The organism is Pseudomonas sp. Z1-12 (genome assembly GCF_051132015.1).
In the GTDB taxonomy this organism is placed as follows: domain Bacteria; phylum Pseudomonadota; class Gammaproteobacteria; order Pseudomonadales; family Pseudomonadaceae; genus Aquipseudomonas; species Aquipseudomonas zanjanensis.
In genome coordinates this window covers 172,491-229,529 of sequence record NZ_CP071647.1, presented here as the reverse complement: position 1 = coordinate 229,529, position 57,039 = coordinate 172,491, and the positions used below count along the sequence as shown (strand labels likewise).

General features: G+C 61.6%; 51 protein-coding genes (2 of these 51 running past the window's edge). 33 read left to right on the top strand and 18 right to left on the bottom strand.

The features are described from left to right. The 6 genes from J3P85_RS00985 to tauD form a co-directional block, all read left to right on the top strand. Nucleotides 1–279, top strand: partial view of a PaaI family thioesterase gene (locus J3P85_RS00985; RefSeq protein WP_250961837.1) — the 3' portion only. 105 nt of this gene lie to the left of the window's left edge; 279 of the gene's 384 nt are visible here — the last part of the coding sequence; its start codon lies off the left edge, out of view; it ends in the stop codon at nt 277–279. A 269-nt stretch (nt 280–548) separates the two neighbouring features. Further along, nucleotides 549–2,132, top strand: a complete 1,584-nt coding sequence (gene gshA / locus J3P85_RS00980) for a glutamate--cysteine ligase (RefSeq protein WP_434704592.1) — start codon at nt 549–551, stop codon at nt 2,130–2,132. A 247-nt stretch (nt 2,133–2,379) separates the two neighbouring features. Beyond that, the gene (gene tauA, locus J3P85_RS00975; protein ID WP_434704591.1) at nt 2,380–3,357 is read left to right on the top strand and encodes a taurine ABC transporter substrate-binding protein; all 978 of its coding nucleotides are present in this window, start codon (nt 2,380–2,382) and stop codon (nt 3,355–3,357) included. A 20-nt stretch (nt 3,358–3,377) separates the two neighbouring features. Further along, a complete protein-coding gene (gene tauB, locus J3P85_RS00970) occupies nt 3,378–4,172 on the top strand; it encodes a taurine ABC transporter ATP-binding subunit (RefSeq protein ID WP_434704589.1) in 795 nt (264 codons plus the stop codon). Further along, nucleotides 4,169–5,008: a taurine ABC transporter permease TauC gene (gene tauC / locus J3P85_RS00965; protein WP_434704588.1), complete on the top strand. Its 840-nt coding sequence runs from the start codon at nt 4,169–4,171 to the stop codon at nt 5,006–5,008. Before tauB ends, tauC begins: the two co-directional genes overlap by 4 nt. A gap of 52 nt (nt 5,009–5,060) precedes the next feature. Beyond that, complete coding sequence (gene tauD / locus J3P85_RS00960) at nt 5,061–5,903, top strand: taurine dioxygenase (protein ID WP_434704587.1); 843 nt, start codon at nt 5,061–5,063, stop codon at nt 5,901–5,903. Nucleotides 5,904–6,101: 198 nt separating this feature from the next. Here tauD and mgrA read toward each other — a convergent pair whose 3' ends face one another. Then, nucleotides 6,102–7,139: an L-glyceraldehyde 3-phosphate reductase gene (mgrA, locus tag J3P85_RS00955; RefSeq protein WP_434704586.1), complete on the bottom strand. Its 1,038-nt coding sequence runs from the start codon at nt 7,137–7,139 to the stop codon at nt 6,102–6,104. 330 nt (nt 7,140–7,469) lie between these two features. Beyond that, nucleotides 7,470–8,360, bottom strand: a complete 891-nt coding sequence (locus tag J3P85_RS00950) for a LysR family transcriptional regulator (RefSeq protein WP_434704585.1) — start codon at nt 8,358–8,360, stop codon at nt 7,470–7,472. 128 nt (nt 8,361–8,488) lie between these two features. Here J3P85_RS00950 and J3P85_RS00945 point away from each other — a divergent pair, with 128 nt between their 5' ends. Further along, nucleotides 8,489–9,229 (top strand): SDR family oxidoreductase, encoded by a 741-nt coding sequence (locus tag J3P85_RS00945; protein WP_434704584.1) that lies wholly within the window; start codon nt 8,489–8,491, stop codon nt 9,227–9,229. A gap of 166 nt (nt 9,230–9,395) precedes the next feature. Here J3P85_RS00945 and betT read toward each other — a convergent pair whose 3' ends face one another. Further along, nucleotides 9,396–11,357 (bottom strand): choline transporter BetT, encoded by a 1,962-nt coding sequence (betT, locus tag J3P85_RS00940; RefSeq protein ID WP_434706305.1) that lies wholly within the window; start codon nt 11,355–11,357, stop codon nt 9,396–9,398. A 664-nt stretch (nt 11,358–12,021) separates the two neighbouring features. On the opposite strand from betT, the gene J3P85_RS00935 reads away from it, so the two are divergent. From J3P85_RS00935 to J3P85_RS00880, 12 genes are all read left to right on the top strand, one after another. After that, nucleotides 12,022–13,020, top strand: coding sequence for a D-cysteine desulfhydrase (locus J3P85_RS00935; RefSeq protein WP_186707339.1), 999 nt, complete (start codon nt 12,022–12,024; stop codon nt 13,018–13,020). 315 nt (nt 13,021–13,335) lie between these two features. Continuing rightward, nucleotides 13,336–14,136 (top strand): cystine ABC transporter substrate-binding protein, encoded by an 801-nt coding sequence (tcyJ, locus tag J3P85_RS00930; protein ID WP_027911796.1) that lies wholly within the window; start codon nt 13,336–13,338, stop codon nt 14,134–14,136. Then, nucleotides 14,136–14,801, top strand: a complete 666-nt coding sequence (gene tcyL / locus J3P85_RS00925; protein WP_186707314.1) for a cystine ABC transporter permease — start codon at nt 14,136–14,138, stop codon at nt 14,799–14,801. Before tcyJ ends, tcyL begins: the two co-directional genes overlap by 1 nt. A 3-nt stretch (nt 14,802–14,804) precedes the next feature. Then, a complete protein-coding gene (gene tcyN / locus J3P85_RS00920; RefSeq protein ID WP_186707315.1) occupies nt 14,805–15,566 on the top strand; it encodes an L-cystine ABC transporter ATP-binding protein TcyN in 762 nt (253 codons plus the stop codon). Between the two features lie 420 nt (nt 15,567–15,986). Next, nucleotides 15,987–16,757 (top strand): hypothetical protein, encoded by a 771-nt coding sequence (locus J3P85_RS00915; protein ID WP_434704583.1) that lies wholly within the window; start codon nt 15,987–15,989, stop codon nt 16,755–16,757. Between the two features lie 375 nt (nt 16,758–17,132). Next, a complete protein-coding gene (locus J3P85_RS00910; RefSeq protein WP_434704582.1) occupies nt 17,133–18,374 on the top strand; it encodes an SfnB family sulfur acquisition oxidoreductase in 1,242 nt (413 codons plus the stop codon). Nucleotides 18,375–18,397: 23 nt separating this feature from the next. Continuing rightward, nucleotides 18,398–19,591 carry an SfnB family sulfur acquisition oxidoreductase gene (locus tag J3P85_RS00905; RefSeq protein WP_434704581.1) on the top strand — a complete coding sequence of 398 codons (1,194 nt, stop codon included), beginning with the start codon at nt 18,398–18,400 and terminating at the stop codon, nt 19,589–19,591. Then, complete coding sequence (locus tag J3P85_RS00900) at nt 19,591–20,949, top strand: LLM class flavin-dependent oxidoreductase (RefSeq protein ID WP_434704580.1); 1,359 nt, start codon at nt 19,591–19,593, stop codon at nt 20,947–20,949. The genes J3P85_RS00905 and J3P85_RS00900 overlap by 1 nt, the downstream gene beginning before the upstream one ends. 161 nt (nt 20,950–21,110) lie before the next feature. Then, nucleotides 21,111–21,920: a MetQ/NlpA family ABC transporter substrate-binding protein gene (locus J3P85_RS00895; RefSeq protein ID WP_434704579.1), complete on the top strand. Its 810-nt coding sequence runs from the start codon at nt 21,111–21,113 to the stop codon at nt 21,918–21,920. 1 nt (nt 21,921) lies between these two features. Then, complete coding sequence (locus tag J3P85_RS00890) at nt 21,922–23,046, top strand: methionine ABC transporter ATP-binding protein (protein ID WP_434704578.1); 1,125 nt, start codon at nt 21,922–21,924, stop codon at nt 23,044–23,046. Beyond that, nucleotides 23,036–23,680, top strand: coding sequence for a methionine ABC transporter permease (locus J3P85_RS00885; protein WP_434704576.1), 645 nt, complete (start codon nt 23,036–23,038; stop codon nt 23,678–23,680). The genes J3P85_RS00890 and J3P85_RS00885 overlap by 11 nt, the downstream gene beginning before the upstream one ends. A gap of 187 nt (nt 23,681–23,867) precedes the next feature. Then, nucleotides 23,868–24,497, top strand: coding sequence for a class I SAM-dependent methyltransferase (locus J3P85_RS00880; protein ID WP_434704575.1), 630 nt, complete (start codon nt 23,868–23,870; stop codon nt 24,495–24,497). 160 nt (nt 24,498–24,657) lie between these two features. Here J3P85_RS00880 and J3P85_RS00875 read toward each other — a convergent pair whose 3' ends face one another. Next, on the bottom strand, nt 24,658–25,224 hold the full coding sequence (locus J3P85_RS00875) for a transporter substrate-binding domain-containing protein (RefSeq protein WP_411386184.1): 567 nt from the start codon (nt 25,222–25,224) through the stop codon (nt 24,658–24,660). Nucleotides 25,225–25,356: 132 nt separating this feature from the next. On the opposite strand from J3P85_RS00875, the gene J3P85_RS00870 reads away from it, so the two are divergent. Continuing rightward, nucleotides 25,357–25,782 carry a DUF4399 domain-containing protein gene (locus J3P85_RS00870; RefSeq protein WP_434704574.1) on the top strand — a complete coding sequence of 142 codons (426 nt, stop codon included), beginning with the start codon at nt 25,357–25,359 and terminating at the stop codon, nt 25,780–25,782. A 186-nt stretch (nt 25,783–25,968) separates the two neighbouring features. On the opposite strand, the gene serA is transcribed toward J3P85_RS00870, so the two are convergent. Next, nucleotides 25,969–27,198: a phosphoglycerate dehydrogenase gene (serA, locus tag J3P85_RS00865; protein WP_053117264.1), complete on the bottom strand. Its 1,230-nt coding sequence runs from the start codon at nt 27,196–27,198 to the stop codon at nt 25,969–25,971. A 204-nt stretch (nt 27,199–27,402) separates the two neighbouring features. Between serA and J3P85_RS00860 the strand changes: the two genes are divergently transcribed. From J3P85_RS00860 to J3P85_RS00845, 4 genes are all read left to right on the top strand, one after another. Continuing rightward, entirely contained in the window at nt 27,403–28,803 is a 1,401-nt protein-coding gene (locus J3P85_RS00860) for an FAD-binding oxidoreductase (RefSeq protein ID WP_434704573.1), read from the top strand. A gap of 36 nt (nt 28,804–28,839) precedes the next feature. Beyond that, the gene (locus tag J3P85_RS00855; RefSeq protein WP_434704572.1) at nt 28,840–29,505 is read left to right on the top strand and encodes a fumarylacetoacetate hydrolase family protein; all 666 of its coding nucleotides are present in this window, start codon (nt 28,840–28,842) and stop codon (nt 29,503–29,505) included. A gap of 231 nt (nt 29,506–29,736) precedes the next feature. After that, nucleotides 29,737–30,669, top strand: coding sequence for an SdiA-regulated domain-containing protein (locus J3P85_RS00850; protein ID WP_434704571.1), 933 nt, complete (start codon nt 29,737–29,739; stop codon nt 30,667–30,669). A 119-nt stretch (nt 30,670–30,788) separates the two neighbouring features. Next, entirely contained in the window at nt 30,789–31,703 is a 915-nt protein-coding gene (locus J3P85_RS00845; protein ID WP_434704570.1) for an SdiA-regulated domain-containing protein, read from the top strand. Nucleotides 31,704–31,848: 145 nt separating this feature from the next. Here the strand turns inward: J3P85_RS00845 and rpiA are convergent, their stop codons facing one another. Next, nucleotides 31,849–32,523, bottom strand: a complete 675-nt coding sequence (gene rpiA, locus J3P85_RS00840; protein ID WP_434704569.1) for a ribose-5-phosphate isomerase RpiA — start codon at nt 32,521–32,523, stop codon at nt 31,849–31,851. 300 nt (nt 32,524–32,823) lie between these two features. Here rpiA and ilvA point away from each other — a divergent pair, with 300 nt between their 5' ends. Together ilvA and J3P85_RS00830 are read left to right on the top strand one after the other, a co-directional pair. Beyond that, nucleotides 32,824–34,338 carry a threonine ammonia-lyase, biosynthetic gene (gene ilvA, locus J3P85_RS00835; RefSeq protein WP_434704568.1) on the top strand — a complete coding sequence of 505 codons (1,515 nt, stop codon included), beginning with the start codon at nt 32,824–32,826 and terminating at the stop codon, nt 34,336–34,338. A gap of 45 nt (nt 34,339–34,383) precedes the next feature. Further along, the gene (locus J3P85_RS00830; RefSeq protein WP_434704567.1) at nt 34,384–34,809 is read left to right on the top strand and encodes a DUF2269 family protein; all 426 of its coding nucleotides are present in this window, start codon (nt 34,384–34,386) and stop codon (nt 34,807–34,809) included. Between the two features lie 98 nt (nt 34,810–34,907). Here J3P85_RS00830 and J3P85_RS00825 read toward each other — a convergent pair whose 3' ends face one another. Further along, nucleotides 34,908–35,564 (bottom strand): HAD family hydrolase, encoded by a 657-nt coding sequence (locus J3P85_RS00825; RefSeq protein ID WP_434704566.1) that lies wholly within the window; start codon nt 35,562–35,564, stop codon nt 34,908–34,910. Between the two features lie 143 nt (nt 35,565–35,707). On the opposite strand from J3P85_RS00825, the gene J3P85_RS00820 reads away from it, so the two are divergent. Together J3P85_RS00820 and ptsP are read left to right on the top strand one after the other, a co-directional pair. After that, nucleotides 35,708–36,187, top strand: a complete 480-nt coding sequence (locus J3P85_RS00820) for an RNA pyrophosphohydrolase (RefSeq protein ID WP_003186867.1) — start codon at nt 35,708–35,710, stop codon at nt 36,185–36,187. Nucleotides 36,188–36,209: 22 nt separating this feature from the next. Beyond that, a complete protein-coding gene (gene ptsP / locus J3P85_RS00815) occupies nt 36,210–38,489 on the top strand; it encodes a phosphoenolpyruvate--protein phosphotransferase (protein WP_186707334.1) in 2,280 nt (759 codons plus the stop codon). 126 nt (nt 38,490–38,615) lie between these two features. Here the strand turns inward: ptsP and J3P85_RS00810 are convergent, their stop codons facing one another. Beyond that, nucleotides 38,616–39,362 (bottom strand): NRDE family protein, encoded by a 747-nt coding sequence (locus J3P85_RS00810; protein ID WP_434704563.1) that lies wholly within the window; start codon nt 39,360–39,362, stop codon nt 38,616–38,618. A 284-nt stretch (nt 39,363–39,646) separates the two neighbouring features. Here J3P85_RS00810 and J3P85_RS00805 point away from each other — a divergent pair, with 284 nt between their 5' ends. The 3 genes from J3P85_RS00805 (at nt 39,647) to J3P85_RS00795 (ending at nt 42,327) form a co-directional block, all read left to right on the top strand. Further along, nucleotides 39,647–40,429 carry a sulfite exporter TauE/SafE family protein gene (locus J3P85_RS00805; RefSeq protein ID WP_434704562.1) on the top strand — a complete coding sequence of 261 codons (783 nt, stop codon included), beginning with the start codon at nt 39,647–39,649 and terminating at the stop codon, nt 40,427–40,429. A gap of 68 nt (nt 40,430–40,497) precedes the next feature. Further along, nucleotides 40,498–41,307, top strand: a complete 810-nt coding sequence (gene lgt, locus J3P85_RS00800) for a prolipoprotein diacylglyceryl transferase (protein WP_053117240.1) — start codon at nt 40,498–40,500, stop codon at nt 41,305–41,307. A gap of 48 nt (nt 41,308–41,355) precedes the next feature. Further along, nucleotides 41,356–42,327 (top strand): thymidylate synthase, encoded by a 972-nt coding sequence (locus J3P85_RS00795; RefSeq protein ID WP_434704561.1) that lies wholly within the window; start codon nt 41,356–41,358, stop codon nt 42,325–42,327. A gap of 136 nt (nt 42,328–42,463) precedes the next feature. Here the strand turns inward: J3P85_RS00795 and cadR are convergent, their stop codons facing one another. Next, on the bottom strand, nt 42,464–42,910 hold the full coding sequence (gene cadR, locus J3P85_RS00790; protein ID WP_186730349.1) for a Cd(II)/Pb(II)-responsive transcriptional regulator: 447 nt from the start codon (nt 42,908–42,910) through the stop codon (nt 42,464–42,466). Nucleotides 42,911–42,996: 86 nt separating this feature from the next. Here cadR and J3P85_RS00785 point away from each other — a divergent pair, with 86 nt between their 5' ends. Next, complete coding sequence (locus J3P85_RS00785) at nt 42,997–45,216, top strand: heavy metal translocating P-type ATPase (protein ID WP_434704560.1); 2,220 nt, start codon at nt 42,997–42,999, stop codon at nt 45,214–45,216. Nucleotides 45,217–45,443: 227 nt separating this feature from the next. On the opposite strand, the gene J3P85_RS00780 is transcribed toward J3P85_RS00785, so the two are convergent. Genes J3P85_RS00780 through J3P85_RS00770 form a run of 3 tightly spaced genes read right to left on the bottom strand, consistent with a single transcriptional unit; the run spans nt 45,444 to nt 50,652 of the window. After that, complete coding sequence (locus J3P85_RS00780) at nt 45,444–48,491, bottom strand: efflux RND transporter permease subunit (RefSeq protein ID WP_434704558.1); 3,048 nt, start codon at nt 48,489–48,491, stop codon at nt 45,444–45,446. Continuing rightward, nucleotides 48,488–49,552 (bottom strand): efflux RND transporter periplasmic adaptor subunit, encoded by a 1,065-nt coding sequence (locus tag J3P85_RS00775; protein ID WP_434704557.1) that lies wholly within the window; start codon nt 49,550–49,552, stop codon nt 48,488–48,490. Before J3P85_RS00775 ends, J3P85_RS00780 begins: the two co-directional genes overlap by 4 nt. Continuing rightward, nucleotides 49,549–50,652, bottom strand: coding sequence for an efflux RND transporter periplasmic adaptor subunit (locus J3P85_RS00770; protein WP_434704556.1), 1,104 nt, complete (start codon nt 50,650–50,652; stop codon nt 49,549–49,551). Before J3P85_RS00770 ends, J3P85_RS00775 begins: the two co-directional genes overlap by 4 nt. Before the next feature lie 125 nt (nt 50,653–50,777). On the opposite strand from J3P85_RS00770, the gene J3P85_RS00765 reads away from it, so the two are divergent. Further along, nucleotides 50,778–51,938, top strand: coding sequence for an AAA family ATPase (locus tag J3P85_RS00765; protein WP_434704555.1), 1,161 nt, complete (start codon nt 50,778–50,780; stop codon nt 51,936–51,938). 169 nt (nt 51,939–52,107) lie between these two features. On the opposite strand, the gene J3P85_RS00760 is transcribed toward J3P85_RS00765, so the two are convergent. From J3P85_RS00760 to J3P85_RS00735, 6 genes are all read right to left on the bottom strand, one after another. Next, complete coding sequence (locus J3P85_RS00760) at nt 52,108–52,986, bottom strand: transporter substrate-binding domain-containing protein (protein ID WP_434704554.1); 879 nt, start codon at nt 52,984–52,986, stop codon at nt 52,108–52,110. After that, the gene (locus J3P85_RS00755; protein ID WP_434704553.1) at nt 52,983–53,765 is read right to left on the bottom strand and encodes an amino acid ABC transporter ATP-binding protein; all 783 of its coding nucleotides are present in this window, start codon (nt 53,763–53,765) and stop codon (nt 52,983–52,985) included. Before J3P85_RS00755 ends, J3P85_RS00760 begins: the two co-directional genes overlap by 4 nt. Continuing rightward, nucleotides 53,762–54,421, bottom strand: a complete 660-nt coding sequence (locus tag J3P85_RS00750; protein ID WP_250964222.1) for an amino acid ABC transporter permease — start codon at nt 54,419–54,421, stop codon at nt 53,762–53,764. The genes J3P85_RS00755 and J3P85_RS00750 overlap by 4 nt, the downstream gene beginning before the upstream one ends. Then, nucleotides 54,402–55,067, bottom strand: coding sequence for an amino acid ABC transporter permease (locus J3P85_RS00745; RefSeq protein ID WP_411386168.1), 666 nt, complete (start codon nt 55,065–55,067; stop codon nt 54,402–54,404). The genes J3P85_RS00750 and J3P85_RS00745 overlap by 20 nt, the downstream gene beginning before the upstream one ends. A 573-nt stretch (nt 55,068–55,640) precedes the next feature. Beyond that, on the bottom strand, nt 55,641–56,423 hold the full coding sequence (locus tag J3P85_RS00740; protein WP_434704552.1) for a MetQ/NlpA family ABC transporter substrate-binding protein: 783 nt from the start codon (nt 56,421–56,423) through the stop codon (nt 55,641–55,643). Nucleotides 56,424–56,700: 277 nt separating this feature from the next. After that, nucleotides 56,701–57,039: the final stretch of a sigma 54-interacting transcriptional regulator gene (locus J3P85_RS00735; protein ID WP_434704551.1), read on the bottom strand. The gene runs 597 nt beyond the window's last position; 339 of the gene's 936 nt are visible here — the last part of the coding sequence; its start codon lies off the right edge, out of view; the stop codon is at nt 56,701–56,703.

Genomic DNA, 57,039 nt, shown 5'->3' with positions numbered 1-57,039 from the left:
CCGCCGCTGCGCAACCGCGGCGGCAAGCTGCACGGCGGCGCGCTGTTCAGCTTGGTGGACATTGCCATGGGACTGGCCTGCTCCAGTGTCCATGGCTTTGACCAGCAGAGCGCGACCATCGAATGCAAGATCAACTACATTCGCGCCGTGTCCGACGGCGACGTGTTGTGCACCGCCCGGGTCATCCACCCCGGCCGGCGCACGCTGGTGGTCGAGGCCGAGGTGGTGCAAGGCGACAAACTGGTCGCAAAAGCGCAAGGCACGTTCGCTGTCCTATAGCTCCCTGTCATCGATTTGAGTTAATTTCGATGCCATGAATGCGGTGCCAAGCTTTCCTGTGGGAGCGAGCTTGCTCGCGATTGCGCAGGATCAGTCAAGATCAACGTTGCTGATCCGCCGCTATCGCGAGCAAGCTCGCTCCCACAGTAAGGTTGCGGTGGCTCGCCTTTGGCACAAAAACCAGGCGAAAACGCCAGTTTCAACTTCACCCTTGTAGACCGTCTTGCCCACCCCCATATTGGGGCGACTGACGCGTGAAGGAATTCAACTTGAGCGACCTTTTAAACCGCCGCCTGGCCCTGCTCGGCGAGCGCGCCAACCTCTCCCTGCTCGAACAGTGCCTGCACGGCATCGAGCGTGAATGCCTGCGCGTCACTGGCGATGGGCGCCTGGCGCAGACCCCGCATCCCAAGGCCCTGGGTTCGGCGCTGACCAACGAACAGATCACCACCGACTATTCCGAGTCGCTGCTGGAATTCATCACGCCGGCCCTGGCCGACCCGGCCGATACCCTGCGCAGCCTCGACAAGATCCACCGGTTCGCCTACAGCAAGCTCGGCGACGAGTATTTGTGGAGCCCCTCGATGCCGTGCCCGTTGCCGGCGGAAGAAGACATCCCGATCGCGTATTACGGCACCTCGAATATCGGTCGGCTCAAGTACGTCTATCGCCAGGGCCTGGCCCTGCGCTACGGCAAGACCATGCAATGCATTGCCGGGATCCACTACAACTTTTCCCTGCCGGAAAAACTCTGGCCGCTGCTCAGGCAGGACGAAGCCGCCGATGTGAGCGACCGTGACTTCCAGTCGTCGGCCTACATCGCGCTGATCCGCAATTTCCGCCGCTACAGCTGGTTGCTGATGTACCTGTTCGGTGCCTCGCCGGCCCTGGACATCGGTTTCCTGCGAGGCCGTCCGCACCAGTTGGAGCAGTTGGACCAGGACACCTTGTACCTGCCCTACGCCACCAGCCTGCGCATGAGCGACCTGGGTTACCAAAGCAACGCCCAAGCCGGCCTCACGCCGTGCTACAACGACCTGGCGAGCTACACCGACAGCCTGCGCAAAGCGGTGGCGACGCCCTACGCGCCGTACGTCGAAGTCGGCACGCACCAGAACGGCGAGTGGGTGCAGCTCAACACCAACATCCTGCAGATCGAAAACGAGTACTACTCCAACATCCGCCCCAAACGCGTGACATACACCGGCGAGCGGCCGATCCAGGCCTTGATGGCCCGGGGTATCCAGTACGTCGAAGTGCGTTGCCTGGACATCAACCCGTTCCTGCCGATGGGCATCGATCTCACCGAGTCGCGCTTCCTCGATGCGTTCCTGCTGTATTGCGGCCTCAACGACAGCCCGCAGCTGGAAAACAACGAATGCGGCAACGCCACCAGCAACTTCCTGACCGTGGTCAAGGAAGGCCGCAAACCTGGCCTGCAATTGCAGCGTCAGGGCCAAGCGGTGGATATGCAGGCCTGGGCCGTCGAATTGCTGGAAAAAATTGCCCCACTGGCCTCGCTGCTCGACCAGAGCCAGGGTGGCGATGCCCACCGCCAGGCCCTGGACGCGCAACTGGCGAAAGTCCGCGATCCGTCCTTGACCCCTTCCGCCCAGGTGCTGGCCGCCATGGCCGAACACCAGGAAAGCTTCGCCCAGTTCTCCCTGCGCCAGAGCAAGGCCCACGCCGAATTCTTCCGCGCCGAGCCGTTGCCTGCCCAAGAACAAGCGACGTTCGAGGAAACTGCCCGTAAGTCATTGGTCCAGCAGGCCGAGCTGGAACAGAACGAGGTGGGGGATTTCGATGTGTTCGTGGGCTCGTATCAGGCGAGCATCCTGGCGATCAGCAACTGACACCCCGCTGGCAAGAACGCTTTTGTGGCGAGGGAGCTTGCTCCCGCTCGGCTGCGCAGCAGTCGTAAAAACGGGCCTGCTGCGCAGTCCAGCGGGAGCAAGCTCCCTCGCCACAACGGTTCCGGGCCGCTCTTGATAGATTTTTTCGAAAATAAGCTCATTCGAAAAAGTTATTTATTTTCTAATTCTTAGATCATTTAGTCTCCCCCAACGCCGAACTCCCGGCGGCCTGTTGAGGAGCTTCCCCATGTCTTTGCGCTTCCCCCTTCGCCTTCTCGCAGCCGCCTCCCTGGCTGCAACGAGTCTTTTTGCCCAGGCGGCCGACCTGACCGTCGCTTACCAGACCACCGTCGACCCGGCCAAAGTCGCCCAGGCCGATGGCGCCTATGAAAAAGCCACCCAAGCCAAGATCGACTGGCGCAAGTTCGACAATGGCGCCGACGTCATCACCGCCATCGCCTCGGGCGATGTGCAGATCGGCTACCTCGGTTCCAGCCCGTTGACCGCGGCCATCACCCGCCAGGTCCCGGTGGAAACCTTCCTCATCGCCACGCAGATCGGCGCCGCCGAAGCCTTGGTGGTGCGTGACGGTTCCGGCATCAATTCGCCAAAAGACCTGATCGGCAAGAAAATCGCCGTGCCGTTCGTCTCCACGGGCCACTACAGCCTGCTCGCCGCGTTGAAACACTGGAACATCGACCCGTCGACAGTCACCGTGCTCAACTTGGCGCCACCGGCCATCATCGCTGCCTGGAAGCGTGGCGACATCGACGCCACTTATGTCTGGGACCCGGCCCTGGGCGTGGCCAAGGAAAACGGCAAGGTGCTGATCACCTCCGCGGAGCTGGCCAAGTTCGGCGCACCGACCTTCGACGCCTGGATCGTGCGCAAGGACTTCGCCCAGAAGCATCCCGAGATTGTCACCGCCTTCGCTAAAGTGACCCTGGATGCCTACGCCCAGTACCGCAAGGACCCGCAGGCCTGGCTGGCCGATGCGTCCAACGTTGACAAACTGGTGAAGCTTTCCGGCGCCAAGGCCAGCGATATCCCGCTGTTGCTGCAAGGCAACGTCTTCCCGCTGGCAGCCGATCAGGTCGTGAGCCTCGGCGCACCGACCACCCAAGCCATCACCGACACCGCGGCGTTCCTGAAGGAGCAAGGCAAGGTCGACACCGTACTGCCGGACTACACACCGTACGTCAGCGCCAAATACATCACTCGCTGATCGAAAAAGGGAGACACGCGATGGCCTTGCTACAGCTGGAGCGCATCAGCGCACAGTACCCCGGCGCGACGGAACCGGTGCTGGCGGATATATCCCTGACCCTGGGGCCGAAGCAATTGCTGGTTGCCCTCGGCCCGTCCGGCAGCGGCAAGACCTCGCTGTTGAACCTGATTGCCGGGTTCGTCGAGCCCAGCGCCGGACAGATCACCCTCGACGGCACACCCGTCAAGGGCCCGGGCGCCGAGCGCGGCGTGGTGTTCCAGGACGATGCGCTGCTGCCTTGGCAGGACGTGTTGGCAAACGTTGGGTTCGGCCTGGAACTGGCCGGGGTCGCCAAGCAAATGCGCGAAGCCCGGGCTCGGGAAATGCTGGCACTGGTGGACCTGGCCGGCTTCGAGCAACGCCGCGTCTGGCAGCTCTCCGGCGGCCAGAAACAACGTGTTGGCCTGGCCCGGGCATTGGCGGCCGACCCTCGCGTGCTGTTGATGGACGAACCGTTCGGTGCCCTGGACGCCTTCACCCGCGAGCAGATGCAGGAACTGTTGCTGCAGGTCTGGCAGCGCACCGCCAAGCCGGTGTTCCTGATCACCCATGACATTGAAGAAGCCGTGTTCCTTGCCACTGACTTGATTCTGCTGGCACCGAACCCGGGGCAGATCGTCGAGCGCCTGAGCCTGGATTTCGGCCAGCGCTACGGGGCCGGGGAATCGGCGCGGTCGATCAAGTCCGACCCGCGCTTCATCGAAACCCGTGAGCATGTGCTCGCCAAAGTGTTCTCCCAACGCAGCGCCACTCGGCCACAGGAGCGCGCATGAGCAGCTATGAAATTCCAGCGGTGGTCCGTGACGCGGCGACCAAGCCCACGGCCCGTGTCTTGAGACTCCACCTGAGCACGCGCTGGATCAGCGGCTTGACCCTGATCGCCTTGCTGGCGATCTGGTGGGCAGTCACCGCCAGCGGCCTGATCGAACCGCTGTTCCTGCCCTCACCGTCGGCCGTGCTGGAAAAAGGCTGGCTGCTGGCGACTCGCGGCTACATGGATTCCACCCTCTGGCAGCACTTGGCCGCCAGCCTTGAACGCATTGGCCTGGGACTGTTGTTCGCGGTGCTGACGGCGGTGCCGGTGGGCATCGCCATCGGCGCCAACCGCATCGCGCGCGGCGTGCTCGATCCGTTGATCGAGTTCTACCGGCCGATTCCACCGTTGGCGTACCTGCCGTTGATCGTGATCTGGTGCGGCATCGGCGAGCTGTCGAAGGTGCTGCTGATCTACCTGGCGATCTTCGCCCCGATTGCCATTGCCACCGCCACCGGCGTGCGCACGGTCGATCGGGCCAAACTGCGCGCGGCGCAATCGTTGGGTGCCACGCGGGCTCAGTTGATTCGCCATGTGATCGTGCCCAGTGCCCTGCCGGACATTCTCACCGGCATTCGCATTGGCCTGGGCGTGGGTTGGTCGACGCTGGTGGCCGCCGAACTGATCGCCGCCACCAGTGGCCTGGGGTTCATGGTGCAGTCGGCGGCGCAGTTCCTCGTTACCGACGTGGTGGTGCTGGGCATCCTGGTGATCGCACTGATCGCCTTCGCCATGGAAATGGGCCTGCGCGCCCTGCAACGCAAGCTGGTGCCGTGGCACGGCCAGACCCATTGATATCCAATGACCACGCCGACCATTCGGCGCCCCAGACCGAGAACATTTTGCGATGAACCGTCCGACCATTACGCCTTTGAGCACCGCCCTCGGCGCGCAGATCGATGGGATCGACATCAGCCAGCCGCTGAGCCTGGCGGATCGCGACACCGTTGAGCAGGCGCTGCTTGAGCATCAGGTATTGTTTTTCCGCGACCAGCCGATCGAGCCGCCCCAGCAGGCACGCTTCGCCGCGTATTTTGGCGACCTGCACATTCATCCGATCTACCCCAACGTGCCGGAGCAGCCCGAAGTATTGGTGCTCGACACCGCCGCCACCGATGTGCGCGACAACGCCGTGTGGCACACCGACGTGACCTTTCTCCCGACGCCCGCCCTGGGCGCGGTGCTCAGTGCCAAGCTGCTACCGACGGTGGGTGGCGATACGTTGTGGGCCAGTGGCATCGCCGCCTACGAAGCCTTGTCGACGCCTATGAAACGTTTGCTGGAAGGCCTGACGGCGACCCACGATTTCACCCGCTCGTTTCCGTTGGAGCGGTTTGGCAATAGCGCCGAGGACCTCGCGCGCTGGGAAGAAGCACGGCGAAAAAACCCGCCGCTGTCCCATCCGGTGATCCGCACTCATCCGGTGAGCGGGCGACGGTCGCTGTTCGTCAATGAAGGCTTCACCACGCGCATCAACGAGCTGTCGGACACCGAGAGCGAGGTGATCCTGAAACTGCTCTTCGCCCACGCCACCCGCCCGGAGTTCACCCTGCGCTGGCGCTGGCAGGTCAACGACGTGGCGTTCTGGGACAACCGCGTCACCCAGCATTTTGCCGTGGACGACTACCGCCCTGCCCGGCGGGTGATGCACCGGGCGACGGTGTTGGGGGATGTACCGTTTTTCAGGTGAGTGTCTTGCCCGAATGGTTTTCCGGGGTAACGCATATCCCCGTGGCGAGGGAGCTTGCTCCCGCTCGACTGCGCAGCAGTCGCAAAACCTGTCCCACTGCTTTTCCTGATACGCAGTGTTGAATGGGTTTGGGGTCGCTTCGCGGCCCAGCGGGAGCAAGCTCCCTCGCCACAGGGATTTGTGTGCACCCTACTTGCGTTACTCAGCCGACGAAGGCTTCTCCCAAAGATTGATCCCGCCTTCCTGGGCAAACCGGTCGATCTCGGCCAGTTCGTCGGCGCTGAAATTCAAATTCTGCAACGCCGCGACGTTCTCGATGATCTGCTCCGGCCGGCTGGCGCCGATCAGGGCGGAGGTGATCCGTGGGTCGCGCAAAGTCCAGGCCAGGGCCATCTGGGCCAGGCTCTGGCCGCGTCGCTGGGCGATCTCATTGAGCGCTCGCACGTGGGCAAGGTTCTCCTGCGACAAGTGCGAAGCCTGCAACGAACCGCCCCCCGGACGATTCACCCGGGCATCGGCCGGAACACCCTTGAGGTACTTGTCGGTCAGCAGGCCTTGGGCCAATGGCGTGAAGGCGATCACACCCGTACCCAATTCCTCGGTGGCATCCAGCAGGTCTTTTTCCACCCAGCGGTTGAGCAGGTTGTAGGCCGGCTGGTGAATCAGCAATGGGACTTTCCATTCCTTGAGTAGCGCCGCCATTTCCCGGGTCTTCACTCCGGAATACGAGGAAATGCCGATGTACAGCGCCTTGCCCTGCTGCACCGCAGTGGCCAGCGCACTGGCGGTTTCTTCCAGGGGCGTATCGGGGTCGAAACGGTGGGAATAAAAGATATCCACATAGTCCAGCCCCAGGCGCTGCAGGCTCTGGTCGAGGCTGGCCAGCACATATTTGCGCGAGCCCCCGCCCTGGCCATAAGGCCCCGGCCACATGTCCCAACCGGCCTTGCTGGAGATGATCAACTCATCGCGGTACTGCTTGAAATCTTCGCGTAGCAAGCGGCCGAAATTGATCTCGGCGCTGCCGTAGGGCGGGCCGTAATTGTTCGCCAGGTCGAAATGGTTGATACCCAGGTCGAACGCCGTGCGCAGCAAGGTTCGCTGGGTGTCGATGGGCGTGCTGTCGCCAAAGTTATGCCACAACCCCAGCGACAATGCCGGCAGCACCAGCCCGCTGCGCCCGACGCGGCGGTAAGGAATGGACTCGTAGCGGTTTTGCGCAGCGGTGTAGGTCATCGAAAAGGCTCTCTGTTCGGACGGCTGGAGGCAGAAACTAACATTTCACAGACGCCTCGGTCAGGCGGAAAGTTCGCGAATCAGGTGTGGGAGCGAGCTTGCTCGCGAACGTATCTGCCCAGACAACCCAGAACCCGTGGCGAGGGAGCTTGCTCCCGCTGGCCTGCGCAGCAGGGCCCCAGCATGCTGACAGGCAGAACGCGTTGTTTGATTTTACGACTGCTGCGCAGCCGAGCGGGAGCAAGCTCCCTCGCCACAGGGGCTTGGCAATGGCCGGAATTTGGTACCCATCCCACAGGGTTTTGCAGTGCGAGGAAATCGGGGACCACGTTAACGCGCCTGTGCAAACACCTCCGCCACCCAGTCCACGAACACGCGAACCCGCGGCGACATGAGCCGGTTGTGCGGATAGAGCACCGACACCGGCATGGACGGTGGTGGGGTATTGGTGAGGACTTCCTGCATCAGGCCCTGCCGGATCGGCTCTTCCATTCGGTAATGCGGGCATTGGATCAGCCCCAGGCCGGCGATGGCCGAGGCGGCGTAGATTTCCGCGCCGGACACCGACAACGTGCCCCCGATCGGCACCTCCTTGAGTTCGCCATCGACCATGAACTCAAACGGATAGAGCTTGGCGGTGGTCCGCGAGACGTAATTCACTGCCCGGTGATGCTTCAAGTCATCGAGGCTCTTCGGTTCGCCGTACTGGCGCAGGTAACCGGGACTGGCACAGGTGATCTGCCGAAGATTGGCGACACGCCGGCCAATCAATGAAGAGTCCGCCAACGTACCGGAGCGCAGCACGCAATCGACGCCTTCGGCAATCAGGTCGACGAAACGATCTGCTTCGCTGATGAACAATTCTATTTCGGGGTAGCGGGCCATGAATTGCGGCAACGCCGGAATGACGAAATACCTGGCCTGGGTGCCGTGCAGGTCCACCCTCAGTTTGCCTTTTGGCGCCACGCCGCGAAACGCCAGCTCGGCTTCTTCCAGCTCCGCCAGCAATTGCACGCAGCGCGGGTAATAGGCTTCGCCGTCGAGGGTCGGGCGCACCTTGCGGGTGCTGCGCTCCAACAAACGCACGCCCAGCCAGGCTTCGAATTGGTTGAGTGTGTGGGTCAGCGTGGCCCGGGGCATGTTCAGGTCTTCAGCGGCCAGGGTGAAACTGCTGCGCTCGTAGATGCGGACAAACACCCTCATTGCCTTGACCTGATCCATCTGAATCCTGCGCTCTGATTGTTGGGAAATGTTGAACAGTCAAGGCAACTTTCCGGCATTTATCGCCAAGAGTAAACATGTGAATCTGGCTTCAACGACTCAAGCCTCAACAACAAAGGAACCCTCACATGCCTGTTCAAAACTCGAAAGTTGCCATCGTGACCGGCGCCTCCCGCGGCATCGGCGCCGAAATCGCCAAGCACTTGGCCAGCGAAGGCTTCGCCGTTGTCGTCAATTACGCCAACAGCGCCAGCGAAGCGTCCAAGCTGGTGGTGCAATTGCGCCAGGCCGGCCACCAAGCCATAGCGGTCAAGGCCGACGTGTCATCTGCCGCCGATGTGCGTCGGCTGTTCGATGAGACAGAAGCGCAGTTGGGCAAGGTCGATGTGTTGATCAACAACGCCGGCATCCTCCAAGTGATGCCCCTGGCGCAGCACAGCGACGAGTTGTTCGACCAGACGTTCGCCATCAACACCCGTGGCACCTTCAACACCCTGCGCGAAGCCGCGACCCGCCTGAACGACGGTGGCCGGATCGTGAATTTTTCCAGCAGCACCGTAGGCCTGAACCTGCCCGGCTACTCGGTGTATATCGCCAGCAAGGCGGCGGTGGAATCCTTGACCCAGGTATTTGCCAAGGAACTGCGCGGTCGCCAGATCACGGTCAATGCCGTAGCTCCCGGCCCGGTCGCCACTGAGCTGTTCATGCACGGCAAGAGTGAGGAGCAGGTACAGCACTACGCCAAGATGCCGCCCCTGGAGCGCCTCGGCCAGCCGCAGGACATTGCCAGCATCATTGCGTTCCTGGTGAGCCCGGCCGCGGGCTGGGTGAATGGCCAGATCTTGCGGGCCAACGGTGGGCTGGTCTGAGGCTTGGTTCTGTGGCGAGGGAGCTTGCTCCCGCTGGGTCGCGAAGCGGCCCTGTTTTTGGGGCCGCTACGCAGCCCAGCGGGAGCAAGCTCCCTCGCCACGGTTTGTATGTTTGCCTGTGGCATCTACTTAACTGACAGGCATTAGGTACTGCGGTCCCTTTGGATCACCGCACCAAATGCAGGAACTGCAGGTGCCGCTCGTACTGGTCGAGGATGTCGTTGATGACTTGCTCCTTGGTGTAGCCCACCAGGTCGTAATCCTGGCTGCCTTCGCTCAAGTGCACCTCGGCGCGGTAGTAACGACGGTTGTTCAATTGCTTGGACCCCATGCCGCCACGGGCGAAGGACGGCGTGAAGTAGCCGCGCATCTGCACCTGGTAGATGAACGGATGCTGCTCGCCATGGCCAATCTCCAGGCTGACGCTATCGTTGGCCGGGTCGGGCTGGGTCACCACCGTCAGGCCCTTCTCGGCAAACACCGCGGTTACTTCTTCAATGGCCGGGCGCACCGTGGTGTCGAGGAAACGATACACCTCATCACGGGACGGGAAATGCACCGCCTGGCTCAAGCGTTGGCGCCAGCCGCCCGTGCCCCGACGTGCACCCGAGACCGGTGCCAGGGAATGCAATTGTGCGATCTGCTTCTGGGATTCCAGGTAGAACGCCTTGTGCAGGCCCCACATCATCAGCAAGAGAATCAGCGAGAACGGCAGGGACGTCAGCACCACCGCCGACTTCAAGGCATCAATGCTGCCGGAGAACAACAACGCACTGGTCACCAGGGCGGTCATCGCGCCCCAGAACACTCGCAACCATTTCGGCCCGTCTTCGTCGGGGTTGCCACCCTTGGCCGACAGCGTCGACAGCACCACGGTGCCTGAGTCGGCGGACGTGACGAAAAACACGAAGCTGATGAACACCGTGACCGCGATGACGGTCTTGCTCCAGGGGTAGGTCTCCAGCAGCAGATAAAGGCTCATCGACGGGTTTTCCAAGGCGGACATGCCCAAGGCACTCATGCCGTGGTTCAACACCTGGTCGATGGCGCTGTTGCCGAAGATCGACATCCACGCCAAGGTGAAACCCAGGGGAATCAGCAGCACGCCAAAGACAAATTCACGGATGGTGCGACCGCGGGAAATCCGGGCGATGAACAGCCCCACGAACGGCGACCACGCGATCCACCAGGCCCAGTAGAACACCGTCCAGCCACCTAGCCAGTCGCTGGGTTCGTTGTAGGCGTACAGGTCGAAACTCTTCATCGGCAGGGCGCCGAGGTAATCGCCGATGTTCTGGATCAAGGTGTTGAGCAAATGCTGGGTCGGGCCGGCGAACAACACGAACAGCAACAACGCGCAGGCCAGCAGCATGTTGATGTCGGACATGACCCGCACGCCCTTGTCGACGCCGGCCACGGCGACGATGATCGCCGCCCCCATCATCAGCACGATCAGGCCGACCTGAATCCATTGGGTATGGGCGATGCCGAACAGATAATCGAGCCCGGAATTGAGGTGCAGCACACCAAAGCCCATGTCCGCGCCGAGGCCGAACACCGTCGCGATAATGCCGAAGCCGTCCACGGCGTAACCGATGGGGCCGTTGATGCGCTTGCCGATCAGCGGGTAAAGCGCCGAGCGCAGGGCCAGGGGCAAATTGTGCCGGTAGGCGAAGTACGCCAGGGCCATGCCGACGAACGCAAAAACGCCCCAGCCATGCAGGCCCCAGTGCAAGAACAAGATCTGCATGGCCTGGCGCGCTGCCTCCGCGGTACCGGCTTCACCCTGGGGTGGTTGCACCATGTGAGTCAGCGGCTCGGACACGCAGAAGAAAAACAGCGTGATGCTGATGCCGGCGGCGAACAACATGCCGGCCCAGGACAGATAACTGAATTCGGGCTCGTCGTGGTCGGCACCGAGCTTGATCTTGCCGTAGCCGGACAAGGCGGTGACCACCACGAAGACCAGATACAGCGTCATCGCCAACATGTAGTACCAGCCGACCGTATTGGCCGCCCAGTTCTGCGCCGCCAGCAACCAGGCGCCGGCCTGGGCGGGCATGGCAATGACTACCAGGCCGAACAGCAGAATGAACGCCGCGGCGAAGTAAAAGACCGGCGGGTTCATGCGGACCAGGCCGCTGGGTGGAAGGGACGAAGCGCTCATGAACGAAGCACCTCGGGAAGCGAAAGGGCGGCAGTGAAATACGGACTCGGCAAAGGCAAACCTCCTGTTGTGAGCGGGCAGCAAACCGACGGTTTAACTTGAATGAACGTTCAAGTTAAACATGAATAGGCAGCTAAGAACTAATCGCAGGGCTAAACGGCATGTTTCCTACACTAGCTTACGGGTGGGTATGACGGTGCCTGGGGAGCATTCGTTCAGCGTTCAAAGACATAAACACAGACCCCGTGGGAGCGAGCTTGCTCGCGATAGCGGTGGTTCAGCCGGCAAATTTATTACTGATATGCCGCTATCGCGAGCAAGCTCGCTCCCACAGTGTTTGTTGTCGGCTGATTCATGGCGTGATGGCTTTTGTGGCGAGGGAGCTTGCTCCCGCTTGAGTGCGAAGCACTCATCGCTTTTTGGGGCCGCTACGCGCCCCAGCGGGAGCAAGCTCCCTCGCCACGGGACGTGTACCGTTCTCTAAACCAGCCCGCCCCCACAGGTCCGGCAACAAGACAAACCGGCGGCGGTGTCGCCAGACCCACGCTCGGACACAAACATGCCGGTTGCCCCTGAATATCCGCGTGCCTATAGTCCAGGCATCGCCTACAACCAGTACGGACCCATGATCAAACAACAGCTGTCTCGCTTTAATCGTCTCGACCTGCTCGGCCATCCGACACCGCTGGAAAAACTCGACCGCCTCTCCACCTGGCTCGGCCGCGACCTCTATATCAAGCGCGACGACCTGACGCCCCTGGCCTTGGGCGGCAACAAACTGCGCAAGCTCGAATACCTGGCCGCCGATGCCATCGCCCAAGGCGCCGATACCCTCATCACCGCCGGGGCGATCCAATCCAACCACGTGCGCCAGACCGCCGCCCTGGCCGCGAAGCTCGGCCTGGGCTGCGTGGCCTTGCTGGAAAACCCTATCGGCACCGAAGACAGCAATTACCTGGGCAACGGCAACCGGCTGCTGCTGGAGCTGTTCGACGCCAAGGTCGAATTGGTGGCAAACCTGGACAACGCCGATGAGCAATTGCAGGCCCTCGCCGGTCGCCTGCGCAGCAATGGGAAAAAGCCCTATCTGGTGCCGATTGGTGGTTCGAACGCCTTGGGTGCGCTGGGTTATGTACGCGCCGGCCTGGAACTGGCCGAGCAGATCAAGGACACCGGGATCGAGTTCGCCGCCGTGGTATTGGCCTCGGGCAGTGCCGGGACCCACAGTGGCCTGGCGTTGGCCTTGAGCGAAAGCCTGCCGGCGCTTCCGGTCATTGGCGTCACGGTTTCGCGCAGCGAGGAAGACCAGTTTCCGAAGGTCCAGGGCCTGGCCGAGCGCACGGCCGCGTTGCTCGAAATCGCCCTGCCAGAAGCGTTCAAAGTGAACCTGTGGGACGAGTATTTCGCTCCCCGCTACGGCGAACCGAACGCCGGGACACTGGCGGCGATCAAGCTGCTGGCCAGCCAGGAAGGGCTGTTGCTCGATCCGGTCTACACCGGCAAGGCCATGGCCGGCCTGCTTGACGGCGTGGGTCGCAACCGTTTCGACGAAGGCCCGATCATCTTCCTGCACACCGGCGGCGCACCGGCGCTGTTTGCCTATGACGCAGCGTTCCAGGCTTAGTGGAAGACTCGATGGAAGGCTTTTTGTGGGAGCGAGCTCGCTCGCGATAGCGGTCGATCAGCCGACAATTGTTCAACTGACACACCGCCATCGCGAGCAAGCTCGCTCCCACCGGCCTTCATTCCAAATAAGCATATGTGCTTGATTTAATATTATTTTCCAATCTATAAAAGCCACCCTATAGTCTCGCCGCAGGCGCATTTGCCGCGAGACGCCCAGGCTGCTTTAAGGCAGGATGTGGCAATCTTTTTGGATCGCGGCTACGCCTTATCTCAACCAAAATAACCTCTTCATAAGAAAACACAGGGGCTTGTCATGAATTTTTCCGCATTACGTCGCAACCTGTTGGTGGGTTCGCTGGGCCTGGCATTGAGCGCCGGCCTGTTGGGGCAAGCGGTTGCCGGTGAGCAACTGCAGAAAATCAAGGATGCCGGTGAAATCAAGATCGGCTTGGAAGGCACTTATCCACCGTTCAGCTTCGTGGATGAAAGCGGCAAACTGACCGGCTTCGAAGTGGAGTTTTCCGAAGCCCTGGCCAAGGAGCTGGGTGTGAAGGTCAAGCTGCAGACCACTCCATGGGCGGGCATTCTCGCGGCGTTGGAATCCAAGCGTCTGGACGCTGTAGTCAACCAAGTCACCATCTCCGAGGAACGTAAGAAAAAGTACGACTTCTCCGAGCCGTACACCGTTTCCGGGATTCAAGCGCTGGTCCTGACCAAGAAAGCCGATGAGCTGAACATCAAGAAGGCCGCTGACCTGGACGGTAAAAAAGTCGGCGTGGGCCTGGGCACCAACTACGAACAGTGGGTCAAGGCAGAAGTACCGGGCGCCCAGGTCAAAACCTACGACGACGATCCGACAAAATTCCAAGACCTGCGCGTCGGCCGTATCGATACCATCCTGATCGACCGCCTGGCCGCCCTGGAATACGCCAAGAAAGCCAAGGACACCACCGTCACCAGCGAAGCCTTCTCCCGCCAGGAATCCGGTATTGCCCTGCGCAAAGGCGAACCAGAATTGTTGGCAGCCGTGAACAAGGCCATCGAGAAACTGCGCGCCGACGGTACGCTGAAGAAGCTTTCGGAAAAATACTTCAGCGCTGACGTCACCCAATAATGGAAGCAGCACTTCAACTCGCACTGGACTCCGCGCCCTTCTTGCTCAAGGGCGCGTACTACACGGTCATCCTCAGCCTCGGCGGCATGTTCTTCGGCTTGCTGCTGGGGTTCGGCCTGGCGCTGATGCGCCTGTCGCGTCTCAAGGTGATCAACTGGATCGCCCGCATGTACGTGTCGTTCTTTCGCGGCACGCCATTGCTGGTGCAGTTATTCCTGATCTACTACGGACTGCCGCAACTGGGCCTCGAACTTGACCCGCTGCCGGCGGCGCTTATCGGTTTCTCGCTGAACATGGCTGCCTATGCGTGTGAAATCCTGCGGGCCGCCATCAGTTCCATCGAGCGCGGCCAGTGGGAAGCCGCGGCGAGTATTGGCATGACCCGCGCCCAGACCCTGCGCCGGGCCATCCTGCCGCAAGCCGCACGCACGGCCCTGCCACCGCTGGGCAACAGCTTCATTTCCCTGGTCAAGGACACCGCGCTGGCGGCGACCATCCAGGTACCGGAGTTGTTCCGCCAGGCGCAGTTGATCACCGCGCGAACCTTCGAAATCTTCACCATGTACCTTGCCGCCGCGCTGATCTACTGGGTTCTTGCCACCGTGCTCTCGCACCTGCAGAACGTATTGGAAGCCCGGGTCAATCGGCACGACCAGGAGTCCTGACCCATGATTGTCGTGGAAAAACTGACAAAGCAGTTCAAGGGTCAGGTGGTGCTCAACGGCATCGACCTGAAGATCGAAGAAGGCGAAGTGGTTGCGATCATCGGCCCCAGCGGCTCGGGCAAGACCACGTTCCTGCGCTGCCTGAACTTCCTCGAAGAGCCTACCAGCGGCCGGATCAAGGTCGGCGACATCGAGATCGATGGCAGTCGCCCGCTGAACCAGCAACAGGGTCTGGTGCGCCGCTTGCGCCAGCAGGTGGGCTTCGTGTTCCAGAACTTCAACCTGTTCCCCCATCGCACCGCGTTGGAAAATGTCACCGAAGGCCCGCAGGTGGTGAAAAAAGTCCCCCGTGCCGAAGCCGAAGCCTTGGGGCGCAAACTGTTGGCCAAGGTCGGGCTGGCCGGCAAGGAGGACGCCTACCCACGGCGCCTTTCCGGCGGCCAGCAACAGCGCGTGGCGATTGCCCGGGCGTTGGCGATGGAACCGGCGGTGATCCTGTTCGACGAACCAACCTCGGCCCTCGATCCGGAACTGGTAGGCGAGGTCCTGGCAACCATTCGCGGCCTGGCCGAAGAAAAGCGCACCATGGTCATCGTCACCCACGAAATGGGCTTTGCCCGGGACGTGGCCAACCGTGTGGTGTTTTTCGACAAAGGCGTGATCGTCGAACAAGGCGAAGCCAAGGCCTTGTTTGCAGCGCCCAAGGAAGAACGCACGCGACAGTTCCTCAGCAAGTTCCTCTCTGCCGGACACGGCGATCAGTAAGTAAGCGTGCATCACTTCCAGGGATGGAAGTCATGCCATTACACAACTAACACATCATCGCTACTCACGTCATCTAAACGACACAACTTGCAACTTCTGCCTCACCCACCTCCCCCACTATTTATAGAATTTCAAATACCGGAAAGCCTGGGAAAACGACCTGTGGCGCCGAGTATTCTTGACAGACAAGCGTAGGACGTTTCTGAAGCCTTTAATAATGAGTTATTAAGCAACCCACTCTATTGACACTGAAACTATAGAGCCCTTATCTAGTGCCCGACAGGCGACGTACATGACTTTAGTTGCGCAGTGATTTAGCGCAGACAGCCCATATAACTGCCTAAATAAAATAGGCCGCATTATTCGTCGCCTTTGATCTTTCTGAAACGGACTTAGTTTTCAAGCATCAAGGAGAACACCATGACATGTAAGTCGAAGAGTCCCGAACTGGCCGCCCCGATCCTGGCCAATGCCCACCCTGCGGGCATCAACATCGCCAGCGCCGCTCACCTGGAAGTTGCCATCGCACCCTACCCCGGCATGGACGCGGGTGACCTGATCGAACTGTTCTGGGACAACTGCTACGTCGGCTCGCGCGTGCTCTCACAGGCCGACGTGCTGGACGGCATCACGATGCGCATCCCGGAGAGTTTCATCGTCAACGGGACCTCGCGCATCCATTATCGGGTGATGCAGGTTGGTCGCGGGCCGGCGCTGTCAACCAAGCAACGCGTGCAGGTCAAGCTCGACTGTCCCGGCGGCCAGCCCTCGGCCTTGAGCGGCGATGAAAACCAGGGCCTGGCGCCGGTGCGCATTCCCGCCACCATCCGACGCCAAGGGGTGAACCCGAACCAGATCAAACGTGGCGTACCACTGACCATCGAACCCTACCTGAACATGGCCGCCGGCGACGCCGTGACCCTGCGCTGGGGCGACGTGCGCATGGACCTGCCGGCGGTCACCGCCAGCGAAGTCGGCCAGCCAATCAATATCTGGGTCCCGCCGCAGATCATTCTGGAAGCGGGAGAAGACCTGCGCCTGGAAGTGACCTATTGCGTCCTCGACCGCGTGGGCAACAACTCCCACTGGGCACCGCCACGGACGTTGAAGATCGGTTGTGCCAATCCGTATCTGAACACCTCACCGAAACAGGCGCTCATGGCCGCCGAAACGCGCCGCCGAGAGCCCTGATGCAACCCTTCCTGCGGCCTACAGGCTTTTGTGGCGAGGGAGCTTGCTCCCGCTTGGGTGCGTAGCACCCACTGGCAAACAAAGAAGGGTCGCTGCGCAACCCAGCGGGAGCAAGCTCCCTCGCCACAAAAGCTGCCTGGCCCTCGCTGAGCGTATGGCCTTCAAATTAAAACCAACCTATCCATATTCCTAAAAGTTAGTTCAAAAATAATTTATACACGCTTAGGGTATATGGACCGGACCACCGGACATTCTTGATTTTTACTCGCCGCAATCATCGCGGCGCTTCTTGAGATGTGAGGTGGGTATGGAACGGAACACAATCACCCCGGTGCAGTATGCCAAGGCTCTGCCCGCAGCCACGGAGTGGCTGTAATGTCGGATCTGGCGCAAGCAAAGGTCCAGAGCGACCTGGACATCGCACCCCTGCTGTTGCCCGCACAAGTGCTGCGCAACGATGCCGAGGCGATCAAAGCCGCCCACGAACTGGCACAGGCCGCTCGTCAACAAGCGGCGCGTCGTGACCAGCAACGCAAGCTGCCTTGGGCTGAAATCGAGCAATTCACCCGCAGCGGCCTGGGCAGCATCGCCATTCCCCGGGCATACGGCGGCCCGCAGGTTTCGTTCGTCACCCTGGCCGACGTGTTCGCGATCATTTCCGCCGCCGACCCGGCCCTCGGGCAGATCCCGCAAAACCAATTTGGCGTGCTCCAACTGATTCTCGGCACCGGCACCGAGCGGCAGAAGAAAATCCTGCTGCAAAGCGTGCTCGAAGGCTGGCGCATCGGTAACGCCGGGCCCGAACGTGGCACTCGCAATACCCTCGAACTCAAGGCCCGGATCAGCGCCGACGGTGATGGGTTTGTCATCAATGGCCAGAAGTTCTATTCCACCGGGGCGCTGTTTGCCCACTGGGTCGCCGTCAAGGCGCTGAACGACGAGGGCCGACAGGTGCTGGCGTTCGTGCGACGCGGCACCCCGGGCCTGCGGATCGTCGACGATTGGTCAGGATTCGGCCAGCGCACCACGGCCAGTGGCACCGTGCTGCTGAACAATGTACGGGTGGATGCCGAGCTGGTCTTGGATAACTGGCGCATCAACGATACGCCCGGTGTGCAAGGGGCGATTTCCCAACTGATCCAGGCCGCCATCGATGCCGGCATCGCCCGTGGCGCCATCGACGATGCCATCGCCTTCGTGCGCGAACGGGCCCGGCCCTGGATCGACGCCAAGGTCGACCGCGCCAGTGATGACCTCTACGTGATCGCCGACATCGGCAAGCTGAAAATCGAACTGCACGCCGCCGAAGCGTTGCTGCGCAAGGCTGGACAGGTACTGGACCAGGTCAGCGCCGCCCCCATCACGGCGCAATCGTCCGCCCGCGCCTCGATTGCCGTGGCCGAAGCCAAGGCGCTCACCACCGAGATCGCCCTGCAAGCCGGCGAAAAATTGTTCGAACTGGCCGGCAGCCGCGCCACCCTCGCTGAATTCAACCTCGATCGCCACTGGCGCAACGCCCGGGTCCACACCCTGCACGACCCGGTGCGCTGGAAATATCACGCGATAGGCGCCTACCACCTGAACGGCACCTTGCCGGCCCGACATTCCTGGATCTGACGACCCGACCTCTGGAGCAGCACATGCCGTTTTCCCAACACGTCGCGGTGATCACCAGCGATGAACAAGCCCTGATCGTGGCCAGTGACCTGGCCGATGACTTCAAGCGCGACAGCGCACTGCGCGACCGTGAGCGTCGCTTGCCATATCCGGAACTGGAAGCTTTCTCCCGCTCCGGCCTGTGGGGCATCAGTGTGCCCAAGGCCTACGGTGGCGCCGGTGTGTCCAATGTCACCCTGGCCAAAGTGATCGCCTTGATTTCCCAGGCCGACGGCTCTCTTGGACAGATTCCCCAGAATCATTTCTACGCCCTGGAAGTGCTGCGGGTAAACGGCAACGAAGCGCAGAAGCAACGTTTGTACGCCGAAGTCCTGGCCGGCCAACGCTTTGGCAATGCCTTGGCCGAGCTTGGCACCAAGACCGCCCACGACCGCGTCACTCAACTGCGCCGCGACGGCGAGGGTTATCGCATCAACGGGCGCAAGTTCTACGCCACCGGCGCGATCTACGCCCAGCGCATCCCCACGTCGGTGGTGGATGAAAATGGCGTGCAGCAACTGGCGTTCGTCCCCCGCGACAGCCAAGGCCTGACGGTGATCGATGACTGGAGCGGTTTCGGCCAGCGCACCACCGGCAGTGGTTCGGTGGTATTCGAAGACGTGTACGTCGCTGCCGACGACATCGTGCCCTTCCAGAGCGCCTTCGAACGGCCCACACCGGTAGGGCCGCTGGCACAGATTCTTCACGCCGCCATCGACACCGGCATCGCCCGCGCCGCCTATGAAGACGCTTTGCATTTTGTTCGTAGCAAAACCCGTCCCTGGATCGATGCCACCAGCGATGTCGCCACCGAAGACCCGCACACCCTCAAGAGTTTCGGCCAAGTGAGCATCCGCCTGCACGCCGCCGAAGCCCTGTTGGAACGCGCCGGTGAATTCCTCGACCGGGCCCAGGCCGACACCCGGGCCGACACGGTCGCCGCCGCCTCGATTGCCGTGGCCGAAGCCCGCGCCATCAGCACCGAGATTTCCCTGGCTGCCGCCAGCACGCTGTTCGAATTGGCCGGCAGCCAGGCGACCCTGGCCGAGCATGGCCTCGACCGCCACTGGCGCAACGCCCGGGTGCACACCCTGCACGACCCGGTGCGCTGGAAATACCACGCGGTGGGCAACTTCTACCTCAACGATGAAAAGCCGCCGCTGCGGGGGACGATCTGATGGCGGTCGGGAAGAAGAAAATCCTCCTTAATGCATTCAACATGAACTGCATCGGGCACATCAATCATGGCCTGTGGACCCATCCACAGGACACATCGACCCAGTACAACACGATCGAATACTGGACCGCCCTGGCGCAATTGCTCGAGCGCGGCTTGTTCGACGGGCTGTTCATCGCCGACATCGTCGGGGTCTACGACGTGTATCAACAGTCGGTGGACGTGACGCTCAAGGAGTCGATCCAACTGCCGGTCAATGACCCGCTACTGCTGGTGTCCGCCATGGCCGCCGTGACGAAAAACCTGGGTTTCGGCCTCACCGCCAACCTGACCTACGAACCGCCCTACCTGTTCGCCCGGCGCATGAGCACCCTCGACCACCTGAGTCGCGGCCGGGTCGGCTGGAACATCGTCACCGGCTACCTGGACAGTGCCGCCAAAGCCATGGGCCTGACGGCACAGGTCGAGCATGATCGCCGCTACGACCAGGCCGACGAATACCTGCAAGTGCTCTACAAATTGTGGGAGGGCAGTTGGGAAAACGACGCGGTCATCAACGACCGCGAACAGCGAATCTATGCCCGACCGGAAAAAGTGCACAAGGTCCGGCACCAAGGCGAGTTCTACCAGGTCGAGGGCTATCACCTTTGCGAGCCCTCGCCCCAACGCACGCCGGTGCTGTTCCAGGCCGGCAGTTCCGAGCGCGGCTTGACGTTCGCCGGGCAGCATGCCGAGTGCGTGTTCATCAGTGGCCAGAACAAACCGACGACCAAGGTCCAGGTGGACAAGGTCCGCGCGAGCGCCGCCGAGGCCGGGCGCAACCCCGAAGACATCAAGGTGTTCATGGGCCTGAACGTGATCGTCGGCGAGACCGAAGCCGCCGCCTGGGCCAAGCATGCCGAGTACCTCGGATACGCCAGCGCCGAGGCCGGGGTGGCGCACTTCTCCGCGTCGACGGGGATCGATTTTTCCCAGTACGAACTGGACGAGCCGATCCAGTACGTCAAGAGCAACGCGATCCAGTCGGCCACCAAGACCTTGCAGAACAACGATTGGACCCGGCGCAAATTGCTCGAACAGCACGCCCTGGGCGGTCGCTACATCACGGTGGTTGGCTCACCCGAACAGGTGGCCGATGAGCTGGAATCGTGGATCGCCGAAACCGGCCTCGACGGCTTCAACCTGACCCGCATCGTCACGCCGCAAAGCTACGTGGATTTCATCGACCTGGTGATCCCCGAGTTGCAGCGACGCGGCTCGTACAAGACCGAATACGCCAGCGGCACCCTGCGCGAGAAGCTGTTTCACGCAGGGGCCCAGTTGCCCGAACAACACACTGGCTCGACCTACCGGCACTGATCCTGTGGCTACCGACACTGATCCTGTGGCGAGGGAGCTTGCTCCCGCTGGTGGGCGAAGCCCGCCCAAAAAGGCTTAGGGGCCACTTCGTAGCCCAGCGGGAGCAAGCTCCCTCGCCACAAAGGCCTGAGACTCACCCATTAATGACTGGAATAACCGACATGACCAAACACTTCCTCACCCTGCCAGTCAAAACCCTGGCCCTGGCCCTCGGCCTGTTCAGCTCGGCGCTGTTTGCCGCCGACGCACCGTTGAAGATCGGCACCACCGCCGCCTTCGCCATTCCCCTGGAAGCGGCGGTCGAAGAAGCCGACAAGCAGGGCCTGAAAGTCGAGCTGGTGGAGTTCAGCGACTGGATCGCGCCCAATGTCAGCCTGGCCTCCGGTGATATCGACGTGAATTACTTCCAGCACATCCCGTTCCTGGAAAATGCCAAGGCCGCCGCCGGATTCGACCTGGTGCCCTTCGCCCCGGGGATCATCAACAACGTCGGCCTCTATTCGAAAAAATACAAAAACTTCGACGAACTGCCCAAAGGCGCCAGCGTCGCCATCGCCAACGACCCGATCAACAGCGGTCGCGGCCTGCAATTGCTGGCCAAGGCCGGGCTGATCAGCCTCAAGCCGGGCGTCGGCTACAAGGCCACCGAAGACGACATCGTCGCCAACCCGAAGCAACTCAAGATCCTGCAAGTCGAAGCCGTGCAACTGGTGCGCGCCTATGAAGACGCCGACCTGGTGCAGGGATATCCGGCCTACATCCGCCTGGCCAAGACTTTCGATGCCAGTTCCGCCTTGCTGTTCGACGGCCTCGATCACAAGGAATACGTGATTCAATTCGTGATCCAGCCCAAGAGCAAGGACGACCCGCGGCTGATCAAGTTCGTCGACATCTACCAACACTCGCCCGCCGTGCGCGCCGCCCTGGACAAGGCCCACGGCAAGCTCTACCAAGCCGGCTGGGAAGGCTGACATGAACGCCGTCAACGCTCGACTCCGCCACGAAGCCCCCGCGCCGCAAAGCGCCGACCAGACCGAACTGCACCCGGAGCTGAACCGCGCCCACGTGCGCTTCATCGGCCTGGGCAAGACCTACAACGGCGCCCAGGGTCCGGTGGCCGCCCTGCAAGGCATCGACCTGGCGATCCAACGCGGCGAAGTGTTCGGGATCATCGGCCGCAGCGGCGCCGGCAAATCCTCACTGATCCGCACCATCAACCGGCTCGAACGACCCACCAGCGGCCGGGTGTTGATCGATCGGGTGGACATTGGCGAATTCGATGAAGACCACCTGGTGGAACTGCGTCGACGCATCGGCATGATCTTCCAGCACTTCAACCTGATGTCGGCCAAGACCGTGTGGCAGAACGTTGAATTGCCGCTGAAGGTCGCCGGCGTGCCCAAGGCGCAGCGCCATCGCAAAGTCCGCGAGCTGCTGGAACTGGTGGGCCTGCAAGGCAAGCACCTGGCCTATCCGGCACAACTTTCCGGTGGGCAGAAGCAGCGGGTCGGGATTGCCCGGGCGCTGGTGCATGACCCGCAGATCCTACTGTGCGACGAGGCCACTTCGGCCCTGGACCCAGAGACCACCCAATCGATCCTCGGCCTGCTGCGCGAAATCAACCAGCGGCTGGGCCTGACCATCGTCTTGATCACCCACGAGATGGCGGTGATTCGCGAAATCTGCGACCGGGTGGTGGTGCTCGAGCAAGGACGAATCGTCGAGCAGGGCCCGGTCTGGGAAGTCTTCGGCAACCCGCGACACGAGGTCAGCCGGACGCTGCTGGCGCCGTTGCAACACGCCATCCCGGAGGAACTGCAAAGCCGCTTGCAGGTGCAGCCGGCGTCGGCTGACGCGGCGACGGTGCTGCGCCTGCAATTCACCGGCGCTGGTCATGATGAAGTAGACCTTGCCGCCTTGTTCAATGCCCTCGGTGGGCGGGTGCGCTTGCTGCACGGCGGCATCGAACGGATTCAGGGCCACGGGCTGGGGCAGTTGCTGCTGGCCGTGAGCGGTTCGTCGTGGGGTGCCGAAGAGCTGCGCCAACGGGCGGGCAATTGGGCGCAACGGGTGGAGGTACTGGGTTATGTGGTTTGATCGGTTGTTGCAGGGTTTCATAGACACGTTCCTGATGGTCGGCGTGTCGTCGTTGATCGCATTGATGGCGGGCATACCGCTGGCGGTGATCCTGGTCACCAGCGGCAAGGGCGGGATCTATGAAGCGCCAGTCTTGAACAGGGCCCTGGGCGCGTTCGTGAACCTGTTCCGCTCGATACCGTTCCTGATCCTGATGGTGGCGCTGATTCCGTTTACCCGGCTGATCGTCGGCACCACCTATGGCGTGTGGGCTGCGGTCGTACCGCTGACCATCGCCGCCACGCCGTTCTTCGCCCGCATCGCCGAAGTCAGCCTGCGGGAAGTCGACCATGGCCTGATCGAAGCGGCCCAGGCCATGGGTTGCAGGCGCTGGCACATTGTCTGGCATGTGCTGCTGCCCGAAGCCCTGCCGGGCATCGTCGGTGGTTTTACCATTACGCTGGTGACCATGATCAACTCCTCGGCCATGGCCGGAGCGATCGGCGCCGGCGGCCTGGGCGACATTGCCTACCGTTATGGCTACCAGCGTTTCGACAGCCAGATCATGCTCACGGTGATCGTGTTGCTGGTGGCGTTGGTGGCGGTGATCCAGTTGGGTGGTGACCGCCTGGCACGGGGCTTGAACAAACGCTGACCTGTGGGAGCAGTTGACCTGTGGGGGCAATCCAACCTGTGGGAGCAAAGCTTGCTCGCGATAGCAGTACTCCATCCAACATGGATGCCAGCTGGACGACCGCAATCGCGAGCAAGCTTTGCTCCCACAGGCAGGTCAGCGGGCTTGCGGTATAGTCGGCTGACACTCCTCACCCAAGCCCGCGATCATGAAACACACCACCGAAGACCTGCACGCCATCACCGCCACGACCCTGGGCCATTACAATGCCGTGGCGGAAAGTTTCCGCGAAGGCACCCGCGATCACGATGTCAGCCAGAACATCGACGCCTTGCTGCGCCATATCCAGGGCCAGGCACCACTGCACATCCTGGATCTGGGCTGCGGCCCGGGGCGCGACCTGCGCACATTCACTGCCTTGGGCCATGTCGCGGTCGGCCTCGACGGCTCAGAAGAATTCGCCCGGATGGCGCGCCAGGACAGCGGCTGCGAGGTGTGGCAACAAGACTTCCTGGAGCTCGACCTGCCGGCTGAACGCTTTGACGGAATTTTCGCCAACGCGGTGCTGTTTCATGTCCCCGTCCAGGAACTGCCGCGAGTGCTCAAGCAATTGCACGCCACGCTCAAGCCCGGCGGCGTGCTGTTCAGTTCCAACCCCCGGGGCGAAAACCAGGAAGGCTGGAACGGGCAGCGCTTCGGCGCCTACCACGACCTCGCGGCCTGGCAAGCGCTGCTTGGCGAAGCGGGCTTCGTGGAGCTGGAGCACTACTACCGACCGGCGGGACTGCCACGGGAGCAGCAGCCTTGGCTGGCGAGTGTGTGGCGTAGACCTGCTTAGGATTTGAGACCGCCATCGCGAGCAAGCTCGCTCCCACACTCGATCAGGTGTGAACTCATGATCTGTGAACACCGCAGCTCCAGTGTGGGAGCGAGCTTGCTCGCGATAGCGATCCAACAGTCAATGAAGCTTGATGGCTTGGTCTCATCGCTTGGACGCTTCACTCCTGCTTTTTCAACCACTTCTGCGACAACTGCTCCAGCCTCCCATCATCCTTGATCCGCGCCAGGGCATTATCCAGGCTGGCCTTGAACGCCGGGTTGCCCTTCTGGAACGGAATTACCAGGCTCGGCGGCGGGCCGCTCTTTTCTTCCGGCTGGAACGACTGCGCCATGACCAACGGACGCTGCGGCTCTTCCTTGCTCGCCAGCAGTTGCGCATCCGGACGGCTATAAGCCGCACTGAGGTCGAAACGTTCCGCCAGTTCCGGGGTCATTGCTATGTGATTGATGGCGACGTCGTATTTGCCGCTTTCCACACCGGGCAGCAGATCCGCGGCATCGGTGACGACGAAGTCGGGGCGTACATCGAGCTCGGCCGCGAGCATTTCACCCAGCTCCACTTCGAAACCGGTGAGTTTGCCGTCTTCCTTGAAGTTGAAGGGCGCGGTGTTGGCCTCGAGAGCAATGCGCAGCTCGCCACGGTCATTGATGTCGTCGATCAGTTCGGCATGAGCCAGGGGGCTCAAAAGGGGTAGCAGGCAGATCAGGCCAGGCAGGAAACGCATGGTCACTCCTAGTATTTATACAAGCGACGCTCGTTTCAGGCTCGCTTTGCTATGGTTGTTGCAGGCTTCGACAACGATTGGCCATGAAGTTGTGATGGCCAGGCGGATTTCATGGAAAAACTGGAGAAAAAAATGAAAAGCTTTATGTCTCGTGCCGCGTTGGCCGGTCTGTTGTTGGGCGCTTCGATGCTGGCAAGCGCCGCGACGCCGGCGCCCAAAGATGCCGAAGTGTTCATCGTTTCCCCGGAAGACGGCGCCACGGTCGCCCAGGAATTCAAGGTCAAGTTCGGCGTCAAGAACATCGCCCTGGCCCCGGCGGGCGATGTGACCAAGAATACCGGCCACCATCATTTGCTGATCGATGTCGACGACGTACCCGCCGAAGGCGCGCCGATTCCGACCGACGCCCACCACATGCACTTCGGCAAGGCACAGACCGAGGCCACCATCAAACTGGCCCCGGGCAAGCACACCTTGCAATTGATCTTGGGTGACAGCGGCCACATGCCGTTCGACCCGTCGATCGTGTCCAAGAAAATCACTGTCAATGTGAAGTAAGACTGGGAAAGTGCAGCCCCCCCTGTGGGAGCGAGCTTGCTCGCGATAGCGGTGGTTCAGTCGATAGCTCTTTTTCCTGACACACCGCCATCGCGAGCAAGCTCGCTCCCACAGGGTTTCCAGGTTGTATCAGAAAAAAAAAGGAGCCCTTTAGGGCTCCCGTTTTTCATTGCAAGCCAGAGCTGCTTAAAACAACACGCGGCATCGAATCGTGCCATTGATGTGCTGCAGCTTCTCTTGCGCCAGGTCCGAGTATTCGGCGTCGACGTCGATCACGACGTAGCCGACTTTCTCGTTGGTCTGCAGGAACTGACCGGAAATGTTGATGCCGTTTTCGGCGAAGACCTTGTTGATCTCGCTCATCACGCCCGGGATGTTCTCGTGGATGTGCAGCAGGCGGTGCTTGCCAGGGTGGGCAGGCAGGGCCACTTCCGGGAAGTTCACCGACGATACCGAGGTACCGTTGTCGCTGTACTTGACCAGCTTTTCTGCCACTTCCAGGCCGATGTTGGCTTGGGCTTCAGCGGTGGAACCGCCGATGTGCGGGGTCAGGATCACATTGTCCAGGCCACGCAGCGGGCTCTCGAAGATGTCGTCGTTGGAGCGTGGCTCCACCGGGAACACGTCGATGGCGGCGCCGATCAGGTGCTTGTCCTTGATCGCGTCGGCCAGGGCGTCGAGCTTGACCACGGTGCCGCGCGCGGCGTTGATCAGGATCCCGCCTTTCTTGATAGCGCGGATTTCCTTCTCGCCGATCATCCACTGGGTGGCAGCGGTTTCCGGCACATGCAGGGTCACGATGTCGGACATGCCCAACAACTCGTGCAAGTCGTTGACCTGGGTAGCGTTGCCCAGGGGCAGCTTGGTCACGGTGTCATAGAAGAACACCTGCATGCCAAGGCCTTCAGCCAGTACCGACAATTGCGTGCCGATCGAGCCGTAGCCGACGATACCCAGCTTCTTGCCGCGGATTTCGAAGGAGTTGGCCGCGCTCTTGATCCAGCCGCCACGGTGGCAGGAAGCGTTCTTCTCGGGGATGCCGCGCAGCAGCAGGATCGCTTCGGCCAGCACCAGCTCGGCAACGGAACGGGTGTTGGAGTACGGCGCGTTGAACACCGCGATACCGCGCTCGCGCGCCGCGTTGAGGTCAACCTGGTTGGTGCCGATGCAGAAGCAGCCAACCGCGACCAGTTTCTTGGCGTGGTCGAAGATCTCTTCGGTCAGTTGAGTACGGGAGCGAATGCCGATGAAGTGAGCATCGGCGATCTTTTCCTTGAGCTGGGCTTCCGGCAGAGAACTGGTGATGTACTCGATGCTGGTGTAGCCCGCCGACTTGAGGACGTCGACAGCCGATTGGTGGACGCCTTCGAGAAGAAGGAACTTGATCTTGCTCTTATCGAGAGAAGTCTTGCTCATCTGCGTAAACCTGTGTCCCGGAGAAAAATGGCAGGGAATCGGACAGCGCATGCTGGCCCGACCGGCGTGACAGCCGTCGCCGCAGAACAGCCGTTGGGCACTACGCTGCGGGGTCGGTATGCTAGCATACGCCCCCCGCAAACACTCATTCCTGCGACGTGAAGCGTTCTCAGGATGACCATGAATTGTTCGAGAGTTCTGTCGATGACCCATCCTGCCTTGATAGATGAGCTGAAGACCCTGGTTGAGCCTGGCAAGGTCTTGACCGATGCCGACTCCCTGAACGCTTACGGCAAGGATTGGACCAAGCATTTCGCCCCGGCGCCTTCGGCCATCGTCTTTCCCAAGACCACCGAACAGGTCCAGGCCATCGTGCGCTGGGCCAATGCGCACAAAGTCGCGCTGGTGCCGTCGGGCGGGCGCACCGGGTTGTCCGCCGCCGCCGTGGCTGCCAACGGTGAAGTGGTGGTGTCATTCGACTACATGAACCAGATTCTCGACGTGAACCTCACCGACCGCACTGCCGTGTGCCAGCCGGGGGTGGTCACCGAGCAACTGCAGAACAAGGCTGAAGAACATGGGCTGTACTACCCGGTTGACTTCGCTTCGGCAGGTTCCAGCCAGATTGGCGGCAATATCGGCACCAATGCCGGCGGAATCAAGGTCATTCGCTACGGCATGACCCGCAACTGGGTGGCAGGCATGAAGGTCGTCACCGGCAAGGGCGACCTGCTGGAGCTGAACAAGGACCTGATCAAGAACGCCACCGGCTACGACTTGCGGCAGCTGTTCATTGGCGCCGAGGGCACCCTGGGCTTCGTGGTCGAGGCCACCATGCGTCTGGACCGTGCGCCGAAGAACCTCACCGCCATGGTGCTCGGCACCTCGGACTTCGACTCCATCATGCCGGTGCTGCATGCCTTCCAGGGCAAGCTGGACCTGACCGCCTTCGAATTTTTCTCCGACAAGGCCTTGGCCAAGGTCCTCGGTCGTGGCGACGTACCGGCGCCATTCGAAACCGAGTGCCCGTTCTACGCGCTGCTGGAATTCGAAGCCACCACCGAAGAGGTCGCCAACCAGGCCCTGGAAACCTTCGAGCATTGCGTGGAGCAGGGATGGGTGCTGGACGGTGTGATGAGCCAGAGCGAAACCCAACTGCAAAACCTGTGGAAATTGCGCGAGTACATCTCCGAAACCATTTCCCACTGGACGCCGTACAAGAACGACATTTCGGTGACCGTCTCCAAAGTCCCAGCCTTCTTGCAGGAAATCGACGGGATCGTTGGCGAACATTACCCGGACTTCGAAATCGTCTGGTTCGGCCACATCGGCGACGGCAACCTGCACTTGAACATCCTCAAGCCAGAAAACCTGAGCAAGGATGAATTCTTCGCCAAGTGCGCGACCGTGAACAAATGGGTCTTTGAAACCGTCGAGAAGTACAACGGCTCGATTTCCGCCGAACACGGCGTGGGCATGACCAAGCGCGACTACCTGACTTATAGTCGTTCGCCAGTGGAGATCGAATACATGAAAGCCGTGAAAGCCGTATTCGACCCGAACGGCATCATGAACCCGGGCAAGATTTTCGCGGTTAACGCCTAAAAAACACCTGATGAACCCCAGAGCAGGAGTCGGTAAATGAGCTATCAGCACCAGTATGTCGACGGTACACGTATTCATTTCCCGTTAGGGAAAGTGGTGTGCATTGGCCGCAACTACGCCGAACATGCCAAGGAACTGGATAACCCGGTGCCCACCGAACCCTTGTTGTTCATCAAGCCGGGCAGCTGCGTGGTGCCGCTGGAAGGCGGTTTCAGCATTCCCGCCGACCGTGGCTCGGTGCACTACGAGGCGGAAATCGCCGTGTTGATCGGCAAGCCGCTGTCCACCAAGCCCAGCGTTGAAGAGGTGCTGGACGCGATCTCCGGCTTCGCCCCGGCCCTGGACCTGACCCTGCGGGACAAACAGGCCGAGCTCAAGGCCAAGGGCCTGCCGTGGGAAGTCGCCAAGTCCTTCGACGGCGCGGCAGTGATCGCGCCATTTGTCTCGAAGGATACGTTTGCCGACCTGACCGACATTCCCGTGCGCCTGACCATCAACGGTGAAGTGCGCCAGGACGGCAACAGCAGCCTGATGCTCAACCCCATCGTGCCGATGATCCAATACATGGCCGGTTGTTTCTCGCTGCAGGCCGGCGACGTGATCCTCACCGGCACCCCGGCGGGCGTGGGGCCGCTGAATGCGGGCGATGAACTGATCCTGGAACTGCCAGGGGCGAGCCGCTTCGAAAGTAGCGTTCGCTAACAGCTACACCTATGCCCCTTGTGGGAGCGAGCTTGCTCGCGATAGCGATCTATCCAACACATCAATGTTGGCTGACACGCCGCTATCGCGAGCAAGCTCGCTCCCACAGGGTATAGAGGGTGCGTATCCGATCATTTACCGTTTTTTTCACATGCCATCCGGATAATTCCGAGGAATGCGGCATCTGAGCCAGCCACTCCCTTAGCCGAACTTTCTGGAACGCATTCCCCGATGGCCAAAACCCAAACACTGCCTGCCGCCAAGCCTGCCCGTCGCTCTCGCTTCGCCCTGCCCTGGTATGCCTGGTCGCTGCTGGCGGTGGCTGCAGCCTATGGCTTGGCGTTTGCGATGCATTGGGACGACCGCGGCCTGCTGTGGCTGTCGGAACACCTCCAGAGCCCGGCCCAGCGTCAGGAAAGCATCTGGTTGCCAGACTATCGCGCCGTGATCGACGCCAAGCCGCTACCGGGCATGGAGAAGGACGAAGCGTCCGATGTGACCTATAACTCGCAGACCAAGACCCTGTTCGCAGTCATGGGCAAGAACCCATTCCTGGTGGAACTGACCCTGCAAGGCGATGTATTGCGCAAGATGCCATTGGTGGGCTGGGGCAATCCGGAAGGCGTGGCGTTTATGGAAAACGGTCTGCTGGCCATTACCGATGAACGAAAGCACCTGTTGTCGATCGTTCAGGTCGATGCCGACACCCGCGCGCTGAACATCAATGATTTTCCTCGCTATGACCTGGGCACGTCGAAGAATCAGAACAAGGGATTCGAAGCCATCGTCTGGGACCCGAAAAATCAGCAACTGGTCCTCGGCGAAGAGCGCCCACCTGCGCTGTTCACCTGGAAAAGTGACGGTAGCCAGTTGCTCAAGGGCGATAAGCAGATCCATGTCAGCAACGAACTGGACCTGCGCAACCTTTCAGCATTGGCCGTAGACCCCCGCACCGGTCACATGCTGGTGCTGTCAGCCGACTCCCATCTATTGCTGGAGCTGGACGAAGAAGGCGAGCAGGTCAGCTTCATGACCTTGCTGGGCGGCTTCAACGGCCTGAAAGACACGATTCCTCGTGCCGAAGGTGTCACCATCGATGAGGCCGGTAACCTGTACATGGTCAGCGAGCCGAACCTGTTCTATCGTTTCGAAAAACAGCGCTGACAACTAACTCTGTAGGATAAGTCCTCCTTCGTTGTAGGGTGTGGCACGCAGCCATTAAGTTTCAGTTCAGGCAGCCGTGGTATTTCCACCCAACTGTTCTTATCCGAGCCCACCCCAACATGCGTCGACTCGCCCACCCCAAACCCTTGATCCTGATACTGCTGACGCTGGTGCTGATCAGCCTGATCGTCGTCGGCCAGCACCTGCGCCTGTTCGAACGCGCCTGGTTCAACCTGAATACGCTCTGGAAAAATGCCAGCGAACAGGCCATTGCCCTGGATCAATACCGGGTCACCGTCGAGGCGCGGGTGATCGAAGGCCTGGACGATGACGTTTCCGCGCTGACGTTCGATCCGGTCCGCAAGAGCCTTTTCACTGTCACCAATAAAAACGCCGAGCTGATCGAGCTGTCGCTGGATGGCAAGATTCTGCGGCGCATCGCCCTGATCGGCTTTGGCGACCCGGAGGCGGTGGAGTTCATCAGCGAAGACACCTACGTCATCACTGACGAGCGCCAGCAACGGCTGATCAAGATTCACTTGGAAGACAACACCCAATTCCTCGACGCCGCCGACGCCGAGCAGATCACCCTCGGCGTGCACATGAGGAGCAACAAGGGGTTCGAAGGATTGGCCTACGATTCGGTGGGCAAGCGCCTGTTCGTGGCAAAGGAACGCGACCCGATGCTGATCTATGAAGTGCATGGGTTTCCCCATCACAATCCGGAAAAATCCTACGCGGTCCATGTGATCAACAACCCCAAGCGCGATGCCGGGCTGTTCGTACGCGACCTTTCAAGCCTGCAATACGATGAACGCAGCGGCCATTTGCTGGCGCTGTCCGATGAGTCGCGGTTGATTATCGAGTTGGATATCGACGGCCGGCCGTTGAGCACGCTCTCATTGAGCAAGGGCCGCCAGGGGCTGCAACAAACCGTACCCCAGGCCGAAGGCCTGGCCATGGACGACGATGGCAACCTGTACCTGGTGAGCGAGCCGAACCTGTTTTATGTGTTCAAGAAGCCGCAGCCTTGACGCACCACAAACCAAATGTGGGAAACCTGATGTGGGAGCGAGCTTGCTCGCGATGGCAGTGGGTCAGCCAACATTGATGTGTCGGATAGACCGTTATCGCGAGCAAGCTCGCTCCCACAGGGGTCGGTGTTGAGTCAACCCGGGGTTATTCAGCCCGCAGGGTCTTCACCCCATCAGCAGTCCCCAGCAACAGCACATCCGCCGGGCGAGCAGCGAACAGACCGTTGGTGACCACGCCGACGATGGCGTTGATCTGGCTTTCCAGTTCCACCGGGTTAGTGATCTGCAGGTTGTGCACATCCAGGATGATGTTGCCGTTATCGGTCAGCACGCCTTCGCGATACACCGGGTCGCCGCCCAGTTTCACCAGTTGGCGGGCCACATGGCTACGGGCCATGGGGATAACTTCCACCGGCAATGGGAACCCGCCGAGTACCGGCACCAGTTTGCTGGCGTCGGCGATGCAGATGAAGGTCTTGGCCACCGCCGCGACGATCTTCTCGCGGGTCAGGGCCGCGCCGCCGCCCTTGATCAGGTTCAGGTGCGCGTCGCTTTCATCGGCACCGTCGATGTAGAACTCCAAGTCGCTGACGGTATTGAGCTCGTACACCGGGATCCCGTGGCCCTTGAGGCGCGCAGCGGTCGCTTCGGAGCTGGCGACTGCACCATCGAACGCACCCTTGTGTTGCGCCAGCGCGTCGATGAAGCAATTGGCCGTGGAGCCGGTGCCGACCCCGACGACGCTCTTGTCATCCAGTTTCGGGAGGATGAGGTCGACGGCGGCCTGGGCCACGGCCTGTTTGAGTTGATCCTGGGTCATGCGGGCTCCGAAGGTGCCGAGAGAGAACGAAAGGCCGGCATTATAGGCGCCGAAAGGGCCCTGGTCATTGCCTGATTGGCACCGAGCCCGTGTGGCGAGGGAGCTTGCTCCCGCTCGGCTGCGAAGCAGTCGTGATTGATGTCTACCGCATATCGAAGGGGGCCGCTGCGCGACCCAGCGGGAGCAAACTCCCTCGCCACGGGGGTTTCTGCGCTCAAAGTGCCTTAATCGTGTGGTCGCCCGGCCAAAAGCCGGGTTAGACTCCTTGGCCCTGCCCAACCCGCTCAGTGATGCTTTCCGATGCTTGAACAGTACGTCAAAAAGATCCTCACCTCGCGCGTTTACGACGTTGCCGTAGAAACCCCGCTGCAGGCCGCTCGCCAGCTCTCCGAGCGGCTGGGCAACAGCATCTTGCTCAAGCGTGAAGACTTGCAGCCGGTGTTCTCGTTCAAGATTCGCGGGGCCTACAACAAGCTGACCCAGCTCAGCGACGAAGAACGCGCACGCGGCGTGGTCACGGCTTCGGCGGGCAACCACGCCCAGGGCCTGGCCCTGGCGGCCAAGGTGCTGGGGGTCAAGGCCACCATCGTGATGCCCAAGACCACGCCGGAAATCAAGGTCGAAGGCGTGCGCTCCCGTGGCGGCAAAGTGGTCTTGCACGGTGACTCGTTCCCCGAAGCCCTGGCCTATTCGCTGAAACTGGTCGACGAAAAGGGCTACGTCTACATCCACCCGTATGACGATCCCCACACCATTGCCGGGCAGGGCACCGTGGCGATGGAAATCCTGCGCCAGCATCCTGGGCGCCTGGATGCGATCTTCGTCCCGGTGGGCGGTGGCGGGCTGATCGCCGGGATCGCGGCCTACGTGAAATACCTGCGCCCGGACATCAAGATCATCGGCGTCGAGCCGGACGACTCCAACTGCCTGCAAGCGGCCATGGCCGCGGGCGAGCGCGTGGTGCTGCCGACCGTGGGGCTGTTCGCCGACGGCGTTGCCGTGGCACAGATCGGCCAGCACACCTTTGATATCTGCAAGCACCACGTGGACGAAGTCATCACCGTCAGCACCGACGAGATCTGCGCCGCTATCAAGGATATCTACGACGATACTCGCTCGATCACCGAACCTGCCGGCGCACTGGGCGTGGCCGGGATCAAGAAATACGTCGAGTCACGGCACGTCAGCGGCCAGACCCTGGTGGCGATCGACTCCGGCGCCAACGTCAACTTCGACCGCTTGCGCCATGTCGCCGAGCGCGCCGAGCTGGGCGAGGGCCGCGAAGCGATCATCGCCGTGACCATCCCCGAGAAGCCGGGCAGCTTCAAGGCGTTCTGCGAAGCCGTTGGCAAGCGCCAGATCACCGAATTCAACTATCGCTACAACACCGGCAGCGAAGCGCACATCTTCGTCGGCGTGCAGACCCACCCGGAAAACGACCCGCGCAGCGCGCTGATCGCCAGCCTGACCGAACAAGGCTTCCCGGTGCTGGACCTGACCGACAACGAACTGGCCAAGTTGCACATTCGCCACATGGTCGGCGGGCATGCGGCCCATGTCATTGACGAAGTGGTGCTGCGCTTCGAATTCCCGGAACGTCCAGGGGCGCTGTTCAACTTCTTGAACAAGCTGGGTGGGCGCTGGAACATCTCGATGTTCCACTACCGCAACCATGGCGCGGCGGATGGCCGTGTGGTCGCGGGGCTCCAAGTACCCCACGATGAACGCCACCTGGTCCCGGCCGCCCTGGAAGAAATCGGCTACCCGTACTGGGATGAAAGCGATAACCCGGCCTATCAGTTGTTCCTGGGTTGATAAAGCCGGGCTAGGCTGTGAGCAAGACTTAAGGAAATCGAACCCATGGAAACATTGACCGCGCTGAAGATCGCCCACGGCATCGCCACTGTATTACTGCTGGCGGGTGCCCTGGGGCTGGCCATCTGGGTCTGGCGCACGCGCCGCAACGGCGACGCCACGGCGGCTGCGCGCACGCTGCAACGTCCGCGACTGTTCATCTGGCTGGTCATGATCCTGGCGCTGGCTAGCCTGCCATTCACCGGCTGGTGGATGGTTCATCAAATCGGCTGGCCACTGGGACAGACCTGGCTGCTGGCTTCCAGCGTGCTCTACACCTTGGCGGCGCTGGCGGGGTTCTGGCTGCTGGTGCGGCTGAATAGATTGCGCAAGACGCCGGGAGGCAATGGGAAGTTTACCTTTGTCCTGGCACTGTTCAGTGTTGTCTGCTTTGTGGCCATTGCGGGGTTGATGGGGGCCAAGCCAGTTTAAGGCTTTGGACCGCGTCGCTTTTATCGCGAGCAAGCTCGCTCCCACACTGGATTTGGGTTGTTCCCCCTGTGGGAGCGAGCTTGCTCGCGATAGCTATATCAGCCGCGCAACGAAATCACCGGCCAACCCCGCTTCTCGGCCTCGGCCCGAAGACTCGGATCCGGATCCACCGCCACCGGATGCGTCACCGCTTCCAGCAACGGCAAATCGTTCATCGAATCGCTATAAAAGTAGCTATCGTCGAGCGAGTACCCGGTTTCTTCCAGCCAACGGTTCAACCGGGTCACCTTGCCCTCGCGGAAACACGGGATGTCGGTGCTGCGTCCGCTGTAGCGCCCGTCGACCATCTCGCACTCGGTGGCAATCAGGGTTTCAACCCCCAGGCGCTCGGCAATTGGCGCGGTAACGAAGCGGTTGGTGGCGGTGATGATGACCAGCTTGTCGCCGGCGTCACGGTGCTTTTTCAGCAGTTCGATGGCCTGGGGCAACACGATCGGCTCGATGCAGTCGCGCATGTAGTCCAAGTGCCACTGGGCCAGGATGTGCATTTCGGTACGTCCGAGGATTTCCAGGCAAAAGTTCAGGTACTCGGCATTGTCGAGCTTGCCGGCCAGGTAATCCTGGTAGAACGCGTCGTTGCGTGCCTTATAGGTGACAGCGTCCAGAAAACCGCGCTCGCACAGGTAATCGCCCCACGCGTGGTCGCTGTCGCCGCCCAGCAATGTGTTGTCCAAGTCGAATAAAGCCAGCCGCATCGCAGTTACTCGCTGAAAAATCTAAAGAAAGGCGTCCAGAATACGGACTTTTCACAAGAGTGCACATAAGCTAGGGACGCTCGTTGCTGCTTTCACAACCTTTGTGGAACAATGCGGCGACATGCGTTTGCGAGGTTGTTGCCGTGATCGATCCCGATGGTTTCCGTCCCAATGTGGGGATCATTCTTACGAATGATGCTGGGCAGGTGCTATGGGCACGCCGTATCAATCAAGACGCCTGGCAGTTTCCCCAGGGTGGGATCAACCCCCAGGAGACGCCGGAAGAGGCCTTGTACCGCGAGCTGAATGAAGAAGTGGGGCTTGAGCGCGAAGATGTCGAAATACTCGCCTGCACCCGAGGCTGGTTGCGCTATCGTTTGCCGCAACGCCTGGTCAGGACGCACAGCCAACCGCTGTGCATCGGCCAGAAGCAGAAATGGTTTCTCCTGCGCCTGATCTCCAACGAGCAGCGGGTGCGGATGGATTTGACCGGTAAACCGGAGTTCGATGGCTGGCGCTGGGTCAGCTATTGGTATCCGTTGGGCCAGGTGGTGACATTCAAGCGCGAGGTGTACCGACGCGCCCTCAAAGAGCTTGCCCCGCGCCTGCTGACGCGCGACTGACGACGGAGTTCGACCCCGAGCCATGCTCAATACGCTGCGCAAGATCGTCCAGGAAGTTAACTCCGCCAAGGATCTCAAGGCGGCGTTGGGGATTATTGTATTGCGCGTCAAAGAGGCCATGGGCAGCCAGGTCTGCTCGGTCTACCTGCTGGACCCCGAGACCAATCGTTTCGTGCTGATGGCCACCGAGGGCTTGAACAAGCGCTCCATCGGCAAGGTGAGCATGGCGCCCAATGAAGGCCTGGTCGGTCTGGTCGGCACGCGCGAAGAACCCCTGAACCTCGAAAACGCCGCGGATCACCCGCGCTACCGCTACTTTGCCGAAACGGGCGAAGAACGCTACGCCTCGTTCCTTGGCGCACCGATCATCCACCACCGCCGCGTCGTCGGCGTGTTGGTCATCCAGCAAAAAGAGCGCCGACAGTTCGACGAAGGTGAAGAAGCCTTCCTTGTAACCATGAGCGCGCAACTGGCCGGGGTTATCGCCCATGCCGAGGCCACCGGCTCGATCAGCGGCCTGGGGCGCCAGGGCAAGGGTATCCAGGAAGCGAAGTTCGTCGGTGTGCCGGGTTCACCGGGCGCGGCAGTGGGCACGGCGGTGGTCATGTTGCCGCCCGCCGACCTCGACGTGGTGCCGGACAAGACCGTCGCCGACATCAATGCCGAGCTGGGCTTGTTCAAGACCGCCATCGAAGGCGTGCGCGCCGACATGCGGGCCCTGTCGGCCAAGCTGGCGACGCAGTTGCGCCCCGAAGAACGCGCACTGTTCGACGTTTACCTGATGATGCTCGACGATGCCTCCCTGGGCAGCGAAGTGACCACCGTCATCAAGACCGGCCAATGGGCCCAGGGCGCGCTGCGCCAGGTGGTGACTGACCACGTCAACCGTTTCGAATTGATGGACGACGCCTACCTGCGCGAACGCGCCTCGGACGTCAAGGACCTTGGCCGTCGCTTGCTGGCGTACTTGCAGCAGGAGCGCCAGCAGACCCTGGTCTACCCCGACAACACCATCCTGGTCAGTGAAGAGCTGACCCCGGCCATGCTCGGCGAAGTACCCGAAGGCAAGCTGGCGGGCCTGGTCTCGGTACTGGGTTCGGGCAACTCCCACGTGGCGATCCTGGCCCGGGCGATGGGCATTCCGACGGTGATGGGCCTGGTGGACCTGCCGTATTCCAAGGTCGACGGCATCCAGATGATCGTCGACGGCTACCACGGCGAGGTCTACACCAACCCCAGCGACGTGCTGCGCAAGCAGTTCGCCGATGTGGTGGAGGAAGAAAAGCAACTGTCCCTGGGACTGGATGCGCTGCGGGACCTGCCGTGCATTACCCTCGATGGCCACCGCATGCCATTGTGGGTCAACACCGGCCTGCTGGCCGACGTCGCACGGGCGCAGAAGCGTGGCGCCGAAGGTGTGGGGCTGTACCGCACCGAAGTGCCGTTCATGATCAACCAGCGCTTCCCCAGCGAAAAAGAACAGCTGGCGATCTACCGCGAACAACTGGCCGCGTTTCACCCACAACCGGTGACCATGCGCAGCCTGGACATCGGCGGCGACAAGTCCCTGTCCTACTTCCCGATCAAGGAAGACAACCCGTTCCTCGGCTGGCGCGGCATCCGCGTGACGCTCGACCACCCGGAAATCTTCCTGGTCCAGGCCCGCGCCATGCTCAAGGCCAGCGAAGGCCTGAACAACCTGCGCATCCTGTTGCCGATGATCTCCGGCACCCATGAACTGGAAGAAGCCCTGCACCTGATCCACCGGGCCTGGGGCGAAGTCCGCGACGAAGGCACCGACGTGCCGATGCCGCCGGTCGGCGTGATGATCGAGATTCCGGCGGCGGTGTACCAGACCAAGGAACTGGCGCGGCAGGTGGACTTCCTGTCGGTGGGCTCCAACGACCTGACCCAATACCTGCTGGCCGTGGACCGTAACAACCCACGGGTCGCCGACCTGTACGACTACCTGCACCCGGCGGTGCTGCAAGCCTTGCAGAACGTGGTGCGTGATGCCCATGCCGAAGGCAAGCCGGTCAGTATCTGCGGCGAAATGGCCGGCGACCCGGCGGCCGCGGTGCTGCTGATGGCGATGGGGTTCGACAGTTTGTCGATGAACGCCACCAACCTGCCGAAAGTGAAGTGGATGCTGCGCCAGATCAACCTCAGCAAGGCCCAGGAACTGCTGGCGGAAGTGATGACCATCGACAACCCGCAAGTGATCCACAGCTCCTTGCAACTGGCGCTGAAGAACCTTGGGTTGGCGCGGATGATCAATCCGGCTTCGAACAAGACCCTCTAGACAGTTCAGCGAGCATTTGTGGCGAGGGAGCTTGCTCCCGCTGGGCTACGAAGTAGCCCCAAGGCTTTTTTGGGCGGGCTTCGCCCACCAGCGGGAGCAAGCTCCCTCGCCACAAGTGACTCTCATTCAAATGTGTAGCGCCACTTCCCCCAAATGCCCCCCATGGGGCCCGAAACTGCGCTCGACCATCTGCCGCGTCCCATTGGCATGGACAATCAGCGCCGTACTCGCCCGCGTCCCATAAGCCGGGCTGGCGATGAACACGCTCGACAACAATGCCTCGGTCGCCAGCCCGACGCCGGTGTCGGGCAGTTCGGCCACAGGCGCGGGTTGTGGATCGTTCAGCAACGCCAACAAGGCCTGGGGCTGCGGATCGTCCAGCACCTCCTCCAGCGCCAACCGGGCCTTGAGCAACTTGGGCCATGGCGTGTTCAGCCCAGCGTTCGACAGGCCATACACGCCCTTGGCCAACTGCTGTGGCCGGGTATCACGGGCGTTGTAGTGCCAGAGCTCGGCGCCATCGCCAAGCAGCAGGTTGAAGCCACCGTACTCGCCAGCACGGGGCACGACTTCGCTCAGGTAGTCGGCAATCGACAGATTCCCGGTGAGGAACCGCGCCACCAGCTCACCGCGGGACTTGAAGGCCGGCAATTGGCCTGGGTCGCGGATGTTGGTCAGCGCGGCAAAACGGCCCTCGGCGCCGATGCCGAGCCAAGTACCGCCGGCTTCGAGGTCGCGCCCTGCATGGACATGGGGCGCGTCAGGCCATTGGGCCAGGGGCAAGGTCGGCCGGGCGTAGAACTCGTCGCGGTTGGCCGCCACGACCAGCGGCTGGGCGTGGCCAGGGCGCCAGGCAAATACGATCAGGCACATCAGGTTGTCCTGTTAACAATGCCAATCCGTTAAAAGAATAAAGCCGAACACCGCCTTTGTGGCGAGGGAGCTTGCTCCCGCTGGGCTACGAAGTAGCCCCAAAAACCTCGTTGGGCGGGCTTCGCCCACCAACGGGAGCAAGCTCCCTCGCCACAAAGGCTATTCGTCGCATCCCCACCACTCTACCCATACATCACTGACGCATCCATCGCCTTCAGTAGAGCCCAAGCCCCTCGATCCGTTACCATGCCGCTCTTAATTCGGGGATGGGCGGGGAGAGTCTGGTGGAATTTGTGCTCTATCTGCTACTCGGCGCCTGCGCCGGCGTGCTGGCCGGGTTGTTTGGCGTAGGGGGCGGGATCATCATCGTCCCGGTGCTGGTATTCAGTTTCACCCTGCAGGGCTTCGACCCGCAGGTGTTGACGCACCTGGCCGTCGGCACCTCCCTGGCGTCGATTATCTTTACCTCGATCAATGCCGTGCGCGAACATCAGCGCAAAGGCGCGGTGCGCTGGCCGGTATTCGTCTGGATGACCGTCGGCATCCTGATCGGTGCCGGTTTCGGCGCGATCACCGCCGAAGCGATTTCCGGCCCGCACCTGCAAAAAATCATTGGCGTGTTCGCCTTGGTCGTTGCCGTGCAACTGGCCCTGGACTTCAAGCCCAAGGCCAGCCGCACCGTACCGGGCAAGGCTGGGCTGACCGTGGCCGGCACGGTGATCGGCTGGGCCTCGGCGATTTTCGGCATCGGTGGTGGTTCGCTGACCGTACCGTTCCTGACCTGGCGCAGCGTGCCGATGCAACAAGCGGTGGCGACGTCATCGGCCTGCGGCTTGCCGATCGCCCTGGTCAGTGCATTAAGTTTCATGATTCTGGGCTGGCACGATCCGTTGCTGCCGGCCCATAGTCTCGGTTTTGTGTATTTGCCGGCGCTGCTGGGTATCGCCTTGACCAGCATGGTCTTTGCCCGCTTTGGTGCGCGGCTGGCCCATCGCCTGTCGCCACGCTTGCTCAAGCGCTTGTTCGCCGCCTTGCTATTCTGCGTGGGGGTGAGTTTTCTGCTCTGACGCAATCCTGGCTTAATCCCGTGGTGGCAGCGTCGCCCGGGTATTTTTGACGTTTACGAGGAATATCAATGCTGCCTTACCCGCAGATCGATCCGGTAGCCCTGGCCATCGGCCCGCTGAAAATCCACTGGTACGGCCTGATGTACCTGATCGGCATCGGCGGCGCCTGGTGGCTGGCGTCGCGCCGGCTCAACCGCTTCGACCCGACCTGGAACAAGGAAAAGCTCTCCGACCTGGTGTTCTGGCTGTCCATGGGCGTGATCGTCGGCGGACGCCTGGGCTACGTGCTGTTCTACGACCTGAGTGCCTACCTGGCCAACCCGACGCTGATCTTCGAAGTCTGGAAAGGCGGCATGTCGTTCCACGGTGGGTTCATTGGTGTGATGCTGGCGGCGTTGTGGTTCGGCAAGCGCAACAACAAGTCGTTTTTCGAGCTGATGGACTTCGTCGCGCCGATGGTGCCGATCGGCCTGGGTGCCGGGCGTATCGGCAACTTCATCAACGCCGAGTTGTGGGGCAAACCGACCGACGTGCCTTGGGCGATGATCTTCCCGCCGTTCAGCGACCCGGCGCAGTTGCCGCGCCACCCGTCGCAGCTGTACCAGTTCGCCCTCGAGGGTGTGGCACTGTTCCTGATCCTCTGGCTGTTCTCGCGCAAGCCGCGCCCCACCATGGCGGTGTCGGGCATGTTCGCGCTGTTCTATGGCATCTTCCGTTTCATCGTCGAATTCGTCCGCGTGCCGGATGCCCAGCTCGGCTACCTGGCGTGGAACTGGCTGACCATGGGCCAGGTGCTGTGCCTGCCGATGATCATCGGTGGCCTGGCGCTGATCTGGCTGGCTTATCATCGCGCGCCGGCTGCGGCGGCCAAGGTTTAAATTCGAACCCCGGGGCGTCGGCCCCGGGTTCAAGGATACAGGTAACCCATGAAGCAATATCTCGATCTGGTGGCCCACGTCATCAAGCACGGCACCAAGCAAGCCAACCGCACCGGTGTGAACACCATCAGCTTCCCCGGCGCCATGCTGCGCTATGACTTGAAGGAAGGCTTTCCCGCTATCACCACCCGCAAGATGGCCTTCAAATCGGCCATCGGCGAGATGTGCGGTTTTCTCCGTGGCGTGAACAATGCCGCTGAGTTCCGTGCCCTGGGCTGCAAGGTCTGGGACCAGAACGCCAACGAAAATGCCCAGTGGCTGGCCAACCCGTTCCGCCAGGGCGAAGACGACCTGGGCGAGATCTACGGCGTGCAGTGGCGCAAGTGGCCGGCCTATAAGCAGGTCCCGGTAAGCAACCCGGCGGCCATCGAGCAGACGCTGGCCCAGGGTTACCGGCAGATCGCCGAGGGCGAAGAAAACGGCCAGGCCTACGTGGTGCTGTACAAGGCCATCGACCAGGTTCGCCAGTGCGTCGACACCATCATCAAGGACCCGGGCAGCCGGCGCATCCTGTTCCACGGCTGGAACTGCGCCCAGCTCGATGAAATGGCCCTGCCGCCGTGCCATCTGCTCTACCAGTTCCACCCGAATGTCGAGACCAGGGAGATTTCCCTGACCCTCTACATCCGCTCCAACGACCTGGGCCTGGGCACGCCGTTCAACCTCACCGAAGGCGCCGCGCTGCTGAGCCTGATCGGCCGCCTGACCGGCTATACGCCGCGCTGGTTCACCTATTTCATCGGCGACGCCCACGTCTACGAAAACCACTTGGACATGCTCAACGAACAGCTCACCCGCGAGCCGTTCCCGATGCCCAAGCTGGTGATTTCCGAGCGCGTGCCGGAGTTTGCCAAGACCGGCGTGTACCAGCCTGAGTGGCTGGAATTGGTTGAACCGAGCGACTTCTCCCTCGAAGGCTACCAGCACCACGCGCCGATGACCGCGCCGATGGCGGTCTGAGCCACCCCGCCTCTCCCTTGTGGGAGCGAGCTTGCTCGCGATAGGGCCAGTACATTCAACATCAATGTTGACTGATAGGTTGCTATCGCGAGCAAGCTCGCTCCCACATTAGATCGCCATGTGCTTCAAGAGCAGTTCAATGCCCATGACTCCTGCCCACATGTGAATGCTCCACCTCCGGCGCCACCGCCCCGCTCACCTCCAACCGCTGCAAGATCCCGCATTGATCCAGATCCGGCCCTTCACCACAGCGATGGCGCAGGTCGATCAGTTGCGCCTGCAAGGCCAGCAGGCCATCGATGCGGGCCTTGACGTGGTGGATGTGTTCGTCAATCAGCGCATTGACGCTTTCACATTGATCCTGGGGGCTGTCGCGCAGGGCCAGGAGGCTGCGGATTTCTTCCAGGGTCATGTCCAGGGTGCGGCAGTTGCGGATGAAGGTCAGCCGTTCGGCGTGGGCCTGGGTGTAGACGCGGTAATTGCCGTCGCTGCGGGCCGGTTCCGGCAGCAGGCCTTCGCGCTCGTAGTAGCGGATGGTTTCGACCTGGCAGTCGGTGATTTTCGCCAGTTCTCCGATCTTCATGGTGCGATCTCCCAAATAGGTGCTTGACCCTATAGTGGCTACAGGGTCTTTACTGCGCAACAGGCACTTTTCACGGACGTCACCCGATGAGCGATTCCCTTCACATCCACAAACCCGACCACGGCCATGACCACGGGCATTCCTGCTGCGCCTCGAAAGCGGCGCCGGCGGTGGTCGATCTCGGCAAAACGCCGACGGACGGCGCGCGGCTGAGCAGTTTCCGCATCGAAGCCATGGACTGCCCTACCGAACAGACGCTGATCCAGAACAAGCTCGGCAAACTCGAAGGCGTGCAGCGACTGGAGTTCAACCTGATCAACCGCGTCTTGGGCGTGACCCACGATCTGCCCAGCGACGCGCCGATCATCAAGGCCATCGAATCCTTAGGCATGCAGGCCGACCCGCTGATTGCGGGCGAGAAACCGCAAAGCCACGACCTGCCCGCCCCGGCCAAGCCCTGGTGGCCGTTGGCGCTGTCCGGCGTGACGGCCCTGGGCGCCGAGGTGATCCACTTCACCAATGCCGCGCCAAACTGGGTGGTCGCGCTGGTGGCGTTGGTGTCGATCCTCAGCGGTGGCCTGGGTACCTACAAGAAGGGCTGGATCGCCCTGAAGAACCGCAACCTGAACATCAACGCGCTGATGAGCATCGCCGTGACCGGCGCCGTGCTGATTGGCCAATGGCCGGAAGCGGCAATGGTGATGTTCCTGTTCACCGTGGCCGAACTGATCGAAGCCAAATCCCTGGACCGGGCGCGCAACGCCATCAGCGGCCTGATGCAGATGGCCCCGGAACAGGCCACCGTGCAGCAGGCCGATGGCACCTGGCAGGTTCAGGAGGTCAAGGCCATTGCCCTCGGCGCGCGGGTACGGGTGCGGCCCGGCGAACGCGTCGGCCTGGACGGTGAGGTGGTCGCCGGCCGCTCGACCGTCGACCAGGCACCGATTACCGGTGAAAGCCTGCCGGTGGAAAAAATCGCCGGTGACAAAGTGTTCGCCGGCACCATCAACCAGGCTGGCGAACTGGAATATCGGGTGACGGCGGCGGCCGATCAATCGACCCTGGCGCGAATCATCCACGCCGTGGAACAGGCACAGGGCTCCCGGGCGCCGACCCAACGCTTCGTCGACCGCTTTTCGACAATCTATACCCCAGCGGTGTTTGCCCTGGCCCTGGCGGTAGCGGTCATTCCTCCGCTGTTCATGGGCGCCTTGTGGTTCGACTGGATCTACCGGGCACTGGTGCTGCTGGTGGTCGCCTGCCCTTGCGCGCTGGTGATTTCCACCCCCGTGACCATCGTCAGCGGCCTCGCCGCCGCGGCGCGCAAAGGCATCCTGGTCAAGGGTGGCGTCTATCTGGAGGGCGGCTACAAGCTCGACTATCTGGCGTTGGACAAGACCGGCACGATCACCCACGGCAAACCGGTGCAAACCGACTATGTGGCCCTGAACCCTACTCTGGAAAGCACAGCCCCGGCCCTGGCCGCCAGCCTCGCCGCCCGTTCCGACCACCCGGTGTCCCGGGCGATTGCCAACGCGGCTGTGGATAAGCAAGTGGCGCAACAGGCTGTGGATAACTTCGTGGCGCTGGCCGGGCGCGGCGTGCGCGGCGACATCGACGGCCGGACCTATCACTTGGGCAACCACCGCCTGGTGGAAGACCTCGGCCTGTGCTCCCCCGAACTGGAAGAAAAACTCTTCGCCCTGGAAAAACAAGGCAAGTCGGTGGTGCTGCTGCTCGACGCCAAAGGTCCCTTGGCGCTGTTTGCCGTGGCCGACACCGTGAAGGATTCCAGCCGCGAGGCCATCCGGCAACTGCATGAACTGGGCATCAAGACCCTGATGCTCACCGGCGACAACGCCCACACCGCCGAAGCGATTGCCGCACAGGTGGGCATGGATCAGGCGCGGGGCGACCTGTTGCCGGAAGACAAGCTGCAAGCCATCGAAGCGCTGTATGCCCAGGGTCACCGCGTCGGCATGGTGGGCGACGGCATCAACGACGCCCCGGCCCTGGCCCGCTCGGAAATCGGTTTCGCCATGGCGGCGGCCGGCACCGACACGGCCATCGAGACCGCTGACGTCGCCTTGATGGACGATGACCTGCGCAAGATCCCGGCCTTCATTCGCCTGTCGCGGCAGACGTCGAGCATTCTGAAACAGAACATTGTCCTGGCGTTGGTAATCAAGGCGATCTTTCTCGGGGTCACCTTCGCCGGGTTCGCCACCATGTGGATGGCGGTGTTTGCCGACATGGGGGTGAGTTTGCTGGTGGTGTTCAATGGGTTGCGGTTGTTGCGCAAATAAAGATCTGAGGGGACTGGAAGGGCCTCATCGCGAGCAAGCTCGCTCCCACAGGGACCTACAGTGAACACATATTCTGTGACCAACGGAGAACCACTGTGGGAGCGAGCTTGCTCGCGATAGCGGATGTCAGCCAGCGCGCTGCTGGAGCAGCTGCAAAGCCTGTTCCAGCAACCCAGAGTTCAAGTTTGCGACGTATCCCTGTGGCGAGGGCAGCGAAGGCGGCCATGTCAATCACGCTTCGGCTCGCGGATCTTGTACCAGGCCACATACAGCGCCGGCAGGAACAACAGCGTCAGCAACGTGGCGATGATGATCCCGCCGATCATCGCGTAGGCCATCGGCCCCCAGAACACTTCCCGGGCAATCGGGATCATCCCCAGGCTCGCCGCGGCGGCCGTGAGCAGGATCGGCCGGCGGCGGTGTTCGGTGGCCTCCACCACCGCGTCCCAGGGCTCGTAGCCGTCACGCTCGTATTCATCGATCTGAGTCACCAGGATCACCGAATTACGGATAATGATGCCGATCAGCGCGAGGATCCCGAGGATCGCCACGAAGCCCATGGGCGTGCCCGTCGGCACCAGCGCCAGCACCACGCCGATCAGCCCGAGGGGCGCGACGCTCGCCACCAGGAACAGTTTCTGCACGCTGTGCAACTGGATCATCAGGAAAGTCGCCATCAAAAACAGCATCAGCGGCACGACGCTGGCGATCGGCCCCTGGGCCTTGCTGCTCTCCTCCACCGTACCGCCCGTGGCGACCTTGTAGCCCACCGGCAGGCCGGCGGCGAACTTGTCGATGTCCGGTTGCAGTTGCTTGACCAGATCGGTGGGCTGGATCTCGTCGCGCACCGCGGCCTTGATGGTGATGGTCGGCTTGCGGTCACGACGCCACACCAGCGGCTGCTCCAATTCATAGCGCACCGTGGCAAACGCCAGCAACGGAATCGAGGTGCCACTCGGGGTGACGATCTGCAGGTTCTGCAGGGTTTCCGGCGAACCGCGCTCGGCATCCTCGGCACGGCCGACCACGTTGATCAAGTAGATATCATCGTTGACCTGGGTCACCGGCGAGCCGCTGACGATGCTGTTCATCAGCCTCGCCACATCATCGGACGACAAGCCCAATTGCCGCGCCTTGTCCTGGGCGATGTCGATGCGCAGCACTTTGCCCGGCTCGTTCCAGTCGTAGATGATTTCGCCAATGTGCGAGTTCTTGTCCAGTTCGGTGGCCAGTTCGATCGCATGCTTGCGCACCAGGTCGATATCCTTGCCGCTGACCCGGTACTGGATCGGCCGCCCCACCGGCGGGCCCATTTCCAAGGCCTGGACGTAGCTGCCAATCCCGACGAAATCCTCACGCAGACGCTTTTGCAGGCGTTCGGTCAGCGCCGTGCGCGACTCCAGGCCTTTGCTGACGATCACCAGTTGCGCGTAGTACGGGTTCTGCAACTGCTGGTCCAGCGGCAGGTAGAAACGAATCGCGCCTTCGCCGATGTAGGTGCTCCAGCGCTCAATGTCCGGGTCGCCCTTGAGGGTCGCCTCCAGGCGGTCGACGGCTTTGCGGGTCTCGTCCATCGAAGCGTTTTGCGGCAGGTTGAGGTCCACCAGGATTTCTGGCCGGTCCGAGGAAGGGAAGAACTGGTTCTGCACAAAACGCATGCAAAACACCGCCAGCACGAACAGCAGCACGGTGATACCGATGGCCCACCAGCGATTGCGCATCGCCCACAACAGGCCGCCGTTGAATGCCCGGCCGATCCGCCCCGGCTCGGCGCTGTGGGGTTTCACGTCAGCGCTGAGGATATGTACGCCGATCACCGGGGCAAACAGCACCGCGACGATCCATGACACCAGCATCGCCACGGCGATGACCGCGAACAGGGTGAAGGTGTATTCACCGGCGGAGCTGGCGTTCAAGCCGATGGGCACGAAACCGGCCACGGTCACCAGGGTCCCGGTGAGCATGGGAAACGCCGTCGAGGTGTAGGCGAAGGTCGCGGCCTGCTCCTTGCTGTCGCCTTTTTCCAGGCGCGTGACCATCATCTCCACGGTGATCATCGCGTCGTCCACCAGCAGGCCAAGGGCGATGATCAACGCGCCGAGGGAAATCCGCTGCATGGTGATGCCGCTGTATTCCATGAACAGGAAGACCATCGCCAGCACCAGCGGAATCGAACAGGCCACCACCAGCCCGGCCCGTACGCCAAGGCTGACGAAGCTGACGAGCAGGACGATGATCACCGCCTCGAACAACGCACTGGTGAAGCCGCCGACGGCTTCTTCCACCACTTCGGCCTGGTCCGACACGGTGTGCACGCCAACGCCCACCGGCAGGTCGGCGGTCAGTTCGTTCATGCGCGCGTGCAGCGCCTTGCCGAAATCCTGGATGTTGCCACCCTTTTTCATCGCGATGGCAAGGCCGATGGCCGGCGTACCGTTGAAACGGAACATCGGTGTGGCGGGGTCGACATAGCCGCGACGGATGTCGGCGATGTCGGCCAGTCGATAGAATCGGTCATTGAGTCGCAGGTTGACGTTGGCCAGGTCTTTTTCCGATTGGAACTGCCCGGACGTACGTACGGAAATCCGCTCCGGTCCCGCATCGATCACCCCGGCCGGGGTCACGGCATTCTGCGATTGCAGGCTCTGCACCACCTGGCGCTGGTCGATCCCCAGGGCGGCGAGTTTGCGCGTGGAGAAGTTCAGGTAAAGCACTTCGTCCTGCTCGCCCACCATCTCGACCTTGCCCAGGCCCGGTACCTCGCGGATCTCGGCGCGCACCTGTTCCACGTAGTCGCGCAACTGGCGCATCGACAGGCCGTCGCCGGTGAAGGCGTACACCGAACCGTAGACATCGCCGAACTCATCATTGAACCCAGGCCCTTGCAAGCCTTCGGGGAAGTCGCCGCGAATGTCGTTGATCTTCTTGCGCACCTGGTACCAGATCTCGGGGATTTCCTTGGCCCCGGTGGTATCGCGCAGGTACACGAACACCGTCGACTCTCCCGGGCGGGTGTAGCTCTTGACGTAGTCGAGGGAGTCGAGCTCTTCGAGTTTCTTCTCGATGCGGTCGGTGACCTGCCTGAGGGTTTCTTCCTGGGTCGCGCCCGGCCAGCGGGTCTGGATGATCATGGTCTTGATGGTGAACGACGGGTCTTCCTCGCGACCCAGGTTCATGTACGAAAACACACCCATCAACAGCGCCACGAACATCAGGTACCAGACGAACGACTGATGCCGCAGGGCCCATTCGGATAAGTTGAAAGGCCCTTTCATCGTACGTCCTCGTCGAGTTTCACTTTCTGTCCTGGCTGGAGACTGTGCACTCCGGCACTGACCACGCGGTCGCCGGCCTTGATGCCGTTGGCCACCAGCACCGAGTTGGCCGAACGCTCGAGAATCCGTACCTCACGGGGTGAGACGGTCTGCGTTTGCGGGTCGATCAGCCAGATGCGCGCCTTGCCGTCGATTTCTTGCAACGCGCTGAGCGGCAGTTCGATGCGCGGTTCGATGGTCGAGCTCAGGGTCACGCTGATGGCCGTGCCCAGGCGAAAACCTGGCGGTGTGTCGGTCAGCGTCAGGCGCGCGCGGCGGGTGCGGGTCGCGCTCTGGGCCTGGGGCTCGATCTCGCGGACGATGGCGGTGGTGTGGATGCTCGGGTCCAATTGCGCGGCGACCTCGAATACCACGTCCGTGGGCAAGCGTTCGACCAGCCCGGCCGGCAGGTCAATCACCGCTTCCTTGATGTCCGGACGGGCCAGGGTCACCACTTGCTGGCCGGCGGTGACCACCTGCCCGGCTTCGGCGTTCCAGGCGGTGACGACGGCGTCGTGGTCCGCGTGCAATTGGCTGTAGTTGAGTTGGTCGCGGGCCTGCTCCACCGAAGCCCGGGCCTGTTCGAGGGACGCCCCGGTGGTTTTCAGGTCGGTCTGGGCGACGTCCAGTTGCGCCTGGGCGCCGACACCACGGTCGAACAATTGCTGCTGGCGACGGGCATTGGCCTGGGCATTGATGTACTGCGCCTCGATCCGCGCCAGATCGCCCTGGGCGGCGCGGAGCTGGTTCTGCTGGTCGGTGGGATCGAGCGTGGCGAGCAGGTCGCCCTTCTTCACTTCGGCGCCAACATCGACGTTGCGGCTGGCAATGCGTCCGGGCACGCGGAAACCGACGTTGCTCTCGTAACGCGCCTGGATATTCCCGGCGAAACGCCCGAGGGCCTGCTGGTCGAGGGCCCGGACTTCAACGGACAACACCGGGCGTACCGGTTCGGGCGGTGCTTCTTCCTTGGAGCAGGCCGCCAGCAAGAGGCCGGCCGCGACCATCCACACATGCTTCATGGCTGGGCTCCCGGTGTGGATTTTTCATAAGTGTTTTCAGCAATCTCGACGCGTACGCCGGGGTGCAGCAACTGCCCACCGGCGGTGACGATTTTCTCTCCCCCCTTGAGGCCCGCGCTGATGATGACCTTGCCGGTCAGGTAGCGGCCGACCGTCACCGTCTGCAACTGCGCCTTGCCGTCGCCGTCCACCAGCCACACGGCCGGCTCACTGAGGTTCTTGGTCAGGGCCGACCAAGGCAACTCGAAGGCGGTCTTGCCGGCGGACTTGGCCGTGGCGCTGACCACCGACCCCAAGCGCATGCCTTCGGGCAACGCATCGAGGGTCACCTTGACCTGCACGGTGCCGGTCTGGGCAGACACCGCCGGGGTGATCTCGCGCACGGTGCCGGTGGTCTTGATGGTGGGGTTATCCAACAGGCTGATGGTGATCGAAGGGTCCGATGGCGGTTCGCTCAACAGTGATTCGTAGATGTTGAACACCGCGTCGCGTTCACCGTCCCGGGCCAGGCTGAAGATCGGCTCCGTGGCCTGCACCACTTGGCCGACTTCCGCCTGGCGCGCGGTGATGATGCCCGGCGCTTCGGCAATCAGCGCGGTGTAGCTCAGTTGTTCGCGAGCGTTGGCCAGTTGGGCCTGGGCGGCGGTCAGCGCACTCTGGCTGCTGCGCAGTTGGGCCTGGGCCGCGTCGTATTCGCTCTGGCTGGTGTAGCCCTTGGGCAGGAGCTTCTGTTGGCGCACGAACGCCGCCGCACTCTGCTTGACCCGCGCCTGCTCGGCGGCCACCTGGGCTTGGGCGGAGTCGACGTTGGTCTGCAGGTCCCGAGGATCGAGCCGGGCCAGCACTTGCCGGGCCGAGACTCGGTCGCCGACATCCACCTTGCGCTCGATGATCTTGCCGCCCACACGAAACGACAGATCGGCTTGCACCCGCGCCTGGACATCGCCGGTCAGGGTCACCGAGGCCGCGTATTCGCTGGGCACGGCCTGCTGCACGAAAACCCGTGGCAGGGCCTTTTCTTCGGGCTTCTTGTCACCACACCCCGCCAACAACGCACACACGCCCAAGCCAACAATCAATTTGATTCCGGGACCAGCCATGCAGACTCCTTTGCGTTGTACGGACGTACCAGTGACGATACGACTGTGAGCTTAGAACAGGGTTCACTGAATGCACAGCAATCGGGCAGACTTGCCCTCCACGCCCAGGCAGAAAGGAAATATGCATGCTCGACACCCTGGCAGTGGCCAACTACCGGTCCATCAATAAACTGGTCGTTCCACTGGGCCGGCTGAACCTGATCACCGGGCCCAACGGCAGTGGCAAATCCAATCTGTATCGCGCCCTTCGGCTGCTGTCGGAAACGGCCCAGGGTGGGGTGGTCAACGCCCTGGCCCGGGAAGGCGGACTGGACTCGACCTTCTGGGCCGGGCCGGAGGAAATCAGCCGCCGCATGCGTAACGGTGAGGTGCCGGTCCAGGCGGTTGTGCGCCAGGGCACCAAGCGCCTGCGCCTGGGCTTCGCCGGCGAAGACTTCAGCTATTCCATCGCCCTTGGCCTGCCTGCACCCAGTCGCTCAGCGTTTTCCCTGGACCCGGAAATCAAGCGCGAATGCATCTGGGCCGGCCCGGTGTTTCGGCCGGCCAGCCTGCTGGTGGACCGCAACGGGCCGATGATCCGTGCCCGCGAAGGCCGTTCATGGGATGTACTGGCCCAGCACACGCCCACCTTCGACAGCCTGTTCGACCAGGTCGGCAGCCTGCGCGCTTCGCCGGAGGTCTTACAGATGCGCGAGTTCATTCGTCGCTGGCGCTTCTACGATCACTTTCGCAGCGACGCCGACGCCCCGGTGCGCCAACCACAACTGGGCACCCGCACGCCGGTACTGCATCACGATGGGCGCGATCTGGCCGCCGCGCTGCAGACCATTCTTGAAATCGGTGACGTCGAGGCCTTGCATGCCGCCATTGGTGACGCGTTCCCCGGCGCCCGACTGCACATCGATAAGCTGCAAGGCGGACGTTTCGCCATCGCGTTCCAGCAGCACGGCCTGCTGCGGCCGCTGTCCGCCGCCGAACTGTCGGACGGGACCTTGCGCTATCTGTTGCTGGTGGCCGCCCTGCTCACCCCCAGACCGCCCTCGCTGATGGTGCTCAACGAACCGGAAACCAGCCTGCACCCCGACCTGTTGCCGGCCCTGGCGCGGTTGATCATCCGCGCCTCGGCCAATTGCCAGGTCTGGGTGGTGTCCCATGCCTCGCGCCTGATTGCCGCGTTGGAGCAGGATGAAGACTGCAATTGCATCGTGCTGGAAAAGGAGCTTGGGCAGACCGGGATTGTCGGGCAGGGGGCGTTGGATGAGCCGGCGTGGCATTGGCCGGACTAGGCCCCCCCGTGGCGAGGGAGCTTGCTCCCGCTCGGCTGCGCAGCAGTCGCAAAAGCGGCTAATGCGGTCTGCCTGCAGGAATGCAGGGGCCTGCTTCGCAGGCCAGCGGGAGCAAGCTCCCTCGCCACAAGATTGTGGATTGCCTGGCTGAAGCACATTCTTCAGTCCATCACCCCTGCCACTTCCCACCCTCGACAATCACGCTCTCAGGCTTGGTGTCATCGCTCAATTCCTTGCGCACGTACTGGTCGTACAGCTTGAGCAAATACTTCTCTTCACCCAGCTTCGCCAGCTCGGCATTGACCCAATCACGCAACTCGACATTGCCCTTCTTCACCGCTGGTGCAATCGGTGCTTCGGCGCCCAGGGTCTGCTCAAGCACTCGATAGCCGGGGTTCTGCTTGGCCCAACTGAACAGCACCAGGTTGTCCTGGGCATACGCATCGCCGCGACCATTGGCCAACGCCTGCAAGGACTCGGAATTTTTCTCGAACTTGAGCAGCTTCCAGTCCGGGTGATTCTTGGTCAACCAGATGTCCGCCGTAGTGCCGGTGGTGACAATGGTGGTGCGGGTCGCCAGGTCATCGAGGCTTTTCACCGTGCTGGCTTGTGGCACCAGCGCTTGCACCGCGACTTTCAGGTTCGGGTTGGTGAATTCCACCGCTTCCTTGCGCTCCGGGGTTACGGTCATGTTGGCGAGGATCAGGTCGACCTTGTCGCTTTGCAGGAACGGAATCCGGCTCGCCGGTTCGACCGCAACGAACTCGACCTTGTTTTCATCGCCGAGCAGATCCTTGGCGAATCGACGGCCGATGTCGGTATCGAAGCCGACATACCGCCCTGCCTCATCGACGAAGCCAAACGGTGGCTTGTCGGTAAAGACGCCGACGATCAATTTGTCCCGTGCCTTGATTTTGTCCAGGTAGCTGACCGGTGCGGTGCCTTGGCTGGCGACGTTCGGCTTCGGCGGTTCTTCGGTTTTATTGCAGCCGGCCAGTAAGGCGGTGAGCAGCGGCAGTAGCAGCAGAGAAGACTTGGCAGTTTTCATGACAGTTCCAGTTCCTTTTTTTGAGTCGTTTCAGGGAGTGCGGCGACGTAGGAGAACTTCTCCAGGAACTGCTGCGCGCGTGCGGTTTGCGGGTTCGTAAAGAAAATCTCGGGTGGGTTTTGTTCAAGGATGCGCCCGGCGTCCATGAACACGATGCGGTCAGCCACCGCGCGGGCGAACGCCATTTCGTGGGTGACGATCAACAGCGTCATGCCTTCGCGGGCCAAGCCCTGGATGACTTCCAGGACCTCCTTGACCATTTCCGGATCGAGGGCGGCGGTGACCTCATCGAACAACATGACCTTGGGGTTCATGCACAGCGAACGCACGATGGCGATACGTTGCTGCTGGCCGCCGGAGAGCTGGCGCGGGAATGCGTCGCGCTTGTCCAGCAGGCCCACCCGCGCCAGCAAGGCTTCGGCCTGGTCGCGTGCTTCGCGGCGATCGCGCTTTTGCACCTTGACCGGGCCCAGCAGCAGGTTATCGAGCACGCTCATGTGCGGGAACAGGTGATAGCTCTGGAACACCATGCCGATCTGCTGCCGCACCTCGCGCCAGTCGGTGCCCTTGTCCAGCAACTCGCGACCGGCGAATGCCAGGCTGCCGCTGTGGGCCGCTTCCAGCCCGTTGAGGCAACGCAGCAAAGTACTTTTGCCGCAACCACTGGGGCCTAGAATGACGATCACTTCGCCTGGCTTCACGTGCAGGTCGATGCCATCCAGCACCTGCTGTTCGCCGAAAAACTTGTTGAAACCCTTGAACTCGATCAATGCGTTCATGCTTGCGTCCAGCGCCGCTCCAGCACGCGGGAGGCGGCCGAAAGCGGGTAGCAGATGAAAAAGAAAAACAGGAACAGCGCGCCGTAGATCAGCACGGATTCGTAGGTGCGTTCGATGATCTGCTGGCCGACCTTGATCACATCCACCACGCCAATCAGCACGGCCAGGGAGCTGGTCTTGATGATGCGTGTGTAGACGTTGATGGTCGGCGGCGTCATGCGTCTCAGCGCTTGCGGAAGCAGCACATGGCCGTAGAGTTGCGGACCGTTCAACCCAATCGACAAGCCCGCCTCGCGCTGGCCGCGCGGCAACGAATGCAAGGCGCCGCGCACCACTTCACCGACCTCACTGGCACCCCACAGCGACAACACCAGGACCGCGCACCAAAAGCTTGGAAGACTCACGCCGAAAAAGATCGGCAAGCCGAAGAACAGCAGGTACAACCAGACCAGCACCGGGATTGCCCGGAACAACTCCAGGTAGACCCGCAGGACGGCGTCCAGCCACTTCACACCCAGCGTACGCAACACCCCATAAAGCACACCGCCCACGGTACTGAAGGCGATACTCAGGAAGGAAATCGACAAGGTTTGCGCAGCGCCCTTGCCCAGTTGCGGCAGAGACACCCAGAGCAACTCAAGACCCGAACTGGCCATGCTGGAGCCTCCTTTCCAAGCGGCTGAGCAACAGCGACAGCGGCAAAAACAGCAGCACGCAAATCAACGTCAGCACGGCGAGCATTTCGTAGGTCTTGTAGTAGAGCGCGATGTAGCTTTTGGTGGTGTAGAGAATCTCCGGCACCGCCACGGCCGAGACCACGGTGGTCTCCTTCAGCAGGAAAATGAAGTTGGCGAACAACGACGGCAGGCTGAGAATCCCGGCCTGTGGCAGGACTACGTAGCGCAGCAATTGCCCGTGGGACAGCCCGATGGAGCGACCGGATTCCAATTGCGCCTGGGGCACCGCGTCCACCCCCGCCCGCAGCACTTCCGTGAGGTAGGCACCGCCCAGGAACGTCATGGTGATGATCGCAGCCGCAAACCCCGAGACCTTGACGCCCAGCGCCGGCAAGGCGAAGTAGACGAAGAACAACTGGATGAGCAGCGGCGTGTTACGGGCCAGCTCCACATACAGCCCCACCAGGCGTTGCAGGTAAGGCGTGCGCGACACGAGGATCGTCGCGTTGACCAGCGCCACCAGCAGCGACGTGGCGATGGCGATAAGGCCGACCTGCAGCGTCACGCCCACAGCCTTGAGAAACGCCGGGAGGGTGCTGAGGATAAAAGCGTAATCGAAGTTCATTGAACATCCTGGACGCCGCTCGATAAGCGACGGTGATACGGTCCATGGGCAGCGGATAGCTGCTCGGCAGGAGTCGACTTTAAAGGTATAAAAACTGGAATTTAAATACCGTTAAAGCATATTGATATCACACAAAAAACTATGCCCGGATTTGCCGGAAAGGACAAAGACGACTATTTTCCTTGCGCCGCCGGGAGGATCCTTTCGACATCCCCTCACCCTTACAAGGAAGAAAAAAATGGCTGACGTGAAAGTGCCGCAGCGACTGGAACCGCAGGAAATAGTGAAATTATTGGTGGCGTTGCGCCGGGCGTTGAAGACCAGGGTGGCCTGATGTACGCCTTTGATCTTGTGGCGAGGGAGCTTGCTCCCGCTGGCCTGCGTAGCAGGCCCCCGGCAGTCTTCAGGTAGACCGCGATAGCAGGTTTTGCGACTGCTGCGCAGCCGAGCGGGAGCAAGCTCCCTCGCCACAGGTAATCCTGTCCCCGACCCAAGCAATCTTTCGAGCATAAAAAACGCCGACGCTGCATCAGCCGTCGACGTTTGAAACCGTAACAGGGTTTACCGCGCGAATCAGAACGCAGGCAGTACCGCGCCGCTGTATTTCTTCTCGATGAACGCCTTCACTTCCGGGCTGGTCAGGGCCTTGGCCAGTTTCTGGATGGCCGGGCTGTCCTTGTTGTCCGGACGGGCCACCAGGAAGTTCACGTAAGGCGAATCCGAACCTTCGATCACCAAGGCGTCCTTGGCCGGGTTTAGACCTGCTTCCAAGGCGTAATTGGTATTGATCATGTCCAGGTCGACTTGATCCAACACACGCGGCAGCATGGCCGATTCCAGTTCCTTGAACTTGAAGTTCTTAGGGTTCTCGGCAATGTCCTTCGGCGTCGCCAGGGCGTTTTTCGGATCCTTGAGTGTGATCAGGCCAGCCTTCTGCAGCAGGATCAGCGCACGGCCGCTGTTGCTGCCTTCGTTAGGGATGGCAATGGTTGCGCCGTCCTTCAGCTCGGCCAGGCTCTTGACCTTTTTCGAGTAGCCGCCAAACGGTTCGACGTGCACGCCGATGACGGTCACCAGGTTGGTGCCTTTGCCTTCGTTGAAGCTCTTGAGGTAAGGCAAGGTCTGGAAGTAGTTGGCGTCCAGGCGTTTCTGGTCGACTTGTACGTTGGGTTGGACGTAGTCGGTGAAGACTTTGATTTCCAAGTCCACACCTTCCTTGGCCAGGGCCGGCTTGATCAGCTCGAGGATTTCCGCGTGGGGTACTGGCGTGGCGGCCACGACCAGCTTCTCCGCGGCCTGGGCCAGGCCCGAGGCCAGGGCTGCCGCCAATGCGGTGAACAACAGAACCTTTTTCATGCAGTGTCCTTATCGAAAATCACGGTCGTCATGGACGACGGCTAAATGTGGGTGTGCCAGTGAAGTGCTATCGCTGGCGTGATGCGGACAATACCGATATTTTTTATTCCTTAACAATATCTTTTATTCAAGTTGATATTCATTTTATTCATATACAAGACAACGCTTTTGTGGCGAGGGAGCTTGCTCCCGCTGGGCCGCGCAGCGGACCCAAGATTTTGCGGTCGCTGCGCAACCGAGCGGGAGCAAGCTCCCTCGCCACAGGTGGGTATCCGGTCTAGAGCGTTTGGCCCAATTGATTGAGCAGCGCCTTGAGGGCTGTACGCTCGGCGTCCGAACCCTGTGCAATGACCTGCGCCACTTGCTGATCGATCAGCTCCAGGGCCGATGGTTGGGACGGCAGATTCAAATGCTCCGGCAAAATCTCCTCCCCCGTGCTCACCAGCAACGCGAAGTGGATGACGTTTTCCAGCTCGCGGGTATTGCCCGGCCAACTGTGCTGTTCGAGGGCATGTTGCGCGGCTTCACTGATCAGCGGCACGGCCAGGCCGAGTCGCTGGCTGTAGATGCCCAGGAAGTATTCGGCCAGGGACAGGATATCGCCCACCCGTTCGCG

Bases quoted from the DNA above. Each gene is read 5' to 3' on its own strand.
- J3P85_RS00765 (WP_434704555.1), top strand. From the start codon at position 50,778: ATGCTCGACACCCTGGCAGTGGCCAACTACCGGTCCATCAATAAACTG.
- tcyJ (WP_027911796.1), top strand. From the start codon at position 13,336: ATGAATTTTTCCGCATTACGTCGCAACCTGTTGGTGGGTTCGCTGGGC.
- J3P85_RS00810 (WP_434704563.1), bottom strand. From the start codon at position 39,362: ATGTGCCTGATCGTATTTGCCTGGCGCCCTGGCCACGCCCAGCCGCTG.
- J3P85_RS00740 (WP_434704552.1), bottom strand. From the start codon at position 56,423: ATGAAAAAGGTTCTGTTGTTCACCGCATTGGCGGCAGCCCTGGCCTCG.
- J3P85_RS00945 (WP_434704584.1), top strand. From the start codon at position 8,489: ATGCCTGTTCAAAACTCGAAAGTTGCCATCGTGACCGGCGCCTCCCGC.
- J3P85_RS00905 (WP_434704581.1), top strand. From the start codon at position 18,398: ATGCCGTTTTCCCAACACGTCGCGGTGATCACCAGCGATGAACAAGCC.
- tauA (WP_434704591.1), top strand. From the start codon at position 2,380: ATGTCTTTGCGCTTCCCCCTTCGCCTTCTCGCAGCCGCCTCCCTGGCT.
- J3P85_RS00870 (WP_434704574.1), top strand. From the start codon at position 25,357: ATGAAAAGCTTTATGTCTCGTGCCGCGTTGGCCGGTCTGTTGTTGGGC.
- J3P85_RS00845 (WP_434704570.1), top strand. From the start codon at position 30,789: ATGCGTCGACTCGCCCACCCCAAACCCTTGATCCTGATACTGCTGACG.
- J3P85_RS00795 (WP_434704561.1), top strand. From the start codon at position 41,356: ATGAAGCAATATCTCGATCTGGTGGCCCACGTCATCAAGCACGGCACC.
- J3P85_RS00750 (WP_250964222.1), bottom strand. From the start codon at position 54,421: ATGGCCAGTTCGGGTCTTGAGTTGCTCTGGGTGTCTCTGCCGCAACTG.
- J3P85_RS00830 (WP_434704567.1), top strand. From the start codon at position 34,384: ATGGAAACATTGACCGCGCTGAAGATCGCCCACGGCATCGCCACTGTA.
- J3P85_RS00785 (WP_434704560.1), top strand. From the start codon at position 42,997: ATGAGCGATTCCCTTCACATCCACAAACCCGACCACGGCCATGACCAC.
- J3P85_RS00860 (WP_434704573.1), top strand. From the start codon at position 27,403: ATGACCCATCCTGCCTTGATAGATGAGCTGAAGACCCTGGTTGAGCCT.
- J3P85_RS00755 (WP_434704553.1), bottom strand. From the start codon at position 53,765: ATGAACGCATTGATCGAGTTCAAGGGTTTCAACAAGTTTTTCGGCGAA.
- J3P85_RS00850 (WP_434704571.1), top strand. From the start codon at position 29,737: ATGGCCAAAACCCAAACACTGCCTGCCGCCAAGCCTGCCCGTCGCTCT.
- ilvA (WP_434704568.1), top strand. From the start codon at position 32,824: ATGCTTGAACAGTACGTCAAAAAGATCCTCACCTCGCGCGTTTACGAC.
- serA (WP_053117264.1), bottom strand. From the start codon at position 27,198: ATGAGCAAGACTTCTCTCGATAAGAGCAAGATCAAGTTCCTTCTTCTC.
- tcyL (WP_186707314.1), top strand. From the start codon at position 14,136: ATGGAAGCAGCACTTCAACTCGCACTGGACTCCGCGCCCTTCTTGCTC.
- J3P85_RS00890 (WP_434704578.1), top strand. From the start codon at position 21,922: ATGAACGCCGTCAACGCTCGACTCCGCCACGAAGCCCCCGCGCCGCAA.
- betT (WP_434706305.1), bottom strand. From the start codon at position 11,357: ATGAACCCGCCGGTCTTTTACTTCGCCGCGGCGTTCATTCTGCTGTTC.
- J3P85_RS00935 (WP_186707339.1), top strand. From the start codon at position 12,022: ATGATCAAACAACAGCTGTCTCGCTTTAATCGTCTCGACCTGCTCGGC.
- J3P85_RS00910 (WP_434704582.1), top strand. From the start codon at position 17,133: ATGTCGGATCTGGCGCAAGCAAAGGTCCAGAGCGACCTGGACATCGCA.
- J3P85_RS00825 (WP_434704566.1), bottom strand. From the start codon at position 35,564: ATGCGGCTGGCTTTATTCGACTTGGACAACACATTGCTGGGCGGCGAC.
- J3P85_RS00770 (WP_434704556.1), bottom strand. From the start codon at position 50,652: ATGGCTGGTCCCGGAATCAAATTGATTGTTGGCTTGGGCGTGTGTGCG.
- J3P85_RS00780 (WP_434704558.1), bottom strand. From the start codon at position 48,491: ATGAAAGGGCCTTTCAACTTATCCGAATGGGCCCTGCGGCATCAGTCG.
- J3P85_RS00760 (WP_434704554.1), bottom strand. From the start codon at position 52,986: ATGAAAACTGCCAAGTCTTCTCTGCTGCTACTGCCGCTGCTCACCGCC.
- cadR (WP_186730349.1), bottom strand. From the start codon at position 42,910: ATGAAGATCGGAGAACTGGCGAAAATCACCGACTGCCAGGTCGAAACC.
- J3P85_RS00855 (WP_434704572.1), top strand. From the start codon at position 28,840: ATGAGCTATCAGCACCAGTATGTCGACGGTACACGTATTCATTTCCCG.
- tauD (WP_434704587.1), top strand. From the start codon at position 5,061: ATGAACCGTCCGACCATTACGCCTTTGAGCACCGCCCTCGGCGCGCAG.
- rpiA (WP_434704569.1), bottom strand. From the start codon at position 32,523: ATGACCCAGGATCAACTCAAACAGGCCGTGGCCCAGGCCGCCGTCGAC.
- J3P85_RS00880 (WP_434704575.1), top strand. From the start codon at position 23,868: ATGAAACACACCACCGAAGACCTGCACGCCATCACCGCCACGACCCTG.
- J3P85_RS00900 (WP_434704580.1), top strand. From the start codon at position 19,591: ATGGCGGTCGGGAAGAAGAAAATCCTCCTTAATGCATTCAACATGAAC.
- tauB (WP_434704589.1), top strand. From the start codon at position 3,378: ATGGCCTTGCTACAGCTGGAGCGCATCAGCGCACAGTACCCCGGCGCG.
- J3P85_RS00950 (WP_434704585.1), bottom strand. From the start codon at position 8,360: ATGGATCAGGTCAAGGCAATGAGGGTGTTTGTCCGCATCTACGAGCGC.
- J3P85_RS00745 (WP_411386168.1), bottom strand. From the start codon at position 55,067: ATGAACTTCGATTACGCTTTTATCCTCAGCACCCTCCCGGCGTTTCTC.
- ptsP (WP_186707334.1), top strand. From the start codon at position 36,210: ATGCTCAATACGCTGCGCAAGATCGTCCAGGAAGTTAACTCCGCCAAG.
- tcyN (WP_186707315.1), top strand. From the start codon at position 14,805: ATGATTGTCGTGGAAAAACTGACAAAGCAGTTCAAGGGTCAGGTGGTG.
- J3P85_RS00915 (WP_434704583.1), top strand. From the start codon at position 15,987: ATGACATGTAAGTCGAAGAGTCCCGAACTGGCCGCCCCGATCCTGGCC.
- mgrA (WP_434704586.1), bottom strand. From the start codon at position 7,139: ATGACCTACACCGCTGCGCAAAACCGCTACGAGTCCATTCCTTACCGC.
- J3P85_RS00885 (WP_434704576.1), top strand. From the start codon at position 23,036: ATGTGGTTTGATCGGTTGTTGCAGGGTTTCATAGACACGTTCCTGATG.
- lgt (WP_053117240.1), top strand. From the start codon at position 40,498: ATGCTGCCTTACCCGCAGATCGATCCGGTAGCCCTGGCCATCGGCCCG.
- tauC (WP_434704588.1), top strand. From the start codon at position 4,169: ATGAGCAGCTATGAAATTCCAGCGGTGGTCCGTGACGCGGCGACCAAG.
- J3P85_RS00895 (WP_434704579.1), top strand. From the start codon at position 21,111: ATGACCAAACACTTCCTCACCCTGCCAGTCAAAACCCTGGCCCTGGCC.
- J3P85_RS00775 (WP_434704557.1), bottom strand. From the start codon at position 49,552: ATGAAGCATGTGTGGATGGTCGCGGCCGGCCTCTTGCTGGCGGCCTGC.
- J3P85_RS00875 (WP_411386184.1), bottom strand. From the start codon at position 25,224: ATGCGTTTCCTGCCTGGCCTGATCTGCCTGCTACCCCTTTTGAGCCCC.